We start from the raw sequence: 57,671 nt of genomic DNA, 5'->3' as shown, positions 1-57,671 counted from the left end.
TACATAATCTGTCCACCATTTCAAAGTGCCATTTTGGTTGACTAACCCACCTGTTCCCCCAACATTAAAAGCAGCCATTAGATCATCATAGGCTCCTGTTTGTCCAAACGGTGTATAGCTTCCGCCGCCGCCATCTCCGGGGCTTATTCCTAAAAATGAATTCTGATATTGTTTACCTGTTGTAAAATATGGCGTTCTACCCGAAGTATCAATAGTACCATCCTGATTAAACCATCTACCATCTACATCAGCATAAGAAACAGGGTTGTTGGCTACATAAGCATAGGTACTGGTAGAAAGGTAATTTTCAGCCAACTGGTCTATCCCGTTCCATCTTCCCAGATCCGGCATATACTGCCTCCATCCGTAATCATAGAAACCGGTTTTCTGAAGCTCTTTTCCATTGTACTTGTAACTATAGTAGTTCCCAAAATTAGAATAAGATGTACCACCTATATGATTCAGTCCAAACGGATAAAAATTATTAACATCAAAAGCCTGAACAATCCCTTCATCGTTTTCTCCAAAACTCGCCCTTGTATTTCCTACATGATCTTTGTATTGGTAAATATATTGACCTTGTACCAACACGTGAAACACCTCATATGACCTTCAATATTTAGATAGCCTCTTTCTTTTGCTCTGGTTATCTAAATCAACTCAATTTTTAATTTTTATTTACTTTCTAAAAATATAGCGTTGAAAATCAACGCTATATTTTATTACCAACACATCTGAAATATGACCAAATTAGCTAATAATCACTATATAATTTTCCGTATCCATTAATATCAAAATAATATTCATATTGATCCGCATTATCAGGCTGACAAATAAAATAGTTAAAATTATATTCCTTTTGAAATCCTTCTACCCAATCTTTTAGATAATTAATACTCGTTTTGAAGTTAGTTTCCCCCAAATCCCTTAAATCAAAGAAAAATAAAAGTTCAACTTCGTCATTATTTCGTCCTAAATTAATAAATACCCTTGGAATAAACTTTCCTTTTATATCTAAAAGGTTCGTATTAATAACCAAGTCAAAGTAAGAATTTGAATTAATTATATTAATCATTTCTTCAAAATCTTTTTTCGAGTTGATTTCAGGTTCATTAAAACGTACTTCTTTTGCGTCTAACAATATCTTTTCTACGAAATTAAAATTCAACGCAGAAAATAATCCTCTAAATATTACTTCTATTAACATATTTATTTTTTAATCTAAAAATCCTTTAAATTTCCAATTTTCTTGTAATCGTATACCTCTTCCATCGGGTAACCTTTTTTCGATAAATCCTCCTATCCTTTGAAATGAACCTGGAGATCTCCAAATTTCTTTAAATGTATCATAGCCTGCCAGATTAAACATCGCAGGATTTTGTCTTAGACCTTGTGGAATTGCCCAATTTCCTCCCCTTCCAAAATGCTTTTGAAATTGATATCCAACCTCTAAAAATCCTCTTTTTCCAATCCTATCAGTCAAGGCAGATCTTACAGCAGTTGAAGTCATATTATATCCTCCTTTTATACTACTTAATCCAAATGGAACATCCCCCATTAAAGGAGCTATATTAGTAATTCTACCATCAGAATTTACTTGATAAGATCGTCCATGAGAGTCTTCCCATTCACGAGGGCTCATAATGGACAATATTTTACCTAAAATTGTTTTCTTGGCAGGTAAACCAATCTTATCATCGAAGTCAAATAATGTAACTGTATCAGTATCATAATCAACTGCGGAAATGCTTTCAACATCGCCAATTACTAAACTACCCGAGCTTTTTTTACCATCTCCAAAGATACTTCTAAAGAAATTTTTAACAGATTGCCATGTACCTGATTTAGGATTATTATCAGGTCCTTCGCCATAAGTATCTCCTGTAGCAAAGCCTCCACCATCATTATTTGCAAAGTACATTCCATGAGATCCACCCATGCCATTATATCCCGATAGAGAAGAATTTGGATCAAAGTCTCCATTAAATGCAGAATGTTCTCCATATATAACATTCCTCAAATTAAAGAGTATAAGAGCCTTTGTTCTAAAAAAGGTAGCAACTCCACTCCAGCAGAGTTGTTAATTAGTTTTTTGATTTAATATTCCCAGAACTTTGTCCATTTTATCACTAATAAAAATAGTGATTCTATTATTTTTATACTGGAAATTGCTAATTATTACTTTTTCACCATTATAATCTGAAAGGTTTTTTAATAATTCATCGTAACCTAGAATTTTAGAATCATTCATAATATTTATTTCACTTCGCAAACTGTAGATTGAAATAGCTTTATTTTTATCAATTAAGATATATTTCAATGTTGATACATTACTCAAATATTCATAAATGATTAAATACATATCATTATTGTTATTATTTTGGAACAAAGTTGATATTTGATCTATATTAGTTGTTTCCATTTTTTATCTTTTTTGCATGAAAGGAAATGCTCCTGTAACAATTCCACGTATTAAAATTTCTTGTTCATTAGATTCATCAGGGCTTGGTATAATTTGATGAATTGGAAATTCTTTTGATAAAATTACACCTCCTGATCCATTTTTATTTGCAAATCTACGGGCAACGTTTATATTGGTTGTCCAAGATGTAAAAACACTTTCTGTATCTCCCCAATTATGTAACCCTGGGTCGCTATGTCCCCCTAATGGTACAGCCATACCTTTAATAGCATTTTTATAGTCATAGTGTCCTACACAAACACCTCTATATAATGTTATTCTTTGTTCCGGTTCATCTGTCGGTATATCTGTTGTCCCTGTAAGTGGTATATCATAACCACGTGCATGAGAGTTATCTCCATTCAATATTAATGGTAATGCCAAAAGACCACGAGTAGCTAAAATACCAGCACCACTATAATATACTTCTGTAGTTATCTGAATGGCTTCTCCAATCTGAACAACTCTAGTAATCTGTGCTCCAATAGCAAGGGTTGTAATACCAGCACCTTCTTTACCGCCTCCAAAGATACTTCTAAAGAAATTTTTAACAGATTGCCATGTACCTGGTTTAGGATTATTATCAGGTCCTTCGCCATAAGTATCTCCCGCAGCAAAACCACCACCATCATTATTTGCAAAGTACATTCCATGAGAAGCCACCCATTCCGTTGTATCCCGATAGAGAAGAATTTGGATCAAAGTCTCCATTAAATGCAGAATGTTCTCCATAAGTATCTCGGGGGCTGTTTCCATCAGGATCAATAAATCTGATGGGGTTATTAAAGACATAATTATACGGAGAATATCTTCTCATTTGCTCTGCCAAAGCATCTACAACACCCCAACGTCCCAAATCCGGCATATACATCCTTGCTCCAAAATCATACATGCCTGTTTCCTGAAGTTCTTTATCGTTGTATTTATAACTGTAGTAACTTCTAAAATTGAACATGCTGAAATTTCCTCCAATATGGTTTAATCCAAAAGGATAGAAATTGTTGGTATCGGTAACTTCCGGAACGCCTACGCTGTTTTTAGCAAAACTTACCCTTTGTATTTCCAAGGTGGTCTTGGTACTGGTAAATATAGCGGTTTTCTGTCCAGATATAAACCACTGCTAGTTGCGATGGTTTTTAGATTAACTAGTTTAAAGCATAGGCTTAAAGTAGTGAAAACATATCTTATTTAATTATTTATTCCGGAAAAAATCTTTAAGATCCGTTTCATAAATTATAGGATCACAATTTTTTAAAGTATTATCTATAGGTATTTTAGAAATATTACTCAAAATATTATCTATATTTTCATAGACTATATTTCCTTTTATATCAAACTCTATTATATTACATCGATTTTTATTATCTTGTATTTTAATACCTGAAGTGTATATGTTTTTATCATCTGGTAAAGGCATATAGTAATATTTCATTAGATATTCATAGTTAAAATTTTTATCTAATATAATCATTGAAGGCTGAAACATATATTCATCATGAGAACCTGTATATAAAGTTATATTATAATTAGATTTCCCTTTGTAATTAATGCTTTGCTTAAATATAGTAAGAATTGCTTTGTTATATTTTTTAGAAAAGAAGATTAAATTTACTAAATCAACATTTCGAAATTTCTTATCGAAATCAAATCTTTCTCTATCTAAAAGATAAAAAACATTAAAATCTCTATTTTCAATTATTTTTATAATATCCCCCTTTTCTTTTTTCAAATTAATTGTCAACTTTTTCCCATCTATATCCATCATTTTCATTTGAGAAAATAAATTCATTGAAAAAGTTAAAGTTAATAATAGTATTATCCTATTTAATTGTTTTGACTCCATATTTTGTCATTATTATATTAAAATTTTCTTGAACAACTGCACCATCTCTATACTGTACCCATCCTTTAATGTAATTTTGATGGGTAGTTTGATTAAAGCCAGTAAAATCTTCGAACTTTATTTTCCCACCAATAGGCCATAAACTTGAATAATCTCTATTTACAAAAATGTCTCTGGATTTTACAATTGAAGATATTCCATTACCAAAAAGATCATCATATTGTGCAGTTTTACATGAACCCATAATCAGGTTTTTACCAATTTTCACATAATTAACAACACTAATAAAATCATCTATACTTTTTAGTGTAGTAGATGATAATTTACTTTTATCCGTGACATATTGTTGTAAATGACTTCCTAAAATTTGATCTTTAGTAGTATAAAAGCCAGTATCTCCTACTACTTTATATCCATTTCTACCACTAGTACTTAAGTCTGAAATCAATTGTCCGCTTTCATCATAAACATAGCGTTCACTTAATAAGCCATGTGTATTTACATAGATATTATTTGCTGTACTTTTTCCTAGGTATGAAGATAATTTAGTTAAAGCATCTATAAGGCTTGTTGCATCAATCACATGCCATCCATATTTTTCAAAATCATTATTTACAAAATTACCAAGACCTTCTTTATCACTTCTTATAAAATTTAAAATAATATTCCCAGCTACATTGTTTGCTTCATTTCCCGCAGCAAAACCACCACCATCATTATTTGCAAAGTACATTCCATGAGATCCACCCATGCCGTTGTATCCCGATAAAGAAGAATTTGGATCAAAGTCTCCATTAAATGCAGAATGTTCTCCATAAGTATCTCGGGGGCTGTTTCCATCAGGATCAATAAATCTGATGGGGTTATTAAAGGCATAATTATACGGAGAATATCTTCTCATTTGCTCTGCCAAAGCATCTACAACACCCCAACGTCCCAAATCCGGCATATACATCCTTGCTCCAAAATCATACATGCCTGTTTCCTGAAGTTCTTTACCGTTGTATTTATAACTGTAGTAACTTCCAAAATTGGACATGCTGAAATTTCCTCCAATATGATTTAAACCAAAAGGATAGAAATTGTTGGTATCGGTAACTTCCGGAACGCCTACGCTATTTTTGGCAAAACTTACCCTTGTATTTCCAAGGTGGTCTTGGTACTGGTAAATATAGCGGTTTTCTGTAAAACTGTAAAATCCTTCTGCCGTAGCTACAAAATCAAGAACCCACATCACTGCTCCGGGTAATCCTATTACGGCTTTCGCTGCGTATGCCTGTTCTTCAAAAGCGGTTTCCGTCCTGCAGGTCAGGCAGATGCCTCCGCCATCCCTTTGCTGGTACTGGAAGCCATCCAGATAATCTGTTGTGCGGACAATATTAGTAGAACCTCTCCCTCCAAAACTTGAATAGGTTTTTCTCAGTTTTGTCCCGTCTGCCCTATATAAGTAGTCAATATTTGCAGTTGAAGCCTGCCCAAACGGATTGGTCTGTGTGATAGAAAGATTTTTTGGCAGATCCAGCTCGTTGTAATTAATTTCCTGAATGCCTTTGTCTTTCATATCCGTCATGTTTCCGTTAGCGTCATAGGATATTAAGTTGTTTCCACCTTCGTAGCCTGTATCATTGAGGGCATTTTCAATTACTTTTGTCAGCCTGTTGCCTGTATACTGGTATACCAGATCATCTACCACCGTAGAGGTATTCCCAAAAACAGGAAAAGCATTTCTTTTTAAGGTAGCTATATTACCGCTTATATCATAGGATACATGCTCATTAAAATTATTATTGAACGGTGTGGTAGAATTAGGTTCTGTATAGACGGCATCTTTTAACCTGTTGAGCGTATCATAAGAATAGGTATATCTTTTTAATATGTCTTCAGATGCATTTTTCCAGTCGACTTCGGCAATGTTTCCGTTGTATTTGCCTCCTGCAATATTGGTATATACAGGGTTGGTGTATTTTATTTCATATCCGAACAGTTTTCCGTTAAGGTTGGTGGGATCGTTTATTTTGGTCAGCCAGCCACGGATATTATAAGAATAATCCATCGTCTGAAGTGGGTTCGCAGCATCCGTACCCCCTACTTTTTTAGATTTCACCTGGGAAAGCTCGTTGTAAACATTCTGTGACAAAATCTCTTCCGGATTGTTATCCACTTTATGCTTATGCATCAATAACCTGTTCTGGCTGTCATACGTATAGGTTTGCAGGATGATTTTCTCGGTATCCGTTTTCAGTCTTTTGTGATATACTTTGGTCTGCTTTGCCATTCCTGCAAAATCCAGCTCGGATTCTGTGTTGGTATACCCTCCCAGGTGGTTGATGGAATAAGAACCGATATTTCTTCCATTAGTATCATACCAACTATACCCTTGAGTCCAGTTATCATCTTCTACATTTTTCACAAAAGAAGCTACAGGCAGACTTTTGGTATTTCTGGATGTCGTACTCTGGCCTGAAGGTTTCAATACATTCTGCCCCATGATCTGGGAAGGAATAGCCGGAGCGCCTGCAGGATAGGTGTCATAATAGTTGACAGAAAGGACCGTATTGAGGTCTGATGTAAAATAATTATTGGTATAGTAAACCTGCATGCCGTTTTGAGTAAAACCTGCCGCATCCCGCGATTCTGTGATCACAAGACCATTGATAAGGTTCTGTAATACTGTTCTGCTTCCTCCCGAAATAATTCCCGTATAAACACTTCTTCCCAGTTTATCAAACTTACTGAGCATCCATTTTCCGGTCTGTCTCATATTGGCATCCTGTGTAAGGATCAAATGATCGGCTTTATCATATACCATATATTCCCAGCCTTTGCCTGGGACTTTCTTTTCGACCTGCCTGTTCCAGCCGTCATACCGGTACTGGTAGCAGAAATCATCCAGTAATTGGTCTGTAATGGGCTTGTTTACGGCATTAGGCGGAAGTACAAATGCGAGTTGGCTGTATTCGTTGTATACATAATAGGTATCCACAGGGGTGCTTCCGTCAAACTTTCTCATGAGGACAACCTGTCCTTTTGCATTTTTATATTCTACGGTTTTATTACCGTCTTCGTCGATGACAGAATTTTTAGACAGTTTTTCTGCAGCATAAGTTCCTGAATTGGAAAGAACACTTTTAGTCGCTCCGTTTTCCCAGCTTGTAACGGTTGTGAATTTAGAGACATCTCCGCCGGCATTGGCTTCATAGGTAAAGTTTACGGGTTTGCTGCTCCAGTCCGTCCCTGCTTGTATTTGTTGTAACACTTTATTTAAAGGAGAGCTGTCTACAATACTTTCAGAATAGATCTTTTCAGAACCATAGACTGCAGAAGCATTGGAAAGCGGAGAGGTATAAAGAAGTCCGTTCTGAGTTCCTGCCTGAGGTACAGGAAGATAATTCTTCACCTTTCTTCCAAAAGCATCATATTCTATATGGCCCACCACATCTTTTCCTGTGGGGGATCCTTTAATATCAATGACCTGAATGGGTTTTCCCCAGCTGTCGAAATACTGTACATTTTCAGACTTTTTTGAGCAGTCATCATTCAGACATGTTTTACTGTAAATATAATTTTCTGTATCGGTAAGATTGGTCTGTGCAGAATAAAATGTCACAAACAATATACCTAATATATTTAGAATTTTTTTCATTTGTTTTGTATTATTGTTTGTAGTTATACTGATACTCTTTTACTTTTTTCGGTACTGAATTTCCACTGTTATCTTCATCCACTCTCTTTGCAATTTTCAGCCTTCCTGCATCATCATACTCGTATATTTCTCTCATTCCTGATGGTGAGGTCATGCTTGTAAGTCCGATTAAGGGATCATAGGTGTAAGTGGTAACCAAATAATCCGCTAATGCCGGATTCTTTCTAAAATTATCCAGTGCCAGTAGTAATGCAGGTTCAGTATTTCCATCGAGGTTGTCATTATCTGATGCAGTAATAACTGCAGAGATCAATGATGAGATCTGAACATAGGTTGCACCTTCTACTTTTGCAATGACCTGTGTTTTATTGTAACCATATACAAAAGCCGTAGGAAAACCGGCAGCATTGGTAACCTGCAGCAAATTACCTTTATCGTCATACAGGTCCATTTTCATATGTTCTTTGATGCTTCCGTCATTGATATTGGTTGATACAATAGAAGAAGGAAGCAGAGAGGAAGCATTGTATTTTGTTGTTGCCTTTGAAAGTGTTTTACCACCCTGTTTTTCTTCCACAATTACCGGGCTTCCGGTCATATAGGCCGTTTCCAGCTGATTGTATCCCGGTAGATTCACAGGGTATGTCATAAATCTTTCACTCACCTCACCATCTACTACGGATTTTGTGTAAACCGGCTTAAAAGCATTTCCTTCAATCTGTGTTTCAGAAGAGTTTTCAAGCTTCTTTCCGTCCTTATAATATACAGTACTTTTGTTAAGAGTCTTCTTTACATAAGCGGGCTTAGAAGAGAACTTTCCACCGGGGGCATTTACAGCATATTCGTCTGTCGAATAATAATCCAGTTCAAACTCGCTTTCTTCAGAAGCCACCAACTTATTCTGCTCGTCATAGACTTCCCTTTTAAAAGGAAGCCCCTGCTTGGTTATCCTATAGTAAGGCCAGAAGTAAACAGGTTCCAACTGAGTGCCTCCTGTTTGATATTTAGGATAATCATTGGCTGTTTTAAATCTGTTCTTAATATATCCTTTTCCTGTTTCCGAAACTTTTACGCTATTATAAATAATATAAGAAGAGTTGCTGTACTGGCCAATATCTGCTTCATTATAGAATTCGTATCCGCTGGTGCTATTGCTCTGATCAAATGAGTCATACCCGTAATTGATTGTTCTTTCAGGAGAAGTATCGGCTACATTTTTATAAAATTTGGTGTTTTTTATTCTGTAACCTGTTGCGGCCATGGAATTTCTAAAAGGACCGGGGCGAAGCGTGGCTCCCAATATATTAATGGTTCCTGTACCGTTTAGTCCCTCGATAGATATGAATTCTACCGTATAATCCCCTGGCTTACTGGAAAAACTAAACTCCTGTAAGTAGTTGCCATTCACAATCATATTATCAAATATAACCTCGCTACCTCTTTTTAATTTCATTTTAAGGCGCTTTGGTGGAGTGGTACTTGCAAAATTAAGATCAGGAAGTCCGGGAAGATCCGGGAAATCATCGTCATCTTTTGGAGGATATTGATGGGTTATTTTAAGTTCCCCCCTAAAATATTGTTTTTTATTACTATCACCGGGAATTGTAAAGTTATAAGACATACTTTGAGAAGAATTTACCGCTAGGGAAGCAACGTTACTGCTGATTTGAAAATCTGGGTTATAGCTGTATTCTTCTAATCCCTGTAAATAATTGGGATCATTATAATTAAAGAATTTTTCATTGGCTTCATAATTATATTCGGTAACACCTCCTGTAGGAGAGATGATTCTTTTCAGCATTTGAGAATCAGAATATACAAATGAGGTTTGTTCTACTCTTTGCCCGTTTTTATCATTCTTTCGGATATCATTCAAAAGTCTTTTCCTTTCAGAGGCTTTCGCCGGAAAATCTGCTATACTGTAATTGAGATCATAGGAATATACAGTTTGCCCTGCCGGGTTTTTCATGGTAATTTTCTCAAGGCTGTAAGGATCATTTACTGTTTCCTTAAGTGCATCATTGTATATATAATCCAGTACTACCTTGCCTTTGGGCGTGGCTACTGACTTCAGCTTGGAGTATTGATACATAATATACCCGCCCGATACCTCATTTTTCTTTTCATATTCCAAAGAAGCCACTTCCGTATTTAAAGGGCTTAGGATCTTGGTTAAAAAATAGGCAGATTTAAATCTATAGGTTGCGCCATCAGTATAACCACATGTAGTTCGGCTGTAATCAAACTCATTGAAAATATACTTGTAGCCATTGTCTGTGGTAATAGAAAAACTTTCAGCTCTGAATGCATTGGTGTCGGTATTATCTCTTATATATTCTATTTTGGAATGATCTGGAGTAAGATTGATTAATGAAAATGTATTATTGGTAACATCCCTTTTTATTCTGAACTTGCCAGAGGCACCCGGAAAATTGTAATAATATATATCATTATATTCATTACTAGAATTATTATAATAGCATTCATCAACTTCATCCACAATTTTTTTATAGATAACACTAGTACCAAAGAATGACCATCCTGCACCCACATCACCGGCAGTTTCTGATTCCAAGAGGTTGTTAAGATTATAATTTAAGTTAAAAGGGTACCCTATTCCCCTATCTGCCAAAGGCACATTAAGTAATGGAATATTAATCTCAGGAAGACCACTCGCTAATGATACTGGAATATCTGAATATGTAGACATAGAAGACATAGAAGGCGAGGCAATAGGCGATGTTACCATTCCTCCATTTCCAATTCCCAACTGGGAATAATAATTATCGGCAGATATCAGTAATACTGCCCACATTAATAGGTACTTTTTCATAGTTGTGTTTTATTTCTTAATTAATTTTGCGCTAGCTGTTTTATTATTATCCGTTTTTATCATCACCAGATAAGCTCCTTGAATTAGATTCTGTGTATTAATTTTCGTCACCTTATTCTTAGTCTTGAGACTCTGAAGCTGTCTTCCACCCATATCATACAACATAATATCAGCCTCTTTAAAATCAAACCCTATTTCTACATAAGCATAATCTGAAACCGGATTCGGGTAGATCTTAACATCCTGTTTTTCAATCAACTGATCAAGTTGTTTATCTCCAAGCTTCACAATCTTCCAGTTTTCTTTCCCGAGTTCTTCGGCGCTGGTTCCTGCCAGAATAATGGAGCCATCCCTGTTCAGTTTAATATCTGAAAGCCTTTCCTCTCTTTTTCTAGACTCACCTTTTACATATTTCCTCCACTGCTCATTGCCGTCTTGGTTTAGGTATAACATCCAGAAAGTTTCGTCATCATTTTCTATTCTTCCTTCTGCCTGGGTATAACCACCCAATAGAATTCCTTTTGTGGATTGATCATCTGCTGAATGAAGCACGCTTGTTCCCATTAGAATATCTCTGTTTTTAAAATTGTAGGATTTCTGCCAGATCTCTTCCCCTCTTTCGTTCAATGAAATAAGCCATAGATCGGTTCCTTCTTCAATGCCTGCTGTTTTATTTCCTGATCTTTCGGATCTTGATTCTCCGCCGATTAAATAGCCTGCTGATGTCAAAGAAAGTGTTCTGATGTGATCATCTCCTTTTCCACCAAAATTCTTTTCCCAGTCTACTTTTCCATCTTTACCCAGTTTGATGATCCAGTAGTCACCTTCGCCATAGTTTTCGGTTTTCTTTGATCCTCCAATATTGCTTCTGGAATAAATTCCCAACAAAGCTCCTCCATCTTTCGTAGGAATCATTTTCTCTACTTCATCCAGACCTTTTCCGCCTACAATAGATTGAGATAATTCTTTCCCGTTCTTATCAAGTTTTACAATCAAAACATCTTTGGAGCCATATCCTTTAGCTGAGTTCTGGATGTTTCCGGCTACAAAAAATGCAAAATCAGTTGTTTGAATAACAGATCTTGCTTCTTCATCGAAAGAGGTTCCGAGTGTTTTCTGCCATAATTCATCCCCAAATTCATTGATACGGATTAACCAGATATCAGATCCGCCTTTGGAATCTTCTTTTTTATCTAAACCTTTTCCGGAATAGGAAGTTCCGGCAAGAAGAAATCCGCCTTCCTGGGTGGCTACTGAAGCGGACAGGTAATCATGGTTCTGTCCTGAAAAGTATTTTTCCCAGACTTCTTCTCCTTGTTGGTTGAGTTTTACCACATGGAAGTCATAGCCGTTATTCTGTTTATTTCCTTCCTGAATCTTAGAAGACTGGATTGAGCTTCCGGTAATTAAATATTGCTGATCGATGGTTGTCGTAATCTGGCTTAGAAAATCCTGTGTAGAGGATTTGATATCTTTCTGCCATAAAACTTCCTGGGCAGACAGCCCAAAGACCGTGCATAAGACCAATGCACCAGAGTAGAATTTCTTCATCTGTTGTGTTTTTTAAATTAGTACTAGTTTTTATAATTAACGCTGTAAAATTAACATTTTTTAACAATATGAAACAATATTAAGTCCATAAGAGGTGAATATTATTACATTCTTAATATATCTCACTGCATTATTCATACACCCAATTTCCTTTGTTGTTAAATTTATTATTGTAAAGATATACCGAGGTAACGACAGAACGTGTCGTATTTTAGACAGAACGAGCTTTCACTCATCATATGCAAGCAGAAATAAATCTTGAATAACAAATAAAATATTAATCCAATAAGTAGTACCATCCCTTCTTTAAATGGCCGGAGAATTTTATTTTATGACCGGTACGTACCGAATAACCTGTCCCATAAAGAAGTATAGAATCCAAAATTTTTGCTTTCATCCAAATGGTGCTGGTTATGAAATCTGGTGGTTCCTACAAAAAAGCGGTCAAATGATTCAGGAAAAAATTCTCTGTTCAGGTGTCCAACCGTTCCCCAAACCAGATTGATGAATAGGTAAAGGGTAATGGAAATAATAGAAAAATCATAACTCACCAATAAAGCTAAAATCATCAGCCCAAAACCGAGGGTTTCAAAAGGATGCAATACAAAAAGGCTTAGAAAATTGGTACTTACATGCTCATGATGCTTGCCATGCAGTATTCTGTATATAAAAGGCAGATGTGCAGCATAATGAAAGAAATACATCAAAAGATCCATGAGGAGAATTAAAGCAGTGGTTTCCAGAAGTACAGAAGCTACAGAAGGATTTTGATCAATACATATCCAGGTATTTTTCCATAAGAAAGCCCCCAGTAACATCACAAGGCTATTACAGAAAACGGTGAGAAGGCTGAGATAGAAATCCGATCTTGTGACAGGATGGTTTTTCTCCTGCAACAAATCTTTCCGGCATGTTTTTTCAATGAACTGATACAGACCAATGGAAAATAAACACAAGAAAGCATTAGATAAAATGCTGAACATGATCCACTGCAACCATGAGAACTGCCAGAAAATCTTTAAAAAACCGGAAAAATCAAACCAATCAGAACCCATACATCGTATTGTCTTTCAACTTAGCTTATAAATGTATGAATTTCATCGTAAAATTTCAAATTCTGAGAAATAATAAGCGCGACAGCAATTATTTTAAACATTAAAGTACTCCAATTTAATAAGTTTAGTCTTTAAATATTTATCAAAAAAATTATTTCTGCCGCACTTTCCTTTTTAGCTCACGCACTTTTAAGGTAAGCTGTTTTCTCAGGTCATTATGGTATTGCCGGTAATTTTTTATGCTTTTTTCCAGTTGTCTTTTTTGGGTCAGATAATCTTCATAAAGCTCACTTAATTCTGAGACTTTTGAAATCATATCAGAAGGCTGGATATCTGCATCATCAGTTGTTTTTTTCAGCAGACTGCGGTAATATTCCATACGGTCTTTAAGGCTGCTGTGAAATTTGGGTTCTATTCCCTGCATGGCTGTTGGTTTATGTATTAAAAATTTAGTGGACGTTCACTTTCCGATGGCTGCAGAAGGTGTATCGCTTTGAAATAAAATCTTAATACTTTTGTCCAAAGCATCTTTACCTGCTGATTTTGAATAAATACTGCCCAAGGCAGATGATACCAGGGTTTCATCAGGATCTCCCAATGGAAGAAGCGGCAGACTGGCATATTCACCGGCTGCGATCTGAGGCATAATTCCATTACTGTATTCACCTTCTCCATTCGCATTGAATACTTTATAAATGACGGGATGCAGCTGCCAGGAGATCTTTTTGGGTTTCCGTTTGTCTTCCACTATAAATCCAGCCATATCTTTACCCAACGTCACATCTCCTATCTGAATAACCTGCATATAAGGTTTCAGATTATTGATTACAATCTCGGAAGCCGATGCTGTACTGTTGGAGGTAAGAATATACACTTTATTCAGACCTAAGGCATTCGCACGGAGCGTATTAAAATCAAGAGCATTAGGATCATAAGTGATTTGCTGGGCAAACGTTCTTTTTACTTCGCCTCCGTTTTTGTTTCCTTTGTACGTAATGAATGATGAAGATGCTGAGATCCCTGCCGGAATAAGAGCGCATAGCGCCGCCGCCGAGGATACCGATCCGCCGTAATTGTAACGGAGATCAAGGATCAGCTCCTGAACTCCGGCTGCTTTGAATGCCGCAAATTTCTGGCTAAGAACCGGGGTTATTCCATCCGGAAAATCATAAATGTAGAGATAGCCTGTCTTTTTACCGTTTTTTTTAAATATTTTAGATTCCACAGGCTGTTCCAGGGAGTAACCGTAGTATACCTGAATATTCTTTTCATCAGTTACGGCTCCATTTTTCCAGTTTCCAACGGTGAGCTCTATGACTGTTTGGTCTTTGATGGAAGAGGTTAATTCTTCCGCATTGGCTGCTGTAATGGTTTTACCGTTGATCTTTGTGATCATCATCCCCCTTTCCAGCCCGGAATTGAATGCCGGAGAGTTTTTCAGGACCAGTTTTATTGCCGTCACTACATTTCCATTGGCCAGCTGCATAACAGCATAATCAAATCCATACATATTTCTAACAGAACGTGGGTAGGAAGAAGGATCCTGGGTATTTACTGCAAATGAAAAACGGTCTTGAGAAGAGAGCAGGCTTTTAAAGAAATCTTTCACCGGAAGACGATAATCCGGTTTAGCGGGCATTTGGTCTGCCCAGTAATAATACCTTCTCATGCTGTCCTGTACCCAAAGGTTCACAGATTCTGTGCTTCCTTCAGGAAAACGGGGAAGATTTTCATCATCATTATTGTTGCATGACCATACAAAAACAAAAGCTGTGACCAGCAGAAATAACGGAAAATTAAAATACTTTTTCATACAGACGAACTGGTATTACAGGTAATCTACGACGTCAATGTCTCCTTTAACGGTAAAGACTCCATTTTCTATTTTTTCCTGCAGAACAATCAGGTTGGCTCCCATATCCTGTTTTATTTTTACTTTAATAATCCCGGATCCGGTATAGGGTGTGGTAGTTCCTGGTTGATATAGTTCCAGATAAACAGGAGCTGTATTACTGAAAAAGCCATATATTTTAACTTCAGTGAATTTATCTTTCCCGATATTGTCGAATTCTGCGAGTACTGCTCCATTCTCTTTTTTCAGAACACCTTTTACGCCTGCAAGCGTGGTTCCCGAATATTCACCAAGATTAGGGAAAATGAATTCAAAGCCTACTTTTCCGAGATTGACCTGAGGTTTTACGGCAGAAGCCTGGAGAAAGATCCCCGGAAGATTGAAAAAATTCAGGGTTTTATAGTTATTGATATTGTCGTAAGTAATATGGTAGCGGGCTATTTCAGTTCCTGTTTCGTTGTTGTAGATGCCAAGAATGTCTGTTTCACCTTCATCAAGGACAAAATCAAGTTTGGTTTCAATTTTATTGGTATAGGAAGTGCTTCCGTTAATGGAAACCGGAGCTCCGTTCAGTCTCAACTGAAGGATATCCGGCTTGGAGTATCCTTTGATATTGACTTCGGCAGGTTTCTGTGATTTGTCAAACGGCTGCATAACGTTGCTGTCTGTACAGCCAACGAATAGAGCAAAAAATAGAAGTGCAATGAACTTGTTCATTTATATGGTTTTGAATGATAATGTTTAAACTTAAAAAACTATTGCCCCGCCCGTTTAGGTACGGGACAATAGGATAATTATAAAAAAACTAAAGTGGATATGTTTGCGATCAAAATTTTCTGCGGGGAAGTTGCAGATCTGTTTTGATCTATTAAGTTTTCAAGGTTAATAAGTCATGAGGACTGCCTGATTATCTTTTGATAAATTTCAGTCTTTCAGTTGTTTTTCCGTCATAAATTTCAGTGATATAAGCTCCAGTCTGTAATGTTCCTACATTCAGGGATCTGGTGTATGGAGCTGAAAATACTTTCTGTCCGGCAATATTGTAAATATTCACCGTCGTTTTATTTTCGCTAAAATCCGGACTAAGTTTGATCTGCAGGAAATCCTTCACTGGATTTTCTGTTATTTTCGTTAAATTTTCTTTCTTTTTTACATCCTTTGTGCCTAAAAATGATGAAGCATAGATCGATATTTCATCAATGTTGATATTCTGAAGATTATTACCGCTTGGCTTTCTGTTTGACCACAATCCAATGTAAATTTTCTTACCGGCAAAAGCTGAAATATCAATAAGGTTCTCGTTGAACTGGGTAAGATCAGCAGGAAAAGGATTGTTGGTATTTCCTGCGATGATGCTGTATGGACTTGGAATATCGTTTCCATTGGCATCCACTGTCATAGCCTGGAAATCTGCCAATTCAGGAACCTGTTTCTGAGGAGTACTTACAAAAATAAAAATATCCCTTCCAAAATTAAGGTGTGTCGTTCTCTGTCTTCCGATATAGGCTGCAAGACTGATGGTTCCGGCTGCTCCTTCCAGACTGATCTCCGGAGAAATGATCCAGTCGTTTTCAGTACCGAAACCAGGAGCATTCCCTGTCGGAACCAAACTTACGGAATACCGGAGAACTCCTGAAGTACCATATGTCAAAGCAGTTCCGTTATGATAGATATTCTGTCCCTGAACCCATCCGTTTCCGTTGTTATTCAGGTCATGGGTAGTCCACCCCTGGAGATCAGCAGGAGTATCAAAAGAATTGCTCCATACCTGAAACTGCGCTACCGCAGCCTGTGATACCAATACAATAGATAATAAAAATAATTTTTTCATAATACTGATTTATTAGAGTATTTTTGAATAGTAAAAGCAGGGAAAGACATGGGAAGCTTCCCCTGCATTTAAAGTCTTATTCCTGAATAGAGAAATTATATTTCGTCCAAGTTCCCTGGAAGTTTCCACAGTTTCTAGGCGATACGTTCCATGCTCCTTCGTTGAAGAACGGCTGGCTCATACCCCAAAGTGAAGCTGGAGTTCCTGTCAACAGGTTAGCAGCAGGAATTGATGCTGTTCCTAAACCTGTAGCAGAAGTTGTAAATCCATGTACTTTAATCGTGCTGAAAGTAGAAGCTGAAGAAAGTTCAGAACCTGTCCCTTCTACTTTGATTCCTACAGGATATCCTGTTACTACAGCGTTATTTAAGGTTAGTTTACCACTTCTTCTGATGTGGATACCGTTTTCGTAAGCAGCACCCTGTCCTGCAGCACCGTTTTTAGCCCCGATGATCGTAAGATTGTTGATCACTGGATTGGTGATAAGTGGTGTAGCAGTACCTTCTGCGTTGTTATCAAGCTCAATACCGTTAGAATCCGGGCTTGATCCGCTAAGACTGTGTGTAGAGTTGTAATCTGCCAAAGCAAGAGCACAAGTAATAGTTCCTGTATAACCGTTATCGAAATCGAAGTTATCATCATCCGCAGCAAAAGAAACAAGGTTAGAAGCGTTCACTGTACCTCCGAAGAATTCAAAAGAATCATCTTTCCCGTAAGAAACCTGGATATGATCCAAAGTAGTACCGTTTCCTACCCCTCCTAAAGTAAGTCCGTTGATCTCATTTCCTGAGTTTGGAGCTAAAAGGTCAAATCCTGCGAATTCAATACGTACATATTTCAAAGTTCCTCCATTATGAGATGCATTGGTACCTCCGTAATAAAAATCAGAACCGCTTAATCCTTCAATTGTTTTAGTAGAAGGTGTATTGGTAGGGGCATCACCTAAAATGATCACACCACCAAAGTCACCTGGAGCAGCCGTTGTATCTTCGTTTCCATCTAACAGTTTATAACTTGTAAAAATAATCGGCTGAGACTCTGTACCGGTAGCATTGATCTTACCTGTTTTAGAGATTACTAAAACTCCTGTAGCAGTATTGGATGTGTTTGGTTTTGCTTTAATGAAAGTTCCAGGCTGAATAGTTAATGTAGCACCATTCTTAACAGTTACGATACCGTTAAGCTCTACCACACCACTCCAAGTTGTGTTGGTAGTAATATCACCGCTCACGCTGGTTACAGGAAGTGCAGAAGCTGTAATATACTCAGCAGATGCAGACTTCATTTCGAAAGGGGTAGAAGAATCTGCAAGATGATCATTTTGACAAGCAGTAAGAGACAATGCTGCAGCAGCAATTAGAGTTAGTTTTTTCATTGGTATAATTTTTAATAAATCCGGTGATGTTATTTTGATGACCGGAAATTTTTAATATTTAGGAACATCCGCCTCTATATTCCTGCGATTTGGTTTTATGCTTACCCTGCATTTCAGGAGGGGCTGTCCTGCCGGGGTTCCCTGCTTATCCGCTGCCATCCGGGAAAAATAACAGCGATCGGTTTTTATCTGATCCGGTACTGCTGTGCGCATCATCAGTATCGTTCCGGGTCGTCCTCAGGTTTCCGAAACCTGTACATTACTATTATTAAGAGCTCTTTACATCTTATTCTTTTCAAGCAGAGAGCACAATTGCTTCATTGGTCTGCTTTTAAAGTTTTTATTCTAAAATTGAAAAGTCATATTTTGTCCAACTTCCCTGGAAGCTTCCACAGTTTCTCGGCGATACATTCCATGGTCCTTCATTGAAGTACGGCTGGCTCATCCCCCAAAGTGAAGCTGTAGTTCCTGTCAATAGGTTGCCGGCAGGAATTGATGCTGTTCCTGTACCTGTAGCAGCAAGATCAAATCCATGTATCTTAATGCTGCTATAATCTGAGCTGGAAGAGAGTTCTGAACCTGTTCCTTCTACCTTGATTCCTGTAGGATAACCCGTCACTACCGCATTGTTTATTGTTAATTTCCCATTTCTTCTGATATAAATTCCTTTTCCGTACATTGTACCAAAAGCAGCTTTGGGAGTACCAACAATGGTTAGATTATTGATGATAGGATGCGTAATCAGTGAGGTAGCAGTTCCAGTAGGATTGTTATCCAACTCTATTCCGTTAGAATCATAGACACTCCCACTTAGACTGTGTATAGAATTGTAATCAGCTAAAGCCAAAGCACAGGTAATTGTTCCTGTATATCCGGTATTAAAATCGAAGTTATCATCATCCGGTGCAAAGGAAATCAGGTTAGTTGCATTGACATTTCCTCCGAAGAATTCAAAAGAGTCATCTTTACCGTAAGAAACCTGGATATGGTCCAGTATCGTTCCTTTTCCTACCCCAGCTAATGTAAGAGATGTAATCTCATGGATCACCTGTGGTAATATATCAGACCCTCCGAACTCAATACGCACATATTTCATTATTCCACCATTATGATCCTGATTGCCCCCTCCATAATAGTAATCAGATCCGAAAAGTCCGTCAATCGTTGTAGTAGATGGTGTATTCGTAGGCGCATCCCCCAATAGGATCACACCTGCGAAGTCTCCGGTCTGAGGCGTGGTATTTTCGTCTCCATCCAATAGTCTGTAACTTGTAAAAACAATAGGTTGAGTTTCTGTTCCAACAGCATTAATCTTTCCGGTTTTTGTAATAACCAAAAGCCCGGTTGGAGCAGCTGTATCCTTCGGTTTTGCCTTAATATAGGTTCCGGGAAGAATTGTTAATGTAGCCCCATTTTTAACCGTTACAATTCCATCGATCTCAATAATCCCACTCCACGTTGTGTTGGATGTGATTTGACCGCTAACCGGAGTTACAGGTAAGGATGAAGCTGTAATATATTCTGCTAAGGTCTGCTTCATTTCGAAAGATGAAGAAGAACCTTCTAAATGATCATTCTGACAGGCTGTAAATAGTGCCGCTGTTGCAATCAAGATTAGTTTTTTCATTGTTGTAAGTTTTTTATGAGTCCTTGTATATGGTTATCCGTTTAAGAGATTTAAAAAGTATAATTCACACTCAGACCGAACGTTCTTCCGTTGTAAGCACGAAACATGATCTTATCGATGTTTTTGTCATATTTATTGGTGGCGCCGGGTAGCAGTTCCCAAGCTTCCCTTTCTGTTGATATTGTACTTCCTGCAGATCCTTTCGGCACAGAATAAGAATTGAAATTATTATAGAATTCTTTCACTCTGTTAAAAAGGTTTTTCACATTCAGTTTCAGCTCCATATTTCTGTTTTTTAAGAACTTATAGGAAAGCTGCGCATCGGCTACAGCATAAGGACGCTGGATCTCTTCGCCGTTATAAGCATAACCTACCGTAATGTACTGGTCTCCTTTGGCATTGTATAAAAAGCTGGCTCCCAAACGGTTTCCATCGTAGGTCACTCCCAAATTATAGGCATAAGGAGTCTGCCCGTACAACGGTCTTTCCACTTCATAGGTTGCATCGTTATCACCTGTTTTATACTGATCTTTGAAAGCAATTACTTTGGTACTGTTATAGGTAAAATTTCCATTGATAAAAAGTTTTTCAAGCAGGGCTCCTCCACTTATGAAACTCAGGTTTTTTCTTACTTCAACCTCCACTCCTTTCAGCTTTGCATTTTTAGAATTTCCATTATAAAGGTAAAGGTTGCCCTCACTGGACAAATGCCCTTCACGCTCAATGGGTTTATCAATATCCTTGTAATACAGTCCCATAGAAAATATTTCACCAAGTCCCGGAAACCATTCAAATTTGAAATCATAATTATTGACCACCGATGAGGTCATTTCCGTGTTATAGATCAAACCGTTCGCTATCGGATCAAAATAAGGCAGTCCTGTTCTTTCATTGAACTGAGGACGAATAACTGTTTTATTATAGGCAAGCCTTACATTGATTTTGTTAGTAGGGCTGTAGGTAAAATTGGCAGAAGGCATCCACTGCCATGGCTTATCTTCTACCGCAGCTTTATTGACCGTCTGGTTATCCGAAATATCTACCTGCTGAGAAATAAGATCATATTTAAAGTATTCTGCACGCAGTCCCCAAACCAGTCTTAATTTATTACTCCATCTATTGTCAAACATCACATAAAATGCGTTCTGGGTTACCTTCCCTTCATATTTATCATTTTTGTACATCGGCTTGGTCTGCCATCCGATACCTCCCGGAATATATTGAGAGCCGTCAAACCAGCTCGCAAGAGATCCATACATTCTCAGATGGTTTTTTTCACTGTTGGGAACATCCCTATTCTCATCTACCCTTAAAAAAAACTTCTGCTGCTGATTGGTATTGTTTTTTATAACCCCTGCATATCCGGCCTTAATATCAGTTTTAAAACTTCCTCTGTCTATATTCCATTTTAGAGAAGCGCCATAGTTGTAATCCGTTTCTTTGTTGGCAATGTAACCTCTGTAAAAATTGGATCCGGTGTTATAGATCTCGTGATAATTAAGGATATCCAGCCCAATAAAGTCATAATGGCTTAGATACTGTGTGTAGTCTTTTGTATCAGATTTCACGCCTGTTCTGGCGGCAAACCAGTTGATATCAACATTTTTTATTTTGTGATTTCCTTCCAGCTTATTCTGCAGAAGGGTCTGGTAAATAGGATAATTGGTATTGTCGGTATAGGGTTTATCCAATCCTTTGATCTGTGCAGGATCATTATTGGGAATGACTCCGTTATAAAAATAATTGTAGGATGCTTCTGCGTTGACTGCCATTCCACTGCCACTGGCATACTGATTCCAGCCCGTTACTCTGGTCAGCGTATTATCATAAATATGAGTATATGAATTACGGAATGAAATTCTGTTTTTACCCAGTTGCAATCCAAAATTAAGCATTCCAGCTACGGTAGAATTGTAATTGTAGGAAGCCCCTTTATTTTTAAAGTTGTAAAATGTAATGGGATCAATTCCTTTCTCCTGCCATTGCGGATCATAGGGTGACGTAGTATCCAGCCAGTTTCCTCTTCCGGTATGATCTATGTCCAGCTTATTCTGTTCATTCCTTACCGTAAAAGCGCCTGCAAAACCCCATTTATTATTATTTTTAAGGGCAAATGTTCTTCCTAAAGCCATCTGCAGATTAGATCCCATGTCCCCTGTTGTACTGAACGTGGAAAAATTATCATTCGTAAATCTCCTGGACTGTTCAAAAAACAGTGGATTGTTCCAGTCTGTAGCTTCGAGACCTTTGGGAAAATCCCTGGTTCCGTCATCATAGCCGAAGTAATCATTTTTTCCTCTTTTATGGGTAAGAAATTCTTTAAACGCCGACTGATCGTTATAGGAAGTTCCCATGCTGACCGTCGTAAAGTTTTCATTGGGAATATCTTTGGTCTTCACTTCTACATATCCTCCGGCAAAGCTGGCATTCATATCCGGTGTTGCGGTCTTGCTCACCACTATGCTTTCTACCATGGCGGTAGGAATAATATCAAATGAAAAGTTCTGGTTATAGGCTTCGGTGCTCGGAAGGTTGATACCGTCCATAGCTGCCGTATTCCAGCGTTCTCCCATGGAACGTACCACTACATATTTATTGTCGATGGTTGTAATACCGGTTACCCTTTTCAAAGTCCCTCCTACATCATTATCCGGAGTTTTTGCGATCTGTTCAGCGGAGATTCCGTCGCTCATCTGAGCAGCTTTTTTCTGCTGGGCAAGAAGTCCGGCCTGTGTATCTGCCTTTCGGGTTCCGGTGATAACCACTTCCCTGATATCTGTTATTTTATCTGATACTGTTTTCATCGCAAATGAGACATTGTTGGTTTCATTATTGCTGACTGAGAGTTTTTCTACCCTCAACGGACTGTATTTTGATGCTTTTACGGTAAGACTGTAAACTCCGGCAGGAAGATCTACTACAAAATCCCCGTTGTTATCGGTAGTTACCGTTTTTCTGGCAACCGTTACTTCTGCTCCGGCCACCGGATTTCCGACTTCATCCACTATTTTTCCGGAGATCCTTCCGTTTCCTGTTACAGAAATACCTGTTCCTTCATATTTAATTGAAATAAGATCCCCACGCAGCCGGAATGCTACGGGAAGTCCGTCTGTAATGTCTTTCAGACAGTTATTTACAGAAGTGTTTTCACATTTTACGCCCTTCACCTTCAGCTCTTTAATATCTGTTTTGGAATAAGCCAGCCGCATTCCCGTTTTTCCGGCAAAATCTTCCAGCACCTCAATAAGTGGTCTGCTTGCCGGGACGGAAAATGATACTTTCTGGACCAGCTCCTGTGCTTCGGCTGCTACTGTAAAAAATACTGCTGCAACGGTAAGACCGCATTTCAATCTTTTCATATATTCAGTTTCTCTTTGATTAAAAGTTTTATTTTTAATGTTAATCGGTAGGATATCTTTATTTTTTCAAGGTGTAGATATGATCTTCTTTATGGACTTCAAGTCCAAGAATAAAGGCAAGTGCTTCCATATTTTCATCCGCTGAGCCTCCTGTAAAGTCAGCAGTAATTTTCTTTTCTGCCGTTTCTTTGGGATACATGATCCTGATCTTATAATTGTTTTGCATTACTTCTGCAACTTCCTTTAATGTGACATCATTGAAACTTAGTGACAGCAGCATTGTTTTTTCTTTTCCTGACTTATTTTCCTGAGGAATCAATATGACGGCAGCAGTACGTGCTATTCCGAAATTCGTCCACTTCTGATTGGGCTTCAGATAGGAAACGGGAGTTCCGGCATAGGATACAGCGACCTTCCCTTCATAAAGCTGTACGGATTTATCTTTTCCAGACTGGGAGATTTTAAAAACAGTTCCCAGTACTCTAGTACTGAAACCGTCTGCACGAACAATAAAAGGATGTGTTTTTGACTTAGCTACAGAAAAAATGGCATCTCCTTTCAGATCCACTATTCTGGTAGAAGCAGGAAATGATTTTTCTACAGTAAGCTCTGCACCTGCTAAAAGGGTCACTACAGAGCCATCGGCAAGAAATACTTTTTGGTTCCCGGATTCCGAAGTATATACATCAGGTTTAAAGAAAGTATGATAAGTAAGGAGTCCCCCTACTGATAAAAGTAAAATAAGGACTGCGGCAACGGAATAAGCATATTTTTTTAAGAAATGAATTCGGGTGGTCTTTACAGGCTGGATAAAGTAAACCTCCAGCGCAGACAGCACTCTTTCCTTAGATTCCTGCATGTGGATTTTGTCCAGGTCTTTTTCTGCCCGGGTTTTCCATTGGTTTAAAATTTCATTTTCTTTTCCCGAGATCTTTTGTTCGGTTACTTCCCTTTTCCAGAGTTTAAAAACAAATGCTTCTGTATTTTTATATTTTGAGCTTTTCATAAAATATTTCATGGTATTCACAGATACTTCTATCTATAAGACGATGAAAATTAAAAACTTCCCCAGGCAGCTATTCACATTGTATTCATATTAAAATCAAGTTGTTAACAATTTCGGGCAGTTTGCTTATTTTCTCAACATTTGATTCACATTACGGGGATTTTTTTAGAATTAATTAATCTTAGAATAGCCATTGTTCACAAAAAGTTAATTTTCCTTTAGGTAATTTTGCAGTAACCATATGAAGCCTACAGATTACACCATATTAAAGAAAATAAAATCAGGTGACCACCCTGCATTCATGCTGCTTTACGAGCGGTATTGGGACAGTCTTTACCGTTTTGTTTTCATGAGGACGAGGGACAAAGAGATGTCTGAAGAACTGCTGCAGAATCTCTGGATAAAAATACTTGAAAATACGGATACCATACAGACAGATGAGTCTGAAAATGCCAAAGGCTACCTGCTCCGTTATCTTCATTACCGGATTATCGATCATTATAACAGTTCTAAAAAAGGGCTTCCTACCATCAGTATGGATGAGTTCGATCTTACCGGAGAAATGGATATATCGGATACAGAATATTTTGAGATTCTTGAAGAAAACGAGATTTCAACTTTATTAAATATGATAGATGAGGTGGTTTCAAAGCTTCCTTCTACAGAGCAAACGGTATATGATATGAGGATCAGAAGGAATATGTCTGTGCATGAAACAGCAGAAGCACTGGGAATCAGCAACAAAACAGTGAGTAATAAATTAAGCAAAGCTTTAGGAGAAATACGGGATCAGCTAAACCCGGAATACCAGTCTTCTAAAAAACTGGTGTCCATACTGATGCTGATGGAAATTTTAACGAAGTACTAAATAATGGACTGGAAGATGGATGTTATGAAAATCGAAAAACAAACTCTGTTTATTGATATAAGATCATTGTCTTCCAGTTCTTTTTAGTCTAGCAAAATCTATTTTAAACGTCATCTACTTTATCCAAAACTTTATTCCTGAATTCCTTAGGAGTCATATTTCTGTGTTTTTTGAAAAGTTTGGACAGATGACTTTCATCACTGAACTGAAGTTCGTAAGCAATCTCACTCAGGCGGATACTGCTGTATCTAAGGTAGGTTTCAACCAGTTTTAACCGGTAATCCAACAGATAATCCTGGTAAGAAACACCAGTCTGCTGTTTAAAATATTCCCCGAAATAATTTCCTGAAATCCCAAAATGATCAGCAATAACCGGAATTCTGGTCTTTTCTTTTTCTTTAATATGCTCCTGAATATAAGTGATAATCTTCATGATGGAGAAAGCTTTTCTGTTTTGTGGAAGTTCAGAAGTCTCGCTTTCAATGATATTTCTGGCAATAAGATTCAGTAAGATGGAAATACAGTTCCGAATAATAAGATAATCATCTGTCTTATTCTTATATTCTCTTGCAATCTGCAGAATAAGGGCTTCTGCAAAACGTTCATCATCTTTGCTTCGGAATATACAGCCTGCTCTTGCATGATAATTATTGCTGATATACTGTAATTTGTAAAGATTTTCACAGCTTTCTATACGGTCGGCTTCCAGCCTGATCCTATCAATAAATTCAATGGGGCATTCTATAACGATCAGTTCTGCATTTTCACTTTTAAACTGATAAAGCTGATGCTGTGGGATAATAAACAGCTTATTCTCCCTGAAAGAGATGGTGCGTTCGTCATAAGTAAGAGATCCATTTCCTTTTAAAACGTAGATCAGGGAAAGAATAGCTTTTGTTTTAAGGGCAGTTTCTTGGTGACAAAGCTTTATTTCTTTTACATTAATGTGTTCAACAGGTAAGATCTTCATTGTAAATACTTATTTTTCCTCCAAAAGTACAATTTTACAGGTATAATAGAAGGCTAATTTTGCAGAAAAAATATGAATATTTTCCTTAAACGATGGCAGGCATTAGGTTACCTGACAGCAGGAGCTTTTCTCTCGCCTTTGGATTATTTTATTGTCAACATGGCACTTCCCTCTATCAAAAAAGCTTTCCATGCGAGTGATCACCAGCTGCAGATGGTCGTTGCAATTTACGGACTAACGTATGCTGCTCTTGTGGTTTGCGGAGGACGCTTGGGTGATTTATATGGCAGAAAGAAAATATTTATCCTCGGATTATACATTTTTTTATTGGCTTCCCTGGCCTGTGCTTTTTCGCCTGACATCAGGTTTCTGATTATTTCCAGACTGTTCCAGGGAGTTGGCGCTTCTTTTCTGGCTCCTCAGGTTCTGGCATCCATCAGGGTTTTATTTACCGGTAATGAGCAGCCTAAGGCGGTAAGTATATTCAGTTCTGTATTTGGTCTGGCATCGGTTGCCGGGCAGTTGCTGGGAGGCTTTCTGCTTAATCTTCACTGGAGGGAGTTTTCATGGGAACTGGTATTCCTTGTTAATGTTCCTATTACCCTGATCTGCATTATCGGCACTCATTTTTCCATGGATAATAACCGGGAGGAGAAAAAGCAGAGCATTGATTTTGTCGGTGCATTACTGATGATCGCCTCATTACTGATGTTGATATGTCCTGTTATTTTCGGAAGGAAATACCATTGGGCTTGGTGGATTTTTGCTATTTTACTTTCGGGACTTGTAATGTTGGTTATCTTTTATCAATATGAAGTTAAATCATTGGGGAAAAATAGAGCTGTACTGATAGATCCTATCCTTCTGCAGCATCAGCCATTTGTTCTTTGCCTTCTTATTATTTTCTTTTATAATTTTACGGCAGGACTGTTTATCTGCTATCCATATTACCTGCAGCAGTTTCTACACTCAAATCCCGTAGAAACTGGCCTTGCGATTATTCCGTATGGAGCGGCTTTTTTTCTCGGACCATTAATTGTTCCCAGAATAAAACTTTCTCCATATACAATGACCAATATAGGCTTGGTCTTACTTATTGCAGGATTTTCTTTAACTTCAATATTCATTTATTTACAGGAAAAACCGTCTTTGGGAACGGATATCAGTTTGTTTCTTGCCGGTCTGGGTCATGGTATTGTGATGCCTGTAATGATGCGTCAGGCGATATCTTTGATCAGTAAAGAAAAAGCGGGCCAGGCATCGGGTTTGATCAGTATCAGCATACAGATCGGAAGTGTGACGGGAGGTACTATTATCGGGACTATATTTTTTGGCAGCATAGAATTATGGGCATTCCCAAAAGCTTTTGCGTTGGCTATATTTATAATTGCCGCAGTTCAGATCATCGGAATATTTCTAAATTACACATTGCACAAAAACAACAAATTAAAACAAACCACATCCATTTAATAAACTACATTATACATTATACATTATACATTATACATTATACATTATACATTATACATTATACATTATACATTATACATTATACAAACATTTAAATTATGAATAATACAGAAAAAATCATCACAGAAATAAAAGAATTCCACACCAATATCGAAGCATGGTTCCGTGGAAAAGCTGAAAATCAGGACAGACTGTATGAAAAACTTCTGTCCGGTTTTACAGAAGAATTTAAAATGGTTACCGGCAATGGGGACAGCGTTACTTTAGCCGCATTTTCAGAATGGCTTCCGGGAGCTTATAGTAAATTTCCGGATCGGATCATCGTCCTTGAAAATATTGAAGTGTACAGTACAGAAAGCCACGGAATGGCCTCTTATATAGAAATTCAGACAACAGAAGATTCAATCACCCAACGAAGGTCATCTGCCGTTTTTGTCATTCGTGAAGACAGGGCTTTATGGCTTCATCTTATTGAAAAATGGATATAAATGGATGAAATTATTCTGTAAACTGAAATTTTCAGCGGATAGCCATATTTTTCTAAATTTTGGCTAAAGCCAGATGAATGTTTATAGTGAAGGCGGGCTAAAGCCCGCCCCTATTTCATATTCTAGTCGTATGAGAAATATATACATGTTTTTCAAAATCGCAGTAAAATTCCTAATTAATAAAAATGTAGTTTTATTTTTCCTAAAAATTCTAAAATGCAGTCAATACATGTCTAACGGAAACATCTTACATCTGACATCTCATGTCTCATATCTCGTGTCTTGTATCTTGTATCTTGTATCTTGTATCTTAAGAAAACCATCACCCACTAATTTTGTACACACACCGTTGTCCGCCGGATAAAATGTGACTGACCCTTTCTACCTGATAATCTGTACCGATAAGGCTCCGGAAATTGGATAGTTCAGCACGGCAGAAGCCCTGGCATTCAGCAGCAGCAGCACAGATGGGGCAGTGATTTTCTATAAGGAAATAATCATTGCCTTCTTTTGTCCATTCTGCCATATATCCTTCATCACTGCGCACTTTTACGAGGACATCCAGGCGTTCTTCAAGAGATTTGGTTGTTATTACTGCTTTTTCATACCGTTCATAAGTCTTCTTTTCCCTGTCGTTGATCAGGAGATCCAGTGCATTTTCTCCCAGGAGATTTTTGACGGACCGGAGGATCTGCACCGTTACATCAGCATGGGAATCAGGAAACCGGGACAGGCCTTTTTCAGTGAGGGTATAATAAACAGACGGGCGGCCTACTCCTTCACTTTTTGTAATAGATCTTATGAGTCCTTCTCCGGCAAGATTCAGCAAATGCTTTCGTGCCCCTTCCTTTGTGATGGAGAGCTCTTTAGAGATCAAAAATGAGGTGGCTTCTCCTCTCATCTTCAAAAACATCAGGATTCGGTCAGCTGCCGGTTTCTTCATTTGACAATAATTAAGTTGTTTTATTTTCCAACAACAAATATAGTCATTTTCTATAATCTTCAATTTTTAGGATTAAATCGATATTAATCAAAGTTTTAGACTGCAGTACAAGCTATATAATTAAATAACCATAAAGTTGTTTAATTAAAATATATGTTTACCTTTGAAACACATTAATAAAAATAAAAGTTATGAAGACATTCACACTACCCCAGCTTCCTTATGCATACGACGCGCTGGAACCATTCATAGATAAAGAAACAATGACCATTCACCACCAGCGCCATCATCAGGCCTATGTAGATAACCTGAACACAGCACTGAAAACTGCAGAGGAAGCCAGCGATGATCTGGATTCTATACTTCAAAGAGTCAGCGAATACAGTCCTGCTGTACGAAATAATGGCGGTGGACACTACAACCATTCTTTATTTTGGGAGATCCTTTCTGCGAAGCCTAAATTAAATCCTGAAGGAAAACTGGCAGAAGCCATCAACACAACTTTTGGAAGCCTTGAAGAATCTAAAGCTGAAATGAAAAAAGCAGGTCTGGGACAGTTCGGATCCGGATGGGTGTGGCTGTTTGTAAAATTCAGTGGCTCTCTGGCGATCGCTTCTACCCCTAACCAGGATAATCCCATGATGGATATACAATCGGTGAACAGAGGTTTTCCAATCCTGGGAATTGATGTCTGGGAACACGCTTATTATCTGGCTTATCAGAATAAAAGAGCCGATTATCTGGATGCTTTCTGGTCTGTCCTTGACTGGTCTGTAGTGGAGAAAAAATATGAAGAAGCTTTATCTAAAATCAGATAGAACCGTAAATATCATTCAAAAAAATCACTTATGGATCAGAACGTTTTTATCAATAAAGCAGAAGCTTCCGGGATCGTTGCTTTTGATCTTTTAAAATACAAACCTGCTCTGGAGATCGTGGAACTGGATATCAAAGATCACCTTTTTATGGGAATGATTGTGAAGGAGAAGGAATTTAAGGAATCAATTGCCGCTGTAGACTTTTCTGTGTATTATGAAAAAGCTGTGGCAGTAATCTGTTCAACAGATGCGATTATTCCGCCGTGGGCGTATATGATGCTGATGGAAAAATTATATCCTTATGCCGTGTATGTAGATTTAAATAATGCTGAAACGGTTCTGCTGGACCTCTGGAAACGCCGTCTTACCTATTCCGATCTGAAATGCTATAAAAATCAGAAAGTGGTGGTGAGGGCAAGTACAAATCATGATCCTTCTCTTTATCTTTTGGCAGCCGGGCTTCTGAAACCTTTGGTGAAAAGCCTGATGTACGGTGAGATCGGAATGCCAAAAGTAATTTTTAAAACTTAAAAACAATGAAAGCAATCCTATTCAACGGTTCGCTGGAAAGAAGATCTGAATCCACCTCCGGACGGATCTCTCAATACTTTGCAGAAAGGTTGGAAGCATCAGGTTTTCAGACGGAGATCTTTACGCTTGCAGATTCCGGTATTCCTCTTTTTGATGTCACCCTTACCAAAACACCTTTGGCGGTGGAACGCATGACTCAGCTATTTCTGGAGGCTGACATTCATTTCTGGCTGGCTCCGCTCTATCACGGGAGCATTCCGGGAGTCATGAAAAACTGTCTGGACTGGCTTGAAGTTACCGCCGGATATGATCAACCCTATCTTACGGACAAAATGGTTGGACTTGTGTGCTGGGCGGATGGTCTGCAGGCTATGCATGGAATCAATACGATGGATGTAATCGCTAAATCTCTGCGGGCCTGGCCTATTCCATTCAGTGTTCCCGTGATCAGAACCGCTTTATTTGATCCGCAGGATCCAGCAAAGGTATCTTCTCTGTACGCTGATAAATTCGACAGGCTGATCAGTATTGCCACAACAAAAAAGATAAAAAAACTATCTTAAAATGAAGGATGAAATTACAATCACGGTAAAAGATCAGGGAGGAAATATCCATCATCTGATCTGTCCTCTGGAAATGGGGCTGAGCCTTAAAGATCTGTGTAAAGCTTATGAACTGCCTATGGAAGCGATGTGCGGAGGAATGGCGATGTGTGCAACGTGCCACTGCTATATTCTGGGTGAAACCTCATCGCTGCCTGAAAAAGGTGACATGGAAGAAGCACTTCTCTCCGAACTGTTTACGACAACACCTGCCAGCAGACTGGCATGCCAGATCCAGCTTACCTCCGCAATGGATGGGCTTTCCATAGAAATTGCAGCCCATTAATCAGAAATAAAGATGGCTTGAGCCCTCCTACTGGTGCAAAAAGCTGACTGTTTTTTTCATTTAAGTTATGTTTAGACGGAGGGATTTCCGAGGCTGTGAAGCTGAAAGAAATCCCTTTTTTAAAATGACCTTATAAAATTTAAAATAATTATGGCAATTACAATAACCGATGACTGTATCAACTGCGGAGCCTGCGAACCTGAATGTCCCAATTCAGCGATCTATGAAGGGGCTATTGACTGGCGGTGGCAGGATAAGACAAAGCTTTCAGGAAAAGTGGTCTTTCCGGACGGAACGGAAGCTGATGCAGGAGCTTATCAGCAGGCTTATTCAGACGATGTTTATTATATTGTACCGGGAAAATGTACGGAATGTAAAGGTTTTCACGAAGAACCTCAGTGCAAAACAGTTTGTCCTGTAGACTGTTGTATAGATGATCCTGAACACCGGGAAAGCGACGAAATACTGTTTGGACGACAGGAATTTTTGCATCATTCAGGGGTTCATTAAATTACACAAAAAAGCGGGTTTACGGCCCGCTTTCAGTTTGTCAAATGGTTTGAAATAAAATAGCCCTAAGCTTATAAAGCTTTTATTTCATCATATATTTTCTGTGTAAAAGAGGTATCAATACCCAATTCTTTTCCAAAATTCAAAACAGCACCACCCAATAATTCCAGCTCATTATTTCCTTTTCCAGAATTGACATCAAGCTGCAATGAAGTCGGTGTTTCAAAAGGAAATGTGGAAGCTTTTTCAAATGTTTTCTGAATAATATCTTCATCCAGAACAATCTTTTTGGTGTCCGCAATCTGCTTTATTTCTTTCATAATTTCCGTCGCTTCATGTTTCTGAACCTCATCCGTACACACCGTTCCGATAGAAGAATTATGCTTAGCCGTTACCAATCCGAAACTGGCGATAAAAATATACTTGGTCCAGATATCCATGAGCGAATTATCTTTGAAATCAAAATCAATCTTACTTTCCCTGATCAGCTCTACGATCCAGTTTATATCAGCCGAAAAGTGCTCAGGATCTCTTCCAACAATCATTTTTCCTGCTTTTCCTTTATGTTCTACAATACCTTTTTCTTTAATGTGGGAAGCTACATAAAGGCATGTCGGAAGAATAACGTTATCAGGAATTACTTTCCTTATTCTTTCATAAATATCCGCACCGTTCATCATCGGAAGCAGAACAGTATCTTTGGTAATGATGCCGTTCAGCTGGCTGCAGATATTTTCCAGATCGTATTCTTTCACACAGATCAGCACAAGATCCGGATCTTTAATGTCAGCGATATTTTGCTCAATAGCATCAGGGTGTGTGTGATTCACCGGATGTTCGGGTGAGAGCAGAATCAGTCCGTTCTCTTTCACTTTGCTATATGTTTCACCTCTTGCTACGAAACTCACTTTATATTTTTGAGAGGATTCGTTTTCCTGGTTTATTTTAAATCCAAAATAACCGCCGACCCCGCCAAGTCCTACCACTATAATATGTTTCTTATTCATAAATTTATTTTTAACAAAGATGGGTTTCAAATTCTAAAGTATCACTTGACAAATGAAAAGAAATCAAATTTTATTGATCTCTCTTCTGATGCGACTTAGAGAACTGTCTTTAATTCCCAAATAAGAGGCAATAACCTTCAGGGGCACATATTGGAAAATATCCGGATGCTTCTTCATCAGGTTAAAATACCGTGTAGATGCTTTCTGGCTGGCCATTTCTATCAAACGGTCATGAATGTTATAATAATTAAGGACAAAAAGAAGCCTGCTGAACTCTCTGAATTCCGGGATATGATGAAAATTATGCTGAACATTGTCCAATCCAGTTTCCCAGAAAGTACAGGCGGTGATGGTCTGATAGACCTCTTTGGCGGGCTGCTGTCTGAAGAATGACAGGAAATCATTCACAAAACACGGTGCCGCATAAATATTGGTGGTTATTTCTTCATTATCCTCGTTCAGAATATAGGAACGGACATATCCTTTTTCCAAAAAATAGGTCTTGATACTCACCTCATCCTTGTTCAGAAGAACGGTATTCGCTTTTAAATCAAAATACTTGAATGTTTCTGTAATTTTTTCCACCGTCTCTTTTTCAATGCTGAATAAGGAATGGAAGTATTGATTGAGTGAGGATTTGTCCATGATTATAAGTGTTGAACTAATCATCAAAATTAAACAAATTTCAGGAGAGTTTTCTTTTATTGATCGGTTTTATCAATCATTACAAATTCAGACAAAAGGTTGATGTGGTTTCAAAAATTTTAAAGAGATTTGTACTGTCAGATAACTCATTATTTCAAACACCAAAAAACATTCTATTGAAAACCCAGCCTGTCATTGCAGTCCTTTTTCCCGGAGATATGGGAACCCAGGTAGCGAAAGCACTTATCAATCAAAACTTTAAAGTCATCACTGCAGGAGAAGCAAGATCAGCCCGCACATTACAAAATATACAAAACTCAGGGATTATAGACACCGGTTCCCTTCAAAACACTGTTGAGCAGGCCGATATTATCCTTTCTCTTACCAGCCCGGAAGGAAGTCTGAAGATTGCAGAAAGTACTGTTTCCTGTTTAAAAAATACGGCTAACTGTCCTCTTTATGTAGATTTGAATTCCAATACTCCGGCAATAGCCTTATCTATTGAAAACTTGTTTACATCAGTGAACATTCCTTATGTGAACGGAGCGGTAATGGGTGCTTCTCAGGATGTTCCTGACAAAGCAGTTTTAGTGGTAAGTGGCATTAACAGACATTTATTTATTGATCTGTTTGCTTCCGTATTTAAAATAAAAGATGCCGGTGAAAAGGCAGAAGCTGCATCTGCTTACAAACTTTTGTTTTCTATGGTGAATAAAGGGATGAACGCTTTATTTTTTGAAACCATGACGGCTGCTGCTCATTTTGGAATTCTGGATGAGCTGAATGAAAGCCTGCAGGAATTTCTTCCCGGAACTTATCAGGATATGATCAAAACTACGCCCACCTATCCGCAGCATATCGCCAGACGCATTGATGAAATGAAAGGTCTCGCTGACATGTTAAGCAGTGAAAATCTTCCCCATATCATTGCTTCCGCAACTGCCGAAACATTTGAAAGGGTTTACCACTCCCATATTTTTGAAAACGAAAACCCCGAGGGAGTTATAGAAGCTTTTCAGAACTTTAAGAAACTGTCGGACAAAAAATAATAAAGCTTTATAGCTTAAAATTCTTCCCAGCCTTCATTTTGAGGATCATATTTTGCAAACTCACCCGTATCAGTAAATTCTGATGCGGTCATACCCACTTCAAAGATAGAGCTTTCACTTAAATTGGCATTAAAATAGAGCCCTCTTTCGGTAAGCAAAGCCCTCCCGAAATCTTCATCAGGATGATTGAAATGAAGGCCTGAATCATTTTCATTGATCAGTTCGTATTTATATTTTAAAAGCCGGTCTTTTAATCCCTCAAACTGCTCTTTTGTCAGTGGAACAAGGTTTTCTTCGCGGTCAAAAAAGCTGTCGTCATTGGCTGCCTGTTCTTTTTTTTTGGTTTCAATGCTGAATACCTGGATATTATAGCTCATGAGAAGGTGTTGATTATTGATTGGCCAATATAATACTTTTATACGTATTCATGCGGTTTGTTTCATGGTACATATTACAAAGGATCATGATTTCATCTGTATTATATTCTTCAGCCTTTTCCTGCAACCTTCCAGAAATATGATCTGGTGTGTCTATAATGATATGACTCAGGATCTTAAAAAATTCTTCCTCATCCTCACTTCCTGATATTTTATCCTCAATTATTTCAGTAGGCAGAAGTGCTTCGGGAGCCTGAATATGCCGTGCCTGAAGAAACTGGTAAGCCATTCCATAAGCATTATGACGGGCGGACTGCAGATTTTCCGCCACAGATACAGCAACTGCAACCTGCAGTGAAGGAATCGGGCTGTACTGGTTTCTGTCAAATTCATTCAAGTAAGTGTCTGTACTTGCTGTCCCTTTTTCACTTCCCATAAAATCTGCATAGGAATAGCTTATCCCATGTTTTGCAGCTTCCCTGGCAGATTGAACACCGGAACCCAGCCAGAGAATCTCCGGCAGATGAACCAAATCCCGGGGCTGGGCAATAAGTCCTTCATAAATTCCTTCCTCTTCTTTGATATATTGGATGATTTCTTCAAGTTTGGTTTCCTGACTGGATAAGATGACAGGTCTGTGATTATTCAGTGCTGATACGGCATCCTTTAAGCCTCCGGGAGCTTTGCCAAGACCGAGAATAAAGCGTTCCGGATAAAGACTGCCCAGCATTTTCGTCCATTCTGCAAGCTTGTAGGCAGAATAATTTTTCATCATGATGCCTCCCGTTCCTACTTTGATGCGTTGGGTTCTGCTTAGAGTGACTGCAGAAAGAATCTCCGGACTTGAGCTTCCATAGGCTTCCACCCCGTGGTGTTCGGAATACAGTATATTATGAAATCCTGCTTTATCAGCAAATACGGCAAGATCAATGCTGTTTTTCAATGCGTCAAAAGCACTGCCTCCTTTAACGGTTGGCGACTGATCCAGAATTCCTAATTTTAATTTCATACCCAACGTCTGCTTTTACTGTAAAAATAATCTATCTGCATCAAAAATGAAATCAAAATGGTCAGAAATTTTATACCTCTAAAAAACTTTTATATTAAACTTTTTTTGAATTTGTCAATGCTTCAAGCCTTGCTTTGGCATAAGTGATTTGTTCTTTTTCTTTCTCAGGATCCGGTTTGTTTTTCAGATACAAATTATAATACAGCACTGCATTTTTAGGCTGTTTCAGGTTCTGGTCGTACAAAAGACCCAAACGGTAATAGATATTGCTGCCGTTATCAAAGGTAAGCCCTCTTTTGTAGGCTTCCAAAGCGTCAGTAAATTTATTATTGTCTTCATAGATGCCACCCAAAGCAGTGTAATAAAGAGCCGTATGATCAGATATTGCCTCATCAATCGTCTTTTTAGCATATACGGCAGCCTTATCATATTCCTTCAGTTCACGGTAGCTCAGTGCCATAAAATACAGCGTCCCTTCATTCTGCACACCGAGGTTTTCCAGTGTTTTAAAGAGAGCTGTACATCTTTGATAGTCTTTTAAATAAAAAAAAGCCTGCCCCATTTCATTGATCACATTCACATCCGTATTCTCTTTCATCAGTTTTTCTCCAGTTTCAATGACCTCTTTGTATTTGCCCAGCTGGTTGGCCAATGGAAGCTGCGCCTGCTGTAGTGTAAAATTTCCGTTATCTGCATCAATGGCTGTTTTAAGAATATCATAAGCCTGCTGATACTGTTTAAGTTCCCGGTAAGCCGTAGAAAGGTCAAAAGCTATATCAGGATCTGTATTATTTAGAGCATTCGCTTTTTTTAGATATTTAAGTTTTGCATCAGGAGTATCTGCAAAGCCCGACATCTGTTTGTAAGCGGTGAAATTCAGACTGTCCAGCTGAATAATTTCTAAAAGGTAGGCTTTAGCTTTTGTTGCATTCCCTCTTCTTGAATTAATATGGACAAGACTGAATAAAACAGGCAGGTTATTCGGCTCAACTGCATTGACTTTGAGATAATTTTTCTCAGCTTCCGGAAGCTTCCCGGACATCATATTGCAGTAGGCCATCTGGCTCAATACTTTTACATCCTTTGTATCTTCAGGATAGATACTCTGCAGATATTGGGCAGCTTCGGCATAACGCTGGGTTTCGTAATATTCCAGAAGCTTTTCTTTATCTATAGTCTGAGCCGCTATATTTTTAAAGCTGAAAGTAATAAGCAGTACGGAAAGCCAGAATTTCATAATTGTGATTTGTAACTAAATTATCAGTTATTTTAATATTTTCCAAATTTTACAGCCAAAATTATTCACAGGTTAAAGATTTATAAAATCATCTTTAAAATATTAAAAAATTAATAATCCGTTAAACACATCCATCTTCTTTATTAATAATTTTGGGCAGATTTAAACTGGCTATGTTATATATTTTAATGGTTGTCATCCTGCAGGCTTTAATTACGCTGGCTGTTTTACTCTGTCTTGCGAAAAACAGAAAGTCTTTTCATAATATGCTGCTGCTTTATATCCTGACCGTTCTGGTGGATATGGGGTATGAATATTTTATCATCAACAGGTTCGGATACGAATCTATCCTTTATGAAATACCGGGCAGCCTCAGAATTTTCAAAGGTCTTATATTTTTATATATTACTTTTTATCTGATCAATTTCAGGCATCGGGACAAGCTGAAATATCTGTTCTACCCTTTCTGTATGATTGTTTTCATTCATACTTTCGGATTGTCGGCAAAGCTGTTTGGTTACAAAGAAGGCGATATAATCATCCGTTTTTACTTAAAATATATTGCCAGTTATTATGTCCGGTACTGGATCGGAAGTATCATTTTCTGTATGAGTCTACTGTATTATTATCAAAAAAAGATCAACAATCCTTTTATTAAAAAATTCAGGCTGTTCCTTTCTTTCGTTTTACTGAGTGTACTTGCTTTTTGGGGCAGTTATAAATCCGGCATGAATATTCTTGTGTTTCAGAAAATTTATAACCTTTCATTTTTAATACAGTTCGCCTGGATATTGTACGTTTATATTTTAACGTACCACGAACAACAGAAACAGGACACCCCTAAATCAATTGAAGAAATTCCTTTTAAAGAAAAGTATCAGTATAAAGATCTCTCTAAAATAGATTTTGAAAAAATAAAATCGTCAATAGAGGAATTTTATGACAAAAGCATCGTCTATCTGGATGAGAGCTTTACACTGGAACAGCTTTCACAGTATCTGTCTGTTTCCAAAACTGATCTTACCATTACTTTCAGCCAGCATCTGACATCCAATTTCCATGAATATACGAACCGCAACCGGGTTTTGCAGTTCAGACGTATGTTGCAGGAAGAACCCCATTCTAATGTGACCGATCTGGCTTATCAATGCGGGTTCAAATCTAAATCTACTTTTTATAAATATTTTAAAAAGGAATTCAACTGCTTACCCACCGATTATATTTTGTGATTCCAAATTCTATATTACAATTAATTAATATTCACAAAACACTACAAATCAATTAATTACTAAATACACCAAATTACATTAGTCTGTTAAAATTTAAATGAACTGAATTCTTTCTCAGGGAAAACATCTTTGCAAAAATTTTAAGAATGTTACGAGAACGATTTTTTTTAACAGTTGCAGCCGGATTCTTACTGGGAGATTTTGCCATAGCCCAAACCTCTGTACACGGTGTTGTTGTAGATCAACAAGGGAATTTGCCCAATGCTTTAGTTTATGTAGAAAATAAAGGCGAAAAAATAACATCCAATACAGACGGATCTTTTGTATTAAGTAATATTCCGGATGGAAATTACAGACTGGTTATTGAATATATCGGTTACGAAAATACCTATCTGCCTTTTACCATAACAGATCAAAAGCCATTGGAATTTGGGATCATCAGAATAGGCGAAAAAAAACCAAAAGAGAATGCAATTCAGGAAGTGGTGGTCACCAGTGTCTATAAAGCGTCACAAGCCAGAGCCATCACGATGAAGAAGAACTCTAATACTATTACAGAAGTTCTGAGCGCAGATGCAATTGGTAAATTACCGGACCGTAATGCTGCAGATGCCGTACAGCGTATGCAGGGAGTATCTATTGAAAGAGATATGGGAGAAGGACGTTTTGTAGCGGTAAGGGGTACTCCGGTTCAATGGACCTCTTCTACATTGAACGGCAACAGAATGCCCAGTGCAAGCGGTGACAATGCCAACAGAGGAGTCCAGATGGATATTTTTCCTTCGGAACTTATCCAGAATGTACGTTTATCCAAAGCCCTGACTCCTGATCTCGATGGCGACGCTATCGGCGGAAATGTAGACTTTATTACAAAAACATCTCCCAACAAAGAAACGCTGGCTATAAGCACCGCCACAGGATATGTCAATATGTCTAAATCCCCAACGTTCAACTCTTCTATTGTGTATGGGAACAAAATTAATGATAAGCTTAAATTCATTACTTCTGCTGTGATATGGCAACGCTCCGGTGCCATAGATCAAATGCGTAATATTTTCAATTATGGTTTAACGGGTCAGGCGGCATCCTACTCCATCAATCAGTTGCAGCTGCGTGATTATCTGGCAGACAGAAGAACGTTGGGTTTCAATTACGCCATGGACTATGATATCAATAGCAGGAACAAGCTGTATTTCAAAGGATTGTACAGTCAGTACAAAGACGGGCAATCTGTTCGGGAAACTTATTTTAATTTTGATACTAAAAATGTCACGCTGCAGGCAAGACATGCGGATTATCTTACGGATCTTTATTCTATGCAGTTTGGTGGAAATCATAAAGTAGGTCAGCGTCTGGAAATAGACTGGTCACTGTCTAAAGCCCGATCAAGTTTCAAGTTTAATTCTCCTGAAAATTTAGACGAACATGACAGAGGCTACCCTATTGTGAATTTTATACAGCCTATGACGTATGGAAATCTGTCTTCCGATGGCAGAAAGTATTTTGCGATGGATGCTCCGGATCATATAGGAGATTCGGGGAACTTTACTTTACCTGGTCATCAGGCATCAGTGTCTGCCAGTCAGCTGAAACTGAACCAGATTATTCTCAGCCAGAACCGAAACAGTGAAACCGATCTGAGAGGACAGACTGATCTGAAATATACGGTTACCGATAATTTTAAACTGCAATTTGGAACAAAATTCAATAATAAAGAAAAAGTAGTAGATTCTTCTGTATTGGTATGGATGCCGAAATCTGCGTTAGGTATTCCCGGAGCTCCTGTAAGCTATATGAGCCAGTTTGAACAGAATTCTTTTCCTTTTAAAGGAGGTTTTATGAATCCTATCGGTAATCCTTATCAATCAGCCATCATCAATCAAATCACCAACGGCCAGATCGATCAGTTTTATGATCCGGCAACACAAAACAGCCTGGGCCTTATGCAGGTAAGCGGGAAAAACAGTAATTCCAATGTGACCAGCTCGTACAGGGGAACGGAGAACGTTTGGGCAACTTATATCATGGGAACCTGGAAGGTCAGTGAAAATCTGCAGTTGCTGGGCGGCGTAAGGAATGAATACAATACCGTTTCTTTCTATGGAAAAAAAGTAGTTTCCAATAGTACAGGAACTACAGCAGAAGATATCAAAGACAGCAAAAAATATAATATTATCCTGCCGATGGTCAATATGAAATGGAAGCTCAGCAATGACAAAATCCTGAGAGCCGCCTATACCAGATCTTTCGCCAGACCAGACTTCAATGATCTCAATCCGGGAACTATCGTCAATGATCTCTCCAATACAGTAACGCAGGGAAATACACAGCTGAATCCTACCTTTTCCAACAATTTCGATCTGATGTTTGAGAATTATTTCGGAAAACTTGACCTTGTGACTGCCGGTGCTTTCTATAAAGACATTACCGATCTGATCTATAAAGACCAGTCTATTCTAAACGTCAATGGACTTCCTTATACTTTTACAACTCCCAAAAATTTAGAAGGAGCCCATCTGTACGGTTTTGAAGTGGGAATCTCCAAACGGTTTGAAAACCTACCCGGATTTCTAAAATATATGGGCTTTGAGGGAAATTACACTTATATCGCTTCCGAAATGAATATGCCGGTCTATGAAAACGGAAAGCAGACGGGAACGATGAAAACAACAATTCCCAATCAGGCCAAACATATTTTTAATACTATTTTATTTTTTGAGACCAGTAAATTTATGCTCCGTCTGGCAGGAAACTATAAGGGAGACTACATAAGCGAAATAAGAACTGCTGCCGGTCCGGATCATTACCAGCATTTTGATAAAAACTTTACGGTAGATGCTTCTACCTCATACAGCATCAATAAAAATATCAGACTATTTATAGAACTGAATAATATTTTTAACGAGCCCAACCGTTACTATATGGGAGAAAAATCCAGAGTTGAAAACCTTTCCTATTCCGGAATAAGAGGTCAGCTTGGTGCTACTTTCAATTTTTAATACAACTTTATAATTATCAATTTTTATGAAAAAATATATGTATACCGCTGCATTAGGTGCGGCTAGCCTTTTCCATGCTCAGGAAAAATGTAAAGACATCAGAATTAATCAGATTCAGGTAGTAGGAACCCACAATTCTTATGCAGAACCTGTAGATCCTAAAGTACTGGATCTGGCAACCCCAATCATCAGGAATCTGATGAAAAAATACGATTCCTCGATGTCCTCCGAACAGAAGGCCAAGTTCCAGGAATACCATCCCAATGGAATGGATTTTCAGGATGCTCTTAATTATAACCATCCCGATTTTGTTCAACAGCTGAATGCCAATCTTCGGGGTTTAGAACTGGATGTATATTATGATCCGGACGGCAACCGTTTCAATCATCCTGCTTCATACCGGGTATTACAGGAGAAGGGAGTAAAAGACCTTGCTCCTCACAACACAAAAGGTCTGGAAAAACCTGGATTTAAAGTGCTGCACATGGCAGATATTGATTTCAGGTCTCATTATCCTACATTAAAAGATGCTTTAACGGAACTCCGTCAATGGTCAGATCAGCATCCTCAGCATACCACTATATTTATTATGGTTGAAGCTAAGGATTCAGGATTTCCTATTTTTTCGAATCCTACCCAGGTTTTACCTTTTACTCAAAAAGCTTATGACGAGCTGGATGCAGAAATCATAAAATATCTTGGAAAAGATAAGATCATTACTCCTAAAGAAATTCAGGGTCAATTTGCTACACTGCGTGAAGCTGTGACACACAACAACTGGCCAAAAGTACAAGATAGTAAAGGGAAATTCATCTTCATGCTGCTGCCCGGAAGTGCAGGCACTTTATCTACCAAAAACAACCCTTATCTCATCAATGGTTCTTTGGAGAAAAGACTCATGTTTATGGAAAGTGAGCCCGATGACAGTTTTGCAGCCTTTATTTTAAGAGATAATGCCATAGTTCGTCAGCAGGAAATTCAGGCTATGGTAAAACAGGGTTTTATGGTAAGAACAAGAGCCGACATTGAAACCTATGAAGCTAAAGTGAATGATTTTACCCGCTCAAAAGCAGCCTTCAGCAGCGGATCGCAGGTGATTTCTACCGATTTTTTCCATCCCGGAAATACGTATGGGACCTCTTATTTCGTACAACCTCCGCAGGATAAAGATTATCTGATAAATCCTATCAATACCAACTGTAAATAAACAATAAAGCGGCCTCAAAATATTTTTTGAGGCCGTTTTTCGTTTCTGTACATCAATAGTTGAGCTTAAATGGAACTCTATATTGAATTCTGTTACAATTACTTACTTTTGTAACTTACTTTATAAAATCAATATCATTTTAAAGCAGACAGATTATTTATGACCAACGGTTTTTATTGCGAATTTATCCAGCCGGAAAAACAGATTGCTGAATTTGTAGAAAATATAGGAATGTTTCATAACCCGTCGGATGAAACTAAAGAAGTCGTTGTGTTACCCGATGGCAGGATCGATCTGTTTTTTATGAAAACAGGATCGGAACCGTTCATTACTATTCTTCTGGGGCTTGAAACCGAAGCTGAACAAAGAAGTATTCCGCCTGACACAATTGCTTTTGCAGTCAGTTTCCGGCCGCTTGCTGTCGAATATATTCTGTGTACTCCCATTGCAGATCTGCTGAACAGCGGTAAGAATCTGAATGACGATTCCTGGAATCTGAATGATGATGATCTTAAAGATCTTGAAATATTCACTCAAAAAATAACAGCAAAAATAAGAGCACGGTTACCTGAAACGGTTGATGAAAGAAAACGCAGACTCTTTGAACTCATCTATTCATCGAATGGCGAAACAAGTGTGAAAGAGCTTTCAGAAAAAACTGGCTGGAGCAGTCGGCAGATTAACCGTTATTTTACCCAGCAGTTTGGACTTTCTTTAAAAGCCTACTCTACCATTCTTCGTTTCAGAGCTTCATTACAGCATATTGCAGAAGGTAAGCTGTTTCCTGAACTCAATTTTGCTGATCAGACCCATTTTATCAAAGAGATTAAGAAATTTTCAGGGGTTGCCCCGAAAGAATTATCCAAAAATAAAAATGACCGATTTATACTATTATCTGTTTTGAAAGAGAAATAATTTTGCTTCAGTAAAATGATTCAAAATGTTAATAGAAAATAAATCAGTAGCCATTATAGGCGGTGGCCCGGGAGGGCTAACGCTGGCCAGACTTTTACAGTTGAACAATGCAGATGTAAAGGTATATGAAAGAGATCTTAATAGAAGCGCCAGAGTCCAGGGTTCTCCACTCGACATGCATGAAGATTCCGGAATGGCAGCTTTAAAAGGAGCCCATCTGTTGGAAGAATTCAAGCAGAACTTCCGTCCCGGTGCAGACAAAACCCTGATCGTCAATGAGCAGGCAGCAATATTTTTCAGTGATCATGAAACAAAGCCTGATGAAGATTTCGGCAACGCCTATTTCCGTCCTGAGATAGACCGGCGACCTTTAAGGAATATGCTTCTGGATTCTTTAAAACCTGGAACGGTGGTATGGGATAGCCATTTTATTTCAATGGAAGCCCAAAACGGAGGATGGCTGCTGCATTTTAAAAACGGTTTTTCAGCCTATGCAGACCTTGTTATTGCAGCAGACGGGGCAAATTCCAGGATCCGTCCTTACCTTACAGACCTCAAACCGATCTATTCTGGCATATTAATGCTTGAAGGAAATATTGATGATGCAGAAATTAATGCTCCACAGATCAAATCGCTGATAAAAAACGGAAAAATCATGGCTTTTGGAAATCATAAGAACCTTCTTCTCGGCCAGAAAGGCGATGGTAATCTGGGATTTTATGCAAGCTTCAGGGCTGATGAAAACTGGGCAGCGGAAAGCGGACTGGACTTTTCTGATCAGAAACAGATGCTGGAATGGTTTAAAAATGAATATTCTGAGTGGAACAGCATCTGGTATGAACTTTTCCAGAATGCAGCAATTCCTTTCATTCCCCGGCCAATCTATTATATGCCTTTGGAACAGGGATGGAAAACACTTCCTAATCTGACCTTGCTAGGAGATGCAGCGCACGTAATGCCACCGTTTGCCGGGGAAGGTGCCAATATGGCGATGCTTGATGCGATGGAATTGAGCAAATGCTTAACTTCTGATCAGTTCGGTACCTTACAGGAAGCGATCGCTTATTATGAAACTGAAATGCGTAAAAGAGCAACTGAAGCCATTCAGGAATCTTTAGAAAACGGGGATAAAATGCACTCTGAAACGGCATTAGAAACCATGCTGGAGTTTTTCGGAGGGCATTGAACCAGTTTTGATGTTTAATTTCGTCCAGGCCTGAAGACTACATCACTGCTCTATGCTTGCTCATTGACGTTGATTTGAGATTGAATTTATCCCCACCTTAATCATTAAGAATATTCCGGTGAAAAGTTTTACATATATTTGAAAAACAGGAAGAAGTGCAAACTGGCTTCCCGGACATTACATTTAACGATAAAAAAAATAACATGAAAAAAGTAACAGGAATCGGGGGCATCCTTTTCAAATCAAAAGATCCTAATGCAATGAACGATTGGTACAAAACGCATCTTGGCCTTGAAACAAGTCCATACGGAACCAGTTTTGAATGGCGTGAAAGTGAAGACACCTCCAAAAAAGGACTGACACAATGGGCTCCTTTTGCGGAGACCACAAAATATTTTGAACCGTCTGCAAAAGATTTTATGATTAATTACAGGGTAGAAAACCTGGAGGCACTGGCAGAAGAATTGAAAAAGGAAAATGTGACGATTCTTGACAGTATCGAAACGTATGATTATGGAAAGTTTCTGCATATCCTGGATCTTGAGGGGAATAAAATTCAGTTATGGGAGCCAATTGATTAACCGTTTTTATAATTCATCAGGAATAAATTTTACAGCAATATAAAAGTCCGGTAATGTACCGGACTTTTTTGATTTATTGGGCATCAAACTATTGGGTTACTTTGATCATTGCCCGGGTAATTTGCTCTTCTTTTTCTTTGGAATAGGTAGAATCAAAAGGTTTCATCACATCAAATAAATACTGGTAAAAAGGAGTGATTTTCTGTATATTTTCGGATTCCTTTACCGCTTTTTCTTTCCCCATCTGCTGAAGCTCCCTGATGAAAACATTGAATTTTTTATCAATCGGCTCTATAGATTTTACAAGGTATGCGTAGGCTTTATCATCCTGCCCCAATTTTTGGTAAGCATCAGTCACTGCAGAAACTACCATAGAATATTCCATGGGTTTCACTCTCATCTGTCTGGCCGACTGTTTCTGGAATGCCGATGAAAGACTCAGATAATAATCGTATTCATCAAAGATATCCTTTTCCAGGATTTTTGCCAGTTGAAGCCCTTTCTGCTCCTGCCCTGCTATGATATATCCAGTTACAATTGAACTTAATGAACGTGGATCATTGTATTTTTCAGCAGGAATTTCTTTTGAAACCAGATCCAATATTTCCAGAGCTTTTTCCTTCTGTCCACTTAATGCCAATTTTGAAGCTGCTCTGCCTGCGGTCATCCTGTAACCCATGATATTTGAAGTGGCTGCTTCATCATAATGAATACTGAGATCCTTAAAATTTCCCCATTTGAAACTTTTCACAATATGATAAAGTGAATTGACATCTACCCTGCCTGTATCACCATCCGGACCTTGAGCTGTATGTATGGGCACCAGCTTATAGCTGAACCCTTCAAACTGGAGATATTCATCAAGATAGAAAATATTTTCGCTGTCGTAAATCCCTCCTGATGAGAAGTTGATCGGACGTTTCCAGTCGAAGTTTGCGAGCATATCCATGATCATAAGGTTATTTTTGTAAAGGGTGTTTCCTTTGTAGGTGATCATGATCTGGTTCACAACATTCGGAAGATCAGCCTGAGTGATAATTCCTGCTTTTAAAGCATTTTCTTTGTTAACAGGAAGAATGAATTTATTCACCGGAAGAATATTGTACTGCTCAAACTTTTCTTCCCCGAAATACATTTTCAGAAGCTCATCTTTTTCAGGGGTTTTAATTTTCAGAAAGCTAACTGCCTCTTTCAGCGTTAATGAATCCTGGGTAAGGTATTTTCTAAATGCTTGGAATTCGGTATCCGGAACGCCCTGCTCTTTTAACATGGAGAAAAATCCCTCCCAGTCTTCTTTTTTCATCATATAGATCTGGTCGTTCACCCCATCTCTGTAATCTTCATGGTTCAGTTGAGTGGGAATTCCTGCTGCATTGTATGTTTTTCTTTTCACCTGATCTATGTACCAGGGAGTCGCTAAAAGTGTAAAATTTACAGTTTTTACATCATCGCGGAACCGTTCTGTCTCCTGAATAGCCCAAACCGGAAAAGTATCGTTGTCGCCGTAAATAAAAATAATATCATCTTTGGAAAGTGATTTCAGAAATGAAAAGGCGTAATCCCTTGCTGCAGATTTTTTGCTTCTGTCATGGGGTGTATAATTTTGAAAACCCATCATAAAAGGTATACCCAGCAAAATAATTCCTAATGCAATATTGACCGTATTTGATTTTACTTTAGATTGAATCAACCATAAAATAGCACCGGCTCCCATCCCGATCCAAATGGCAAAAGCATAAAAAGAGCCTACCATTGCATAATCTCTTTCCCTTACTTCAAAAGGTTTTACACCGGTATAAAAAACAATTCCGACACTCGTTAAAACAAATAGGGAAAGAAGTGCATAGAATCTTCCAAAGTCTCTGTTCAGCTGGAAAAAGAAACCGATTAATCCTAATATCAATGGTAAAAAGAAGAATTTTACCGTACTTTCATTCTTGAATTTAGCAGGCATTTTATCCTGATTCCCTAATAAAGCATTGTCGATAAAAGAAATCCCGGAGATCCAGTTACCTTTAGTGTTTTCCATGTTTCCTTCCAGATCGTTCTGCCTTCCCACGAAATTCCACATCAGGTATCTTACAAAATAATAACCGTTTTGGAATGTAATGAAATAGTCCATATTCTGAGCTAGTGAAGGCTTTTGAACATTGATCAGATTGTAAGGTTTAACCTTTAAATAATCTGCTGCAGTAATGGATTTATCTTCATACTTACCTCTCAATTCGTCAAAGATCTGCTTGGCCTGAGGATTATCTGCCACTTCTTCATTGGCATCATTGAAGGTAAAGTCCGGAGCTCCATACATTGAAATGTAGTTCGCCATCACATCCTTATCCTGATTGAACATTCTGGGCATTAAGCTGATCTGAGATTGACTGAAAATATAATTGAAACGGTCACCTGTCTTTCTGTAGGTTCCGGTTTTTTCATCTTTTTCATAGATCTCACCTGTTTTCTGGGTCTTAAAACTTCCGTCTTCGTTCTTTTCAATCCCGTTGGCATCAAGGAAAGCAGTGTAATTCTGTCCATAAATCGTTGGCCAGTCTCCATACTGCTCTCTGTTATAATAATCCAGCATACCGATAGCAGTATCCGGATCGTTAAGGTTCATCGGAGGATTTGCGTTCGCTCTGATGGGAATGACCATCCAGCATGAGAAACCGATAATCATATACACTACTGACAAAGCCACTGTTTGATAGATATTTCTTTTTGCTTTCCTGGCATATTTAATCATGAAATAAGATAGGAGAATCATGAGAATAAATGCTGCAATCGTACCTGAGTGGAAAGGAAGTCCAAGTCCGTTCACAAAGAATATTTCCAGTCTTCCGAACATCGTCATGATCAGCGGGAAGATAATTTTAAAAACAATGATCAGGATTCCAAGCGTTATTGCATTGGCCCAGATAAAGTTCTTCCAGGTAAATTTGTAATTTCTTGCGTAATACACCAGACAAACGGCTGGAACTGCAAGCATCCCCATCATGTGTACCCCAACTGAAAGTCCCAATACAAAGAAAATAAGGATGATCCATCTTTCACTGTCTTTGGCCAGGTATTCATTTTCCCATTTGGTGATCAGCCACACTAAAAGTGCAATAAACATAGAAGCCATGGAATATACTTCCCCTTCTACCGCCGAAAACCAAAACGTATCTGAAAATGTAAAGCATAATGCACCTATAGCTCCTGCAAAAAGAATAGAAATCTTCTGATGCTGGGTTATTTCTTCAAAATCTTTATTCAGTAGTCTTCTTACGAAATGGGTGATCGTCCAGAACAGAAACAAAATGGTAAATGCACTAAAAAGCGACGACATTGCGTTGATCACAATGGCATAGTTCTGTTCATTTCCAGCTGCAAATATGCTGGCCACAGAACCCACAATCTGGAATAAGGCAGCTCCGGGAGCATGCGTTACTTCAAGTTTTACTGCTGAGGAAATGTACTCACCACAATCCCAGAAACTGAGATAATGCTCCATGGTGGAAAGATAGGTGATCAGCGCAATTGTGAACAGTACCCATCCTAAAACGGTGTTCCATTTTTTAAAAGACCAGTGCTTCATATACTATGTAATTCAATACATAGTATGACAACCCGGACTGGAGAACTATTACATGAATATCCAAAATAATTATTACTCCATCTTGAATTTTCCGTTTTTACAGTCTGAAATCAGCGTAGAATTCAGAAAAGTTTATTCCCGGTCAGAAGGTTCTCCGTCTTTGAAGTTCCTTAATAGTTTAAAATAAAAAAGATTTTAAATTTAAGCAGGCTTATTATTTTGGAGTTGAAATACTTCTTAATTCACCTATCTCTTTGACCAGCTTCGGGTACATTTTCTGCAGATCGGCACCGCCTTTGGGCTCACGATTCAGGCTCCGTTCCATACCGTCATAATCGTTTTCAGGATACAATTCATATACCGTATCTTTTATGATAGATTCTTCATCATCATGATTTTGTGCATACGCATCATCGGCAACATAAAGCAAACCTTCTGCCCAGCAGTCTGCGATATCAAAACTGTATTTTCCGTTTACGAATGACTGAATATTTGATTTTATATCTTCAAAAAGCTCTTTTCCTTTTAACAGCAACCAGCATCTGAAATACAAAAATCCGTCATCCGAAAGATAATTATCGAATGTGTAAACTCCGTTTTCATTTGTAAAATCGGATTCAAGAATAATGGAGAGTTCTGCTATTTTAGCTGTATACAATTCAGCCAGCTTTTCCTGCAGTGTTTTTTCGAAAAGTATCATTCTCTCCTTTCCAAATTTCGATAAATGATCGGTCAGGTTTTCAATGTGTTCATCTACATCATATTCACTCCAGTGGGCTTTTTTATATTTATTGGATTTCTCAATAGCTTCCCAGAAATAAATATCTGCTTTTTCATTTTCAGAAAGTTCTTTCTTTTTAGGAACCTCCCCGTTTTCCGGAATTTCGGTGTAACCTTTCTTTTATTTTCTGGGCAATCAGCTTTTCGGATTCTTTGATGCATTCATTTTCATCTGCAAATTCTTTAATGGTTTCTCTGCCTTTTGTTCCGGCTTTTCCAAAAGTTATGGCCTGTCGTTTTCCTGAACATTCAATGTTCCAGAATTTATCGGATAATTCTTCCTAATTGATAAAGTTTCTTTTCATAAAAGCCTGTGATGGTATTCTTTGTTAAAGGAAAGTGAAACTACGGAAAATCAATGAAAGTAAAAAGCAAAAATATCCTGATGCTGCAGGTTTTCACTTAATTTTAAATTTAATACGTATTATTCAACCCACCATCCAGAGGAATGCTGGTTCCGGTGAGATAGGATGAATATTCTGAGGCCAGAAAAGCTGCCAGATGTCCATATTCTTCAGTCTTCCCAAGTCTTTTCATTGGAATTTTATTTTCTCTTGCCTTTTTTATTTCTTCCTGAGATTTGCCTGTCAGCTGAGATTCATGGCTGATCAGATTCTGAATACGTTCTGTATCGAAATACCCGGTCAGAATATTATTTACCGTGATATGATGCTGAGCAACTTCATTGGATAAGGTCTTTGCCCAGGCAATTACCGCAGAACGGATAGAATTTGAAAGAGATAAATTATTGATCGGTTCTTTTACAGATAAAGAAGAAACATTAATGATACGCCCGTTTTTTTGTTTGATCATGTGTGGCAAAGCCAGCAGTGTGGTTTCACAGACTGTTTTAAAAAGCAGGTCAAATGCTTTCTGATAATCATTTACTTTTTTATCAATAGCTAGTCCAGGCTCCGGGCCGTTGGTATTATTGACGAGAATATCTATAGAATTCTTGCTGAAATAGCCAGAAATAGTTTTTCTGTAGCTCTCAAAATCAGAGAAATCTGCGACCAGATACTGGTGTTTCTGGTTAGAATCAATTACAGGAAGTGAAGATACTATATTCTTTAGTTTCATTTCATTGCGGGCCATCACTGTAACGTTGGCGCCACATTTGGCAAGCTCCAATGCGATTCCTAAGCCAATCCCCTGAGTAGCTGCTCCTACTAATGCATTCTTTGATAAAAGTTGAATATTCATAAGCTGATCCTTTTCTGATTGTTTACAGATAAATGTAGCAAAAAAGCTTTAGATTTCAGGTCAATGGATCATTAATAATTATTCCCATTTTATTGGGGAAGTGCGGGAAGCGGTACTCTTTCAGGTTTTGAGGATAGGGTTCGCAAAAATGCTTCCAACTGGGAAATTTCTTCATCGGTAAGATCCAGAAGACGGACAAAACCTGATTTTTCGGAGTTAAATGTGATGCCGTTATGAATGGTGGAACGTTTTTGGGAATGCTCAGGATTCCCTTTGCTGTAAAACTGGATCACTTCTGTTAAAGTAGTCATAGAACCATTATGCATCCACGGTCCGGTTCTGGCAACTTCCCTTAATCCGGGTATCCGAAATTTCCCGGCATCTTCAGGGGTTTTAGTCAACAGATACCTGCCGAGATCTTCTTCTTTTGAGCCTAATAAAGAGGTTCCTATATTTTCAAACTGGTTATTGGAAAAATAACTGGAGCTGTGACAGTTCATGCATTGTGCTTTGGTTCTGAAAAGATGGAGTCCCATAAGCTCATCATTGGAATATACATCCGCCTTTCCATCAATGAACTGATCAAATTTAGAAGTTCCGCTTTTAACGGTTCTTTCAAACGCAGCGATGGCTTTAGAAATCCTGTCCTTTGAAACAGATCTGTCACCAAAGGCTTTTTCAAACAATATTTCGTAACCCTTGATCTTCGCAATTTTTCCGGCGGCAAGGTCAATGTGCCCGTTCATTTCTCTTTCTTCACGAATTGGCATTTCTGACTGTTCTTCCAGTGATGCAGCACGTCCGTCCCAGAATAATGATCCTGCATAAGCCACATTCAGGATGCTCATTGCATTGCGGGTGCCGAGTTGTCTGTCGTGTCCGAAAGAGAAAGTCCGGTTATCACACCATCCGAGTTCGGGATCATGGCATGAAGCACAGGCAATCTGATTGGAACGTGAAAGACGCGGATCGAAGAAAAGGGTTTTCCCCAGCAGTGCTTTAGCCTCAGAATAGGGATTATCCTGTGGAAACTGAATTTCGGGTAAGTGTCCTATTTCGGAAAAATAGGGTTTAGCCTGAGGATCGAGGATGGGTTTCGGCCATTTTGAAGGATCTCCGGAAGAATACAATTTCCTGAGTTCGGCGATGAATGAAGCTTTCTCGCGAATTTCTTTCTGAACACTATTGGTAAAACAGTTGTTTAAAAGAGAAACGGTAAGAAAGGTAATTAATATCCAGCTCAGGACATTCTTCATGGTTATCAGGATTTTGGCAAAAATAAGGAATCTGGCAATACATCTCAAAATTGATTAAAAAGATTGTGCTTTTTACTGAGTTTCATTAATCCTTATTCTGTTTATTACCTAATCTCTGTATAAAATTCTTTATAAGCTTTCACAAGATCGTTCAGGGAGAACCCCCGGTTCAGGCCGCTGGTATTGGGTAAAACCCAGACTTTTGAACCACAAAAATTCTCGGACTGCGATCCCCACATAATCTGTTTTTTTCCTGAAAAGGCTTTGTAGGCGGCTTTTCCAAGAAATGCGATGTATTTTGGCTGAAATTCTGTCATTTTTGTTTTAAAAAGTTCCAGAGAATCAGCAAATTCTTCTTTGGAAAGCTCATCCGCACGGGAAGTTGCCCTTGCTACAGCCGTTGTGAGCCCATATCCGAATTCCAGAATATTTTTATCATTTATAGCATCAATCTGATAAGATGTAAAACCGGCCTGATGCAGCACCTTCCAGAAACGATTGCTTTTCCCTGAAAAATGATGTCCGTCTTCGGCAGATTTTAAACCGGGATTGATTCCACAAAAGATAACAGTGAGGTTTTTGGAAATGATGTCGGTTAGCATAAAACTTCTTTAAACATTAATTTTTTGATCCGTTAAGATATCATAAGTTATTAAGAAAAACTGTTCATGGGCTTAAAAAATTTTATTTAAAATATCCAATGGCCATCTATCCTCCGACCGATTATGTATTTAAAAAAAATTTAAATAACAAGTATGGCACAAATATTATTATATATAGAGTATAAAACATCAAGATGGAAAAAATTTTGAAAAACATAAACCTGATCCATAAATATCTATGTATCAGTATAGCAGATGAATTCAATTTGATTCTCGATCTAAGAGGTGAATACGTTCCCACACAGAATATTGTCTCTAAAAAAATGATCATTGCCACTACATTTAGTATCAAAGTAGTTTCTGATCCGCAGCTAAAATTATTTTTATCAGCACTGATCTCTGAGATCAACAACGGAAAATGCAGTATCGATTTTATGAAGGAAAGGATTAAAAATTTTGAAAAACAAGGTCGCCAGGAAATTAAAAAGTTATTTAGACAATAAAAAATCCTTACAGATAGCTATAAGGATAATATGTTTTACTTAATAAGTTAGTTTGATTAGTCCTGTAAATATTTAGCCACTTTATTTTCTAAATCATCCAGATTGAATGGTTTTGCCACATAATCATCTGCCTGGGCTTCTTCCGCCAGACTCACAATATCATTATTAGCAGTAACATAAATAACAGGTATTGACCTGAACTCTTCATGAGCTTTCAGAAGTTTGGTCGCCTCTACTCCTCCGATCTTTGGGATCCAGTTATCCATCAGAATAACATCCGGCTTAAACTCTGAAACTTTGTCCAATATATCATGCGATGTTTCTGAAATTTCGACCTGGTATCCATTTTCCTCGAAAATGATGGTAATTACTTCCAAAATAATGGTATCGTCATCAAAAATCAAAATTTTCTTTTTATCCATAACTCGTTATATTTTTAAATCTTAGGGTTGTTTTTTTATTTCTTAATTTATAATTGGTTGATAAAATCTGCTAAATTATCAGGTTTTATGAGCTGATCATACGCTATTTCTTGTACTGCATGCCTGGGCATATAATCTACTTCTGCGGTTTCCGGATCCTGGATCCAGACTTGTCCTTTATTTTTCTTAATGTAACTCAAACCTTCCACTCCATCTGCATTGGCCCCTGATAAGAGAACTCCGACCATATTTTTACCATATATTTCCGCCGCAGATTTGAAAGTCACATCAATAGACGGCCTGGAATAGTTCATTTTTTCGGAAAAATCCAGAGACATTAATTTTTTATTTTCAAAGAGCAGGTGATAATCTGCCGGAACTACATATACTTTGTTATTTTGAATTTCCGTTTTATCGTCAATCTCTACCACTTCTATAGCGATAAACTGCTGGAGCAAGGTCTGCAGAATATTGTTGGAATAAGCTTTCCTGTGAACCACCAGCACAATAGGAAAACTCAGCTTTTCTTTTAGTTTTTTGAGCATTCCGAGAATGACCTGCAGGCTGCCTGCGGATCCTCCTATCACTACCAGTTCTGTATTTGTTTCTTTTGTTTCCATGGTATGAGGATTTACATGTGCTCTGCTTTTTTCCAGATACGCTGGTCTTCGACCTGGTGATAATTTTTGTCCAGTTTGGAGAATCTAATCGTTTCTTTTGCGCCCAATGCCAGATAACCCAGATTTTCAAGGCTGTTATCAAAAAGTTTAAAAACCCGCTCCTGCAGTTCTCTGTCAAAATAGATCAGCACATTTCTGCAGATGATCAGCTGGAAACTGTTAAAAGAGCTGTCCGACACCAGATTATGCGTAGATAATATGAGTTTTTCCTTTAAACTTTTATCAAATTTTACGCTGTCATAATTGGCTGTGTAATAATCTGAAAAGTCTTTTTTCCCTCCGGATAACATATAATTTTCAGAATAAAGTTTCATCTGCTGTAGAGGAAAAACACCTGCCCGCGCCGTTTCTAAGACAGAAGGATTCAGATCTGTACCGTAGATCAGGGATTTGTGGTACAGATTGGCCTCTTTCAGCAATATCGCCATTGAATAAGCCTCTTCTCCTGTAGAACAGCCAGCCACCCAGATCCGGATCAGGGGATAGGTTCCCAACTGAGGTAAAATATTCTCCCTGAGTGCCTTAAAGAAATGCGGATCACGGAACATTTCCGTTACATTCACCGTTATTTCCTCTACAAAACGCTTCAGATATTCCGGATCATTAATGATGGTATATCTAAGTTCTGCAAAGCTGGTAAACCTGTCGATCAGGCAGATACGGTTGACCCGACGTTTAAAGGAGGCCCGGCTGTATTCGGAAATAATCATAGCCGTACATCTCATGAACATCTTTTATAAGGTATTCTACTTCTTCATCTTTTACAATACTCGGTTCCAGCATTTAGGAGAGTTTTTCTATGGCTGTGACCAACTGATCTACATCAATTGGTTTTGATACATAGTCCTGTGCTCCCGCATCAAGACATTTCTGGCGGTCTTCCGGCATGGCCTGCGCTGTAACAGCAATGACAGGGATCTGGCTCATGCCCGGTGTATTTCTGATGATTTTTACGGCTTCATAACCATCCATTTCGGGCATCATCATATCCATCAATATGATGTCTACTGTATTTTCTTTTAAAACCTGAATGGCTTCCTGAGCCATGGTGCAACTTACAATCTGATATCCTCGTGATTTCAGGGTCAGTTTGAGTGCAAATATATTGCGTGGATCATCGTCCACAATTAAAATTTTCTTATTCATCAGTTCTTTAACTTTCATATAACCATACACGCAGTAAGGACAATAGCTGGTCTATATCTACGGGTTTTGAGATATAATCTGAAGCACCTGCCACGATACATTTTTCACGGTCTCCTATCATAGATTTTGCTGTGATGGCAATAATAGGAAGCTTGGTGAATGCCGGCATTTTACGGATCTCCCGGATGGTTTCATAGCCATCCATTTCAGGCATCATCATATCCATCAGAATCACGTCTATATCATTATGTTCTTTGATCTGCTGCAGGGCATGTTTCCCATCCATTGCCACTACAACTTCCACTTTATACTTTTCCAGCGCTTTGGTCAGGGAAAAGATATTACGGACATCATCATCGGTGATGAGTATTTTTTTTCCACTTAATACTTCTGTCAGTGAACCTAAAACTTTGTTTCTTGCCGTCTCGACAGAGCTGTTTTTCTCTTCCACTAAATGTAAGAATAACCCTACTTCATCTAAAATTCTTTCGTAGGAATGAGCGGTTTTTACGACAATGGAGTCGGCATACTGCTTGATCTTCAGTTCTTCGGATTTGGAGAGGCTGTGTTCTGTGAAAATAATGATTGGAAGATTTTCCAGTCCTTCATAGCTTTTGATGGATTCAATAATCTGATATTCATTTCCTTTTGAAGATTCCACATCTAGAATCACGCAATCTACCTGACTTGAAGTTAATGATTTCACGCTGTCTTCTACATTGTTTTCTACGGATAAGGAAATATTGAAGTTGCTTAGGAAATACGCCAATGCACTGGCATGTTTGGCATTATTTTCTACAATAAGAACCTTTTGGGGAGATCTCTGAAGGGCTTCTTCAATTTTTTTGAAAACGTCGGTCAATCTATCAATAGCCATCGGCTTATTAATAAAATCAATGGCACCTTTCATTAGACTTTCTTTTTCAAGCTGCAGGACGGACATCATGTGTACCGGAATAGGTCTGGTTGAGGCATTTGATTTAAGCTCATCCATCACCTGCCAGCCGTCTTTTACCGGGAGCTGTACATCCAGTAAAATCGCCTGCGGATGATACTGAACCGCTGCGGAAAGTGCATAATCTCCCCTCACTACTACAACTCCTTTGTACTGGTTCATACGGGCATATTTCAGCAAAGCTTTTGCAAAATGAATGTCATCTTCTACGATCAAAATAACTTTATCCTCCTTGGTTATTGTATCACGATCATCATCTATGGCTTCCGGAATGGGCAATATCTGGACAGGAAGTACTGTTTCATGCTCACCATCTTCCAGTAGATTCTGAATTTCTTCTACATCTTCACGGATAATATCAACCAAATGCTGATCATTTTCGGTCTGAACGGGTTCGGAAACAGCTTTCATTGGAATGATGAAACTGAATTCGCTTCCTTCGTTCACCTTACTTTTCAGGGTTAATTCTCCTCCTAGTAGTCTTGCAATTTCACGGCTAATGGAAAGCCCAAGCCCGGTACCTCCAAATCTGCGTCGTGTAGAGCCATCGGCCTGCTGGAATGCTTCAAAAATAATAGCCTGCTTTTCTTCAGGGATACCAATTCCTGTATCTTTTACAGTGAAAATAATGAAATCTTTATTTTTAGGATCTTGTGCAATGCTCAGATCAATACTTCCTTCTGTGGTAAATTTTAATGCATTCGACAACAGGTTACGCAATACCTGATCTACACGAAGTCTATCCGTTTCAATGGTTTTTTCCAGATCTTTTTCGATATGAATATCAAATCTGATATTCTTTTCCTTCACCACCGGGTTAAAGAGGTTTTTTAAATCTGTCACGACATCATCAATCATGACATCCTGATATTCGAGAGACATTTTACCGGATTCTATTTTAGCAAGGTCTAAGATTTCATCAATCAAGGTAAGCAGGCTGCTTCCTGAGCTCTGGATCACTTTTGCAGATTCTACCTGATCTTCATTCAGATTTTCGTCAGGGTTTTCAGCCATGAGCCTGGAAAGAAGGAGAATAGAATTTAATGGTGTTCTGAGTTCATGAGACATATTGGCCAAAAACTCAGATTTATATTTTGTGCTTAATGCAAGTTCCTCTACTTTTTTCTGGATCTCGCTGTTTCTTTCAGCAATCAGGTGGTTTTTTTCTTCAAGCATCCTTGAGCGTT

The 57,671-nt window shown here is 38.2% G+C and carries 54 protein-coding genes (2 of these 54 only partly in view); 16 read left to right on the top strand and 38 right to left on the bottom strand.

Annotation, left to right across the window (positions count from 1 at the left end; all coding sequences use genetic code 11):
• The 20 genes from QF044_RS05545 to QF044_RS05450 form a co-directional block, all read right to left on the bottom strand.
• Positions 1–591, bottom strand: the start of a protein-coding gene (locus QF044_RS05545) for an RHS repeat-associated core domain-containing protein (protein WP_307264674.1). Its footprint begins 591 nt before the window's first position; only the first 591 of its 1,182 coding nucleotides appear in the window; its start codon is at positions 589–591; the stop codon falls past the left edge of the window.
• A gap of 163 nt (positions 592–754) precedes the next feature.
• A complete protein-coding gene (locus QF044_RS05540) occupies positions 755–1,207 on the bottom strand; it encodes a hypothetical protein (RefSeq protein WP_307264672.1) in 453 nt (150 codons plus the stop codon).
• Between the two features lie 9 nt (positions 1,208–1,216).
• Complete coding sequence (locus QF044_RS05535) at positions 1,217–2,020, bottom strand: hypothetical protein (RefSeq protein ID WP_307264669.1); 804 nt, start codon at positions 2,018–2,020, stop codon at positions 1,217–1,219.
• 60 nt (positions 2,021–2,080) lie between these two features.
• Positions 2,081–2,422 carry a hypothetical protein gene (locus QF044_RS05530; protein WP_307264666.1) on the bottom strand — a complete coding sequence of 114 codons (342 nt, stop codon included), beginning with the start codon at positions 2,420–2,422 and terminating at the stop codon, positions 2,081–2,083.
• 3 nt (positions 2,423–2,425) lie between these two features.
• A complete protein-coding gene (locus QF044_RS05525; RefSeq protein WP_307264664.1) occupies positions 2,426–3,172 on the bottom strand; it encodes a hypothetical protein in 747 nt (248 codons plus the stop codon).
• Complete coding sequence (locus QF044_RS05520) at positions 3,093–3,527, bottom strand: RHS repeat domain-containing protein (RefSeq protein WP_307264662.1); 435 nt, start codon at positions 3,525–3,527, stop codon at positions 3,093–3,095. Before QF044_RS05520 ends, QF044_RS05525 begins: the two co-directional genes overlap by 80 nt.
• Positions 3,528–3,653: 126 nt before the next feature.
• The gene (locus tag QF044_RS05515; protein WP_307264660.1) at positions 3,654–4,304 is read right to left on the bottom strand and encodes a hypothetical protein; all 651 of its coding nucleotides are present in this window, start codon (positions 4,302–4,304) and stop codon (positions 3,654–3,656) included.
• Positions 4,282–7,947 (bottom strand): DUF6443 domain-containing protein, encoded by a 3,666-nt coding sequence (locus tag QF044_RS05510; RefSeq protein WP_307264658.1) that lies wholly within the window; start codon positions 7,945–7,947, stop codon positions 4,282–4,284. Before QF044_RS05510 ends, QF044_RS05515 begins: the two co-directional genes overlap by 23 nt.
• A 10-nt stretch (positions 7,948–7,957) precedes the next feature.
• Positions 7,958–10,780, bottom strand: a complete 2,823-nt coding sequence (locus QF044_RS05505) for a hypothetical protein (RefSeq protein ID WP_307264655.1) — start codon at positions 10,778–10,780, stop codon at positions 7,958–7,960.
• A gap of 9 nt (positions 10,781–10,789) precedes the next feature.
• Positions 10,790–12,331: a T9SS type A sorting domain-containing protein gene (locus QF044_RS05500; RefSeq protein WP_307264652.1), complete on the bottom strand. Its 1,542-nt coding sequence runs from the start codon at positions 12,329–12,331 to the stop codon at positions 10,790–10,792.
• Positions 12,332–12,660: 329 nt separating this feature from the next.
• A complete protein-coding gene (locus QF044_RS05495; protein ID WP_307264649.1) occupies positions 12,661–13,386 on the bottom strand; it encodes a sterol desaturase family protein in 726 nt (241 codons plus the stop codon).
• Between the two features lie 151 nt (positions 13,387–13,537).
• Positions 13,538–13,810 carry a hypothetical protein gene (locus QF044_RS05490; RefSeq protein ID WP_307264647.1) on the bottom strand — a complete coding sequence of 91 codons (273 nt, stop codon included), beginning with the start codon at positions 13,808–13,810 and terminating at the stop codon, positions 13,538–13,540.
• A gap of 36 nt (positions 13,811–13,846) precedes the next feature.
• Positions 13,847–15,199: a S41 family peptidase gene (locus QF044_RS05485; RefSeq protein ID WP_307264645.1), complete on the bottom strand. Its 1,353-nt coding sequence runs from the start codon at positions 15,197–15,199 to the stop codon at positions 13,847–13,849.
• 15 nt (positions 15,200–15,214) lie between these two features.
• On the bottom strand, positions 15,215–15,955 hold the full coding sequence (locus QF044_RS05480) for a hypothetical protein (protein ID WP_307264642.1): 741 nt from the start codon (positions 15,953–15,955) through the stop codon (positions 15,215–15,217).
• A 190-nt stretch (positions 15,956–16,145) separates the two neighbouring features.
• Complete coding sequence (locus QF044_RS05475) at positions 16,146–17,069, bottom strand: T9SS-dependent choice-of-anchor J family protein (protein ID WP_307264640.1); 924 nt, start codon at positions 17,067–17,069, stop codon at positions 16,146–16,148.
• Positions 17,070–17,145: 76 nt separating this feature from the next.
• Positions 17,146–18,444 carry a hypothetical protein gene (locus QF044_RS05470; protein WP_307264639.1) on the bottom strand — a complete coding sequence of 433 codons (1,299 nt, stop codon included), beginning with the start codon at positions 18,442–18,444 and terminating at the stop codon, positions 17,146–17,148.
• A gap of 51 nt (positions 18,445–18,495) precedes the next feature.
• The gene (locus QF044_RS05465; protein WP_307264635.1) at positions 18,496–18,660 is read right to left on the bottom strand and encodes a hypothetical protein; all 165 of its coding nucleotides are present in this window, start codon (positions 18,658–18,660) and stop codon (positions 18,496–18,498) included.
• Positions 18,661–18,784: 124 nt separating this feature from the next.
• Positions 18,785–20,071, bottom strand: a complete 1,287-nt coding sequence (locus QF044_RS05460) for a hypothetical protein (protein ID WP_307264632.1) — start codon at positions 20,069–20,071, stop codon at positions 18,785–18,787.
• A 50-nt stretch (positions 20,072–20,121) separates the two neighbouring features.
• Complete coding sequence (locus tag QF044_RS05455) at positions 20,122–23,430, bottom strand: TonB-dependent receptor (protein WP_307264629.1); 3,309 nt, start codon at positions 23,428–23,430, stop codon at positions 20,122–20,124.
• Between the two features lie 58 nt (positions 23,431–23,488).
• Complete coding sequence (locus QF044_RS05450; RefSeq protein WP_307264626.1) at positions 23,489–24,436, bottom strand: FecR family protein; 948 nt, start codon at positions 24,434–24,436, stop codon at positions 23,489–23,491.
• Positions 24,437–24,677: 241 nt separating this feature from the next.
• Here QF044_RS05450 and QF044_RS05445 point away from each other — a divergent pair, with 241 nt between their 5' ends.
• Positions 24,678–25,304 (top strand): RNA polymerase sigma factor, encoded by a 627-nt coding sequence (locus tag QF044_RS05445; protein WP_307264623.1) that lies wholly within the window; start codon positions 24,678–24,680, stop codon positions 25,302–25,304.
• Positions 25,305–25,407: 103 nt separating this feature from the next.
• Here QF044_RS05445 and QF044_RS05440 read toward each other — a convergent pair whose 3' ends face one another.
• Positions 25,408–26,274, bottom strand: a complete 867-nt coding sequence (locus QF044_RS05440; RefSeq protein ID WP_307264620.1) for an AraC family transcriptional regulator — start codon at positions 26,272–26,274, stop codon at positions 25,408–25,410.
• A gap of 72 nt (positions 26,275–26,346) precedes the next feature.
• Here QF044_RS05440 and QF044_RS05435 point away from each other — a divergent pair, with 72 nt between their 5' ends.
• Both QF044_RS05435 and QF044_RS05430 read left to right on the top strand, forming a co-directional pair.
• The gene (locus QF044_RS05435) at positions 26,347–27,744 is read left to right on the top strand and encodes an MFS transporter (protein ID WP_307264617.1); all 1,398 of its coding nucleotides are present in this window, start codon (positions 26,347–26,349) and stop codon (positions 27,742–27,744) included.
• A gap of 98 nt (positions 27,745–27,842) precedes the next feature.
• Entirely contained in the window at positions 27,843–28,232 is a 390-nt protein-coding gene (locus QF044_RS05430) for a hypothetical protein (RefSeq protein WP_307264614.1), read from the top strand.
• Between the two features lie 322 nt (positions 28,233–28,554).
• On the opposite strand, the gene QF044_RS05425 is transcribed toward QF044_RS05430, so the two are convergent.
• Complete coding sequence (locus QF044_RS05425) at positions 28,555–29,175, bottom strand: metalloregulator ArsR/SmtB family transcription factor (RefSeq protein ID WP_307264611.1); 621 nt, start codon at positions 29,173–29,175, stop codon at positions 28,555–28,557.
• A gap of 191 nt (positions 29,176–29,366) precedes the next feature.
• Here QF044_RS05425 and QF044_RS05420 point away from each other — a divergent pair, with 191 nt between their 5' ends.
• The 5 genes from QF044_RS05420 (at position 29,367) to QF044_RS05400 (ending at position 31,922) form a co-directional block, all read left to right on the top strand.
• A complete protein-coding gene (locus QF044_RS05420; RefSeq protein ID WP_307264609.1) occupies positions 29,367–29,993 on the top strand; it encodes a superoxide dismutase in 627 nt (208 codons plus the stop codon).
• A gap of 30 nt (positions 29,994–30,023) precedes the next feature.
• Entirely contained in the window at positions 30,024–30,524 is a 501-nt protein-coding gene (locus QF044_RS05415; RefSeq protein ID WP_307264607.1) for a DUF2480 family protein, read from the top strand.
• A gap of 5 nt (positions 30,525–30,529) precedes the next feature.
• The gene (locus QF044_RS05410) at positions 30,530–31,087 is read left to right on the top strand and encodes an NADPH-dependent FMN reductase (RefSeq protein ID WP_307264604.1); all 558 of its coding nucleotides are present in this window, start codon (positions 30,530–30,532) and stop codon (positions 31,085–31,087) included.
• 1 nt (position 31,088) lies between these two features.
• Positions 31,089–31,412, top strand: a complete 324-nt coding sequence (locus QF044_RS05405) for a 2Fe-2S iron-sulfur cluster-binding protein (protein WP_307264601.1) — start codon at positions 31,089–31,091, stop codon at positions 31,410–31,412.
• A 150-nt stretch (positions 31,413–31,562) separates the two neighbouring features.
• Positions 31,563–31,922, top strand: coding sequence for a 4Fe-4S dicluster domain-containing protein (locus QF044_RS05400; RefSeq protein WP_307264598.1), 360 nt, complete (start codon positions 31,563–31,565; stop codon positions 31,920–31,922).
• 71 nt (positions 31,923–31,993) lie between these two features.
• Here the strand turns inward: QF044_RS05400 and QF044_RS05395 are convergent, their stop codons facing one another.
• Positions 31,994–32,929, bottom strand: coding sequence for a ketopantoate reductase family protein (locus QF044_RS05395; RefSeq protein ID WP_307264596.1), 936 nt, complete (start codon positions 32,927–32,929; stop codon positions 31,994–31,996).
• Positions 32,930–32,992: 63 nt separating this feature from the next.
• Positions 32,993–33,574, bottom strand: coding sequence for a Crp/Fnr family transcriptional regulator (locus QF044_RS05390; RefSeq protein WP_307264595.1), 582 nt, complete (start codon positions 33,572–33,574; stop codon positions 32,993–32,995).
• Between the two features lie 176 nt (positions 33,575–33,750).
• Between QF044_RS05390 and QF044_RS05385 the strand changes: the two genes are divergently transcribed.
• Positions 33,751–34,623 (top strand): NAD(P)-dependent oxidoreductase, encoded by an 873-nt coding sequence (locus tag QF044_RS05385; RefSeq protein ID WP_307264593.1) that lies wholly within the window; start codon positions 33,751–33,753, stop codon positions 34,621–34,623.
• 14 nt (positions 34,624–34,637) lie between these two features.
• Here the strand turns inward: QF044_RS05385 and QF044_RS05380 are convergent, their stop codons facing one another.
• The 3 genes from QF044_RS05380 to QF044_RS05370 all read right to left on the bottom strand — a co-directional run bounded on the left by QF044_RS05380 (position 34,638) and on the right by QF044_RS05370 (position 37,246).
• The gene (locus tag QF044_RS05380; RefSeq protein WP_307264590.1) at positions 34,638–35,000 is read right to left on the bottom strand and encodes a hypothetical protein; all 363 of its coding nucleotides are present in this window, start codon (positions 34,998–35,000) and stop codon (positions 34,638–34,640) included.
• A 13-nt stretch (positions 35,001–35,013) separates the two neighbouring features.
• On the bottom strand, positions 35,014–36,009 hold the full coding sequence (locus QF044_RS05375; protein WP_307264587.1) for an MsnO8 family LLM class oxidoreductase: 996 nt from the start codon (positions 36,007–36,009) through the stop codon (positions 35,014–35,016).
• A gap of 94 nt (positions 36,010–36,103) precedes the next feature.
• Positions 36,104–37,246 (bottom strand): CDC27 family protein, encoded by a 1,143-nt coding sequence (locus QF044_RS05370; RefSeq protein WP_307264585.1) that lies wholly within the window; start codon positions 37,244–37,246, stop codon positions 36,104–36,106.
• A gap of 173 nt (positions 37,247–37,419) precedes the next feature.
• Here QF044_RS05370 and QF044_RS05365 point away from each other — a divergent pair, with 173 nt between their 5' ends.
• From QF044_RS05365 to QF044_RS05340, 6 genes are all read left to right on the top strand, one after another.
• Positions 37,420–38,475: a helix-turn-helix transcriptional regulator gene (locus tag QF044_RS05365; RefSeq protein ID WP_307264583.1), complete on the top strand. Its 1,056-nt coding sequence runs from the start codon at positions 37,420–37,422 to the stop codon at positions 38,473–38,475.
• A 146-nt stretch (positions 38,476–38,621) separates the two neighbouring features.
• Positions 38,622–41,474, top strand: coding sequence for a TonB-dependent receptor (locus QF044_RS05360; protein WP_307264581.1), 2,853 nt, complete (start codon positions 38,622–38,624; stop codon positions 41,472–41,474).
• A gap of 25 nt (positions 41,475–41,499) precedes the next feature.
• Complete coding sequence (locus QF044_RS05355) at positions 41,500–42,681, top strand: phosphatidylinositol-specific phospholipase C domain-containing protein (protein WP_307264579.1); 1,182 nt, start codon at positions 41,500–41,502, stop codon at positions 42,679–42,681.
• 159 nt (positions 42,682–42,840) lie between these two features.
• On the top strand, positions 42,841–43,596 hold the full coding sequence (locus QF044_RS05350; protein WP_307264576.1) for a helix-turn-helix domain-containing protein: 756 nt from the start codon (positions 42,841–42,843) through the stop codon (positions 43,594–43,596).
• A gap of 25 nt (positions 43,597–43,621) precedes the next feature.
• Positions 43,622–44,782, top strand: coding sequence for an NAD(P)/FAD-dependent oxidoreductase (locus QF044_RS05345; RefSeq protein ID WP_307264574.1), 1,161 nt, complete (start codon positions 43,622–43,624; stop codon positions 44,780–44,782).
• Between the two features lie 203 nt (positions 44,783–44,985).
• Positions 44,986–45,363 (top strand): VOC family protein, encoded by a 378-nt coding sequence (locus tag QF044_RS05340; protein ID WP_307264572.1) that lies wholly within the window; start codon positions 44,986–44,988, stop codon positions 45,361–45,363.
• A gap of 88 nt (positions 45,364–45,451) precedes the next feature.
• Here the strand turns inward: QF044_RS05340 and QF044_RS05335 are convergent, their stop codons facing one another.
• From QF044_RS05335 to mug, 6 genes are all read right to left on the bottom strand, one after another.
• The gene (locus QF044_RS05335) at positions 45,452–48,937 is read right to left on the bottom strand and encodes a DUF2723 domain-containing protein (protein WP_307264570.1); all 3,486 of its coding nucleotides are present in this window, start codon (positions 48,935–48,937) and stop codon (positions 45,452–45,454) included.
• Between the two features lie 214 nt (positions 48,938–49,151).
• Positions 49,152–49,742: a DUF4240 domain-containing protein gene (locus QF044_RS05330; protein WP_307271955.1), complete on the bottom strand. Its 591-nt coding sequence runs from the start codon at positions 49,740–49,742 to the stop codon at positions 49,152–49,154.
• A gap of 52 nt (positions 49,743–49,794) precedes the next feature.
• Positions 49,795–49,944 (bottom strand): WGR domain-containing protein, encoded by a 150-nt coding sequence (locus tag QF044_RS05325; RefSeq protein ID WP_307271953.1) that lies wholly within the window; start codon positions 49,942–49,944, stop codon positions 49,795–49,797.
• A 187-nt stretch (positions 49,945–50,131) separates the two neighbouring features.
• Positions 50,132–50,920 carry an SDR family oxidoreductase gene (locus QF044_RS05320; RefSeq protein WP_307264567.1) on the bottom strand — a complete coding sequence of 263 codons (789 nt, stop codon included), beginning with the start codon at positions 50,918–50,920 and terminating at the stop codon, positions 50,132–50,134.
• An 89-nt stretch (positions 50,921–51,009) separates the two neighbouring features.
• Complete coding sequence (locus QF044_RS05315; protein WP_307264564.1) at positions 51,010–52,176, bottom strand: cytochrome-c peroxidase; 1,167 nt, start codon at positions 52,174–52,176, stop codon at positions 51,010–51,012.
• 104 nt (positions 52,177–52,280) lie between these two features.
• Positions 52,281–52,778, bottom strand: coding sequence for a G/U mismatch-specific DNA glycosylase (gene mug, locus QF044_RS05310; protein ID WP_307264561.1), 498 nt, complete (start codon positions 52,776–52,778; stop codon positions 52,281–52,283).
• Between the two features lie 194 nt (positions 52,779–52,972).
• Between mug and QF044_RS05305 the strand changes: the two genes are divergently transcribed.
• A complete protein-coding gene (locus tag QF044_RS05305) occupies positions 52,973–53,281 on the top strand; it encodes a hypothetical protein (protein ID WP_307264558.1) in 309 nt (102 codons plus the stop codon).
• A gap of 56 nt (positions 53,282–53,337) precedes the next feature.
• Here the strand turns inward: QF044_RS05305 and QF044_RS05300 are convergent, their stop codons facing one another.
• The 5 genes in view from QF044_RS05300 to QF044_RS05280 are tightly spaced (at most 58 nt apart) and all read right to left on the bottom strand, a layout consistent with a single transcriptional unit that may run on beyond the window.
• The gene (locus tag QF044_RS05300) at positions 53,338–53,703 is read right to left on the bottom strand and encodes a response regulator (protein WP_307264555.1); all 366 of its coding nucleotides are present in this window, start codon (positions 53,701–53,703) and stop codon (positions 53,338–53,340) included.
• Between the two features lie 47 nt (positions 53,704–53,750).
• Positions 53,751–54,323 (bottom strand): chemotaxis protein CheB, encoded by a 573-nt coding sequence (locus QF044_RS05295; protein ID WP_307264552.1) that lies wholly within the window; start codon positions 54,321–54,323, stop codon positions 53,751–53,753.
• An 11-nt stretch (positions 54,324–54,334) separates the two neighbouring features.
• Complete coding sequence (locus QF044_RS05290) at positions 54,335–55,108, bottom strand: protein-glutamate O-methyltransferase CheR (protein ID WP_307264549.1); 774 nt, start codon at positions 55,106–55,108, stop codon at positions 54,335–54,337.
• A gap of 58 nt (positions 55,109–55,166) precedes the next feature.
• Complete coding sequence (locus QF044_RS05285; RefSeq protein WP_307264546.1) at positions 55,167–55,529, bottom strand: response regulator; 363 nt, start codon at positions 55,527–55,529, stop codon at positions 55,167–55,169.
• Between the two features lie 7 nt (positions 55,530–55,536).
• Positions 55,537–57,671, bottom strand: partial view of a response regulator gene (locus QF044_RS05280; RefSeq protein ID WP_307264543.1) — the 3' portion only. The gene runs 1,477 nt beyond the window's last position; the window shows 2,135 of its 3,612 coding nt (coding positions 1,478–3,612); its start codon lies off the right edge, out of view — the gene reads right to left on this strand; its stop codon occupies positions 55,537–55,539.

Origin of the sequence: Chryseobacterium sp. W4I1 (assembly GCF_030816115.1) — a bacterium.
Taxonomy (GTDB): Bacteria; Bacteroidota; Bacteroidia; order Flavobacteriales; family Weeksellaceae; genus Chryseobacterium.
The sequence above is the reverse complement of the archived record's forward strand: the minus strand, read 5'-3'. Positions and strand labels throughout refer to the sequence as shown.

Excerpts from the sequence above, each read along its gene's own strand:
- QF044_RS05540 (WP_307264672.1), bottom strand. The coding sequence starts at position 1,207 with ATGTTAATAGAAGTAATATTTAGAGGATTATTTTCTGCGTTGAATTTT.
- QF044_RS05530 (WP_307264666.1), bottom strand. The coding sequence starts at position 2,422 with ATGGAAACAACTAATATAGATCAAATATCAACTTTGTTCCAAAATAAT.
- QF044_RS05525 (WP_307264664.1), bottom strand. The coding sequence starts at position 3,172 with ATGGAGACTTTGATCCAAATTCTTCTCTATCGGGATACAACGGAATGG.
- QF044_RS05515 (WP_307264660.1), bottom strand. The coding sequence starts at position 4,304 with ATGGAGTCAAAACAATTAAATAGGATAATACTATTATTAACTTTAACT.
- QF044_RS05510 (WP_307264658.1), bottom strand. The coding sequence starts at position 7,947 with ATGAAAAAAATTCTAAATATATTAGGTATATTGTTTGTGACATTTTAT.
- QF044_RS05505 (WP_307264655.1), bottom strand. The coding sequence starts at position 10,780 with ATGAAAAAGTACCTATTAATGTGGGCAGTATTACTGATATCTGCCGAT.
- QF044_RS05500 (WP_307264652.1), bottom strand. The coding sequence starts at position 12,331 with ATGAAGAAATTCTACTCTGGTGCATTGGTCTTATGCACGGTCTTTGGG.
- QF044_RS05495 (WP_307264649.1), bottom strand. The coding sequence starts at position 13,386 with ATGGGTTCTGATTGGTTTGATTTTTCCGGTTTTTTAAAGATTTTCTGG.
- QF044_RS05490 (WP_307264647.1), bottom strand. The coding sequence starts at position 13,810 with ATGCAGGGAATAGAACCCAAATTTCACAGCAGCCTTAAAGACCGTATG.
- QF044_RS05485 (WP_307264645.1), bottom strand. The coding sequence starts at position 15,199 with ATGAAAAAGTATTTTAATTTTCCGTTATTTCTGCTGGTCACAGCTTTT.
- QF044_RS05480 (WP_307264642.1), bottom strand. The coding sequence starts at position 15,955 with ATGAACAAGTTCATTGCACTTCTATTTTTTGCTCTATTCGTTGGCTGT.
- QF044_RS05475 (WP_307264640.1), bottom strand. The coding sequence starts at position 17,069 with ATGAAAAAATTATTTTTATTATCTATTGTATTGGTATCACAGGCTGCG.
- QF044_RS05470 (WP_307264639.1), bottom strand. The coding sequence starts at position 18,444 with ATGAAAAAACTAACTCTAATTGCTGCTGCAGCATTGTCTCTTACTGCT.
- QF044_RS05465 (WP_307264635.1), bottom strand. The coding sequence starts at position 18,660 with ATGATGCGCACAGCAGTACCGGATCAGATAAAAACCGATCGCTGTTAT.
- QF044_RS05460 (WP_307264632.1), bottom strand. The coding sequence starts at position 20,071 with ATGAAAAAACTAATCTTGATTGCAACAGCGGCACTATTTACAGCCTGT.
- QF044_RS05455 (WP_307264629.1), bottom strand. The coding sequence starts at position 23,430 with ATGAAAAGATTGAAATGCGGTCTTACCGTTGCAGCAGTATTTTTTACA.
- QF044_RS05450 (WP_307264626.1), bottom strand. The coding sequence starts at position 24,436 with ATGAAAAGCTCAAAATATAAAAATACAGAAGCATTTGTTTTTAAACTC.
- QF044_RS05445 (WP_307264623.1), top strand. The coding sequence starts at position 24,678 with ATGAAGCCTACAGATTACACCATATTAAAGAAAATAAAATCAGGTGAC.
- QF044_RS05440 (WP_307264620.1), bottom strand. The coding sequence starts at position 26,274 with ATGAAGATCTTACCTGTTGAACACATTAATGTAAAAGAAATAAAGCTT.
- QF044_RS05435 (WP_307264617.1), top strand. The coding sequence starts at position 26,347 with ATGAATATTTTCCTTAAACGATGGCAGGCATTAGGTTACCTGACAGCA.
- QF044_RS05430 (WP_307264614.1), top strand. The coding sequence starts at position 27,843 with ATGAATAATACAGAAAAAATCATCACAGAAATAAAAGAATTCCACACC.
- QF044_RS05425 (WP_307264611.1), bottom strand. The coding sequence starts at position 29,175 with ATGAAGAAACCGGCAGCTGACCGAATCCTGATGTTTTTGAAGATGAGA.
- QF044_RS05420 (WP_307264609.1), top strand. The coding sequence starts at position 29,367 with ATGAAGACATTCACACTACCCCAGCTTCCTTATGCATACGACGCGCTG.
- QF044_RS05415 (WP_307264607.1), top strand. The coding sequence starts at position 30,024 with ATGGATCAGAACGTTTTTATCAATAAAGCAGAAGCTTCCGGGATCGTT.
- QF044_RS05410 (WP_307264604.1), top strand. The coding sequence starts at position 30,530 with ATGAAAGCAATCCTATTCAACGGTTCGCTGGAAAGAAGATCTGAATCC.
- QF044_RS05405 (WP_307264601.1), top strand. The coding sequence starts at position 31,089 with ATGAAGGATGAAATTACAATCACGGTAAAAGATCAGGGAGGAAATATC.
- QF044_RS05400 (WP_307264598.1), top strand. The coding sequence starts at position 31,563 with ATGGCAATTACAATAACCGATGACTGTATCAACTGCGGAGCCTGCGAA.
- QF044_RS05395 (WP_307264596.1), bottom strand. The coding sequence starts at position 32,929 with ATGAATAAGAAACATATTATAGTGGTAGGACTTGGCGGGGTCGGCGGT.
- QF044_RS05390 (WP_307264595.1), bottom strand. The coding sequence starts at position 33,574 with ATGGACAAATCCTCACTCAATCAATACTTCCATTCCTTATTCAGCATT.
- QF044_RS05380 (WP_307264590.1), bottom strand. The coding sequence starts at position 35,000 with ATGAGCTATAATATCCAGGTATTCAGCATTGAAACCAAAAAAAAAGAA.
- QF044_RS05375 (WP_307264587.1), bottom strand. The coding sequence starts at position 36,009 with ATGAAATTAAAATTAGGAATTCTGGATCAGTCGCCAACCGTTAAAGGA.
- QF044_RS05370 (WP_307264585.1), bottom strand. The coding sequence starts at position 37,246 with ATGAAATTCTGGCTTTCCGTACTGCTTATTACTTTCAGCTTTAAAAAT.
- QF044_RS05365 (WP_307264583.1), top strand. The coding sequence starts at position 37,420 with ATGTTATATATTTTAATGGTTGTCATCCTGCAGGCTTTAATTACGCTG.
- QF044_RS05360 (WP_307264581.1), top strand. The coding sequence starts at position 38,622 with ATGTTACGAGAACGATTTTTTTTAACAGTTGCAGCCGGATTCTTACTG.
- QF044_RS05355 (WP_307264579.1), top strand. The coding sequence starts at position 41,500 with ATGAAAAAATATATGTATACCGCTGCATTAGGTGCGGCTAGCCTTTTC.
- QF044_RS05350 (WP_307264576.1), top strand. The coding sequence starts at position 42,841 with ATGACCAACGGTTTTTATTGCGAATTTATCCAGCCGGAAAAACAGATT.
- QF044_RS05345 (WP_307264574.1), top strand. The coding sequence starts at position 43,622 with ATGTTAATAGAAAATAAATCAGTAGCCATTATAGGCGGTGGCCCGGGA.
- QF044_RS05340 (WP_307264572.1), top strand. The coding sequence starts at position 44,986 with ATGAAAAAAGTAACAGGAATCGGGGGCATCCTTTTCAAATCAAAAGAT.
- QF044_RS05335 (WP_307264570.1), bottom strand. The coding sequence starts at position 48,937 with ATGAAGCACTGGTCTTTTAAAAAATGGAACACCGTTTTAGGATGGGTA.
- QF044_RS05320 (WP_307264567.1), bottom strand. The coding sequence starts at position 50,920 with ATGAATATTCAACTTTTATCAAAGAATGCATTAGTAGGAGCAGCTACT.
- QF044_RS05315 (WP_307264564.1), bottom strand. The coding sequence starts at position 52,176 with ATGAAGAATGTCCTGAGCTGGATATTAATTACCTTTCTTACCGTTTCT.
- mug (WP_307264561.1), bottom strand. The coding sequence starts at position 52,778 with ATGCTAACCGACATCATTTCCAAAAACCTCACTGTTATCTTTTGTGGA.
- QF044_RS05305 (WP_307264558.1), top strand. The coding sequence starts at position 52,973 with ATGGAAAAAATTTTGAAAAACATAAACCTGATCCATAAATATCTATGT.
- QF044_RS05300 (WP_307264555.1), bottom strand. The coding sequence starts at position 53,703 with ATGGATAAAAAGAAAATTTTGATTTTTGATGACGATACCATTATTTTG.
- QF044_RS05295 (WP_307264552.1), bottom strand. The coding sequence starts at position 54,323 with ATGGAAACAAAAGAAACAAATACAGAACTGGTAGTGATAGGAGGATCC.
- QF044_RS05290 (WP_307264549.1), bottom strand. The coding sequence starts at position 55,108 with ATGAGATGTACGGCTATGATTATTTCCGAATACAGCCGGGCCTCCTTT.
- QF044_RS05285 (WP_307264546.1), bottom strand. The coding sequence starts at position 55,529 with ATGAATAAGAAAATTTTAATTGTGGACGATGATCCACGCAATATATTT.